At 63.0% G+C, this 56,743-nt stretch carries 47 protein-coding genes (2 of these 47 only partly in view); 26 read left to right on the top strand and 21 right to left on the bottom strand.

Going from position 1 to position 56,743, the window contains the following annotated elements; genetic code table 11:
- Positions 1–1,008, top strand: partial view of a M28 family peptidase gene (locus AAFH49_RS06075; protein WP_342296616.1) — the 3' portion only. It extends 489 nt beyond the left edge of the window; the window shows 1,008 of its 1,497 coding nt (coding positions 490–1,497); its start codon lies off the left edge, out of view; its stop codon occupies positions 1,006–1,008.
- Positions 1,009–1,099: 91 nt separating this feature from the next.
- Positions 1,100–1,738 (top strand): flavin reductase family protein, encoded by a 639-nt coding sequence (locus AAFH49_RS06070; RefSeq protein ID WP_342296615.1) that lies wholly within the window; start codon positions 1,100–1,102, stop codon positions 1,736–1,738.
- A gap of 80 nt (positions 1,739–1,818) precedes the next feature.
- Here AAFH49_RS06070 and AAFH49_RS06065 read toward each other — a convergent pair whose 3' ends face one another.
- Positions 1,819–2,157 (bottom strand): hypothetical protein, encoded by a 339-nt coding sequence (locus tag AAFH49_RS06065; protein ID WP_342296614.1) that lies wholly within the window; start codon positions 2,155–2,157, stop codon positions 1,819–1,821.
- Between the two features lie 112 nt (positions 2,158–2,269).
- Here AAFH49_RS06065 and AAFH49_RS06060 point away from each other — a divergent pair, with 112 nt between their 5' ends.
- The 3 genes from AAFH49_RS06060 to AAFH49_RS06050 all read left to right on the top strand — a co-directional run bounded on the left by AAFH49_RS06060 (position 2,270) and on the right by AAFH49_RS06050 (position 6,793).
- Positions 2,270–3,436, top strand: coding sequence for an esterase/lipase family protein (locus AAFH49_RS06060; protein WP_342296612.1), 1,167 nt, complete (start codon positions 2,270–2,272; stop codon positions 3,434–3,436).
- Between the two features lie 145 nt (positions 3,437–3,581).
- A complete protein-coding gene (locus AAFH49_RS06055; protein WP_342296611.1) occupies positions 3,582–3,998 on the top strand; it encodes a thiol-disulfide oxidoreductase DCC family protein in 417 nt (138 codons plus the stop codon).
- Between the two features lie 335 nt (positions 3,999–4,333).
- Positions 4,334–6,793, top strand: coding sequence for a reprolysin-like metallopeptidase (locus AAFH49_RS06050; protein WP_342296610.1), 2,460 nt, complete (start codon positions 4,334–4,336; stop codon positions 6,791–6,793).
- A 27-nt stretch (positions 6,794–6,820) separates the two neighbouring features.
- Here the strand turns inward: AAFH49_RS06050 and AAFH49_RS06045 are convergent, their stop codons facing one another.
- A complete protein-coding gene (locus tag AAFH49_RS06045; RefSeq protein WP_342296609.1) occupies positions 6,821–8,068 on the bottom strand; it encodes a serine hydrolase in 1,248 nt (415 codons plus the stop codon).
- A complete protein-coding gene (locus AAFH49_RS06040) occupies positions 8,068–9,183 on the bottom strand; it encodes a mandelate racemase/muconate lactonizing enzyme family protein (RefSeq protein ID WP_342296608.1) in 1,116 nt (371 codons plus the stop codon). The genes AAFH49_RS06045 and AAFH49_RS06040 overlap by 1 nt, the downstream gene beginning before the upstream one ends.
- A 266-nt stretch (positions 9,184–9,449) precedes the next feature.
- Here AAFH49_RS06040 and AAFH49_RS06035 point away from each other — a divergent pair, with 266 nt between their 5' ends.
- The 3 genes from AAFH49_RS06035 (at position 9,450) to AAFH49_RS06025 (ending at position 12,226) form a co-directional block, all read left to right on the top strand.
- Positions 9,450–10,979: a DUF2271 domain-containing protein gene (locus AAFH49_RS06035; RefSeq protein ID WP_342296606.1), complete on the top strand. Its 1,530-nt coding sequence runs from the start codon at positions 9,450–9,452 to the stop codon at positions 10,977–10,979.
- Positions 10,969–11,655 carry a PepSY-associated TM helix domain-containing protein gene (locus tag AAFH49_RS06030; RefSeq protein WP_342296605.1) on the top strand — a complete coding sequence of 229 codons (687 nt, stop codon included), beginning with the start codon at positions 10,969–10,971 and terminating at the stop codon, positions 11,653–11,655. The genes AAFH49_RS06035 and AAFH49_RS06030 overlap by 11 nt, the downstream gene beginning before the upstream one ends.
- A 100-nt stretch (positions 11,656–11,755) precedes the next feature.
- Positions 11,756–12,226, top strand: coding sequence for a hypothetical protein (locus AAFH49_RS06025; RefSeq protein ID WP_342296604.1), 471 nt, complete (start codon positions 11,756–11,758; stop codon positions 12,224–12,226).
- A 171-nt stretch (positions 12,227–12,397) separates the two neighbouring features.
- On the opposite strand, the gene AAFH49_RS06020 is transcribed toward AAFH49_RS06025, so the two are convergent.
- The 3 genes from AAFH49_RS06020 to AAFH49_RS06010 all read right to left on the bottom strand — a co-directional run bounded on the left by AAFH49_RS06020 (position 12,398) and on the right by AAFH49_RS06010 (position 15,906).
- Positions 12,398–12,640 carry a hypothetical protein gene (locus AAFH49_RS06020; protein ID WP_342296603.1) on the bottom strand — a complete coding sequence of 81 codons (243 nt, stop codon included), beginning with the start codon at positions 12,638–12,640 and terminating at the stop codon, positions 12,398–12,400.
- A 219-nt stretch (positions 12,641–12,859) separates the two neighbouring features.
- The gene (locus AAFH49_RS06015) at positions 12,860–13,432 is read right to left on the bottom strand and encodes a hypothetical protein (protein WP_342296602.1); all 573 of its coding nucleotides are present in this window, start codon (positions 13,430–13,432) and stop codon (positions 12,860–12,862) included.
- Positions 13,433–13,443: 11 nt separating this feature from the next.
- On the bottom strand, positions 13,444–15,906 hold the full coding sequence (locus AAFH49_RS06010; protein ID WP_342296601.1) for a glycoside hydrolase family 31 protein: 2,463 nt from the start codon (positions 15,904–15,906) through the stop codon (positions 13,444–13,446).
- 988 nt (positions 15,907–16,894) lie between these two features.
- Between AAFH49_RS06010 and AAFH49_RS06005 the strand changes: the two genes are divergently transcribed.
- From AAFH49_RS06005 to AAFH49_RS05990, 4 genes are all read left to right on the top strand, one after another.
- Complete coding sequence (locus AAFH49_RS06005) at positions 16,895–17,551, top strand: glycosyltransferase family 4 protein (protein WP_342296600.1); 657 nt, start codon at positions 16,895–16,897, stop codon at positions 17,549–17,551.
- Positions 17,552–17,630: 79 nt separating this feature from the next.
- The gene (locus AAFH49_RS06000) at positions 17,631–18,101 is read left to right on the top strand and encodes a YdeI/OmpD-associated family protein (protein WP_342296599.1); all 471 of its coding nucleotides are present in this window, start codon (positions 17,631–17,633) and stop codon (positions 18,099–18,101) included.
- Between the two features lie 180 nt (positions 18,102–18,281).
- Positions 18,282–20,153, top strand: a complete 1,872-nt coding sequence (locus tag AAFH49_RS05995; RefSeq protein WP_342296597.1) for a glycoside hydrolase family 13 protein — start codon at positions 18,282–18,284, stop codon at positions 20,151–20,153.
- 111 nt (positions 20,154–20,264) lie between these two features.
- Positions 20,265–20,753, top strand: coding sequence for a hypothetical protein (locus AAFH49_RS05990; protein WP_342296596.1), 489 nt, complete (start codon positions 20,265–20,267; stop codon positions 20,751–20,753).
- Positions 20,754–20,830: 77 nt separating this feature from the next.
- On the opposite strand, the gene AAFH49_RS05985 is transcribed toward AAFH49_RS05990, so the two are convergent.
- Complete coding sequence (locus AAFH49_RS05985; RefSeq protein ID WP_342296595.1) at positions 20,831–22,879, bottom strand: alpha amylase C-terminal domain-containing protein; 2,049 nt, start codon at positions 22,877–22,879, stop codon at positions 20,831–20,833.
- Between the two features lie 146 nt (positions 22,880–23,025).
- On the opposite strand from AAFH49_RS05985, the gene ggt reads away from it, so the two are divergent.
- Positions 23,026–24,777, top strand: coding sequence for a gamma-glutamyltransferase (ggt, locus tag AAFH49_RS05980; protein ID WP_342296594.1), 1,752 nt, complete (start codon positions 23,026–23,028; stop codon positions 24,775–24,777).
- 194 nt (positions 24,778–24,971) lie between these two features.
- Here ggt and AAFH49_RS05975 read toward each other — a convergent pair whose 3' ends face one another.
- Positions 24,972–25,343 (bottom strand): hypothetical protein, encoded by a 372-nt coding sequence (locus AAFH49_RS05975; protein WP_342296593.1) that lies wholly within the window; start codon positions 25,341–25,343, stop codon positions 24,972–24,974.
- Between the two features lie 105 nt (positions 25,344–25,448).
- Entirely contained in the window at positions 25,449–26,519 is a 1,071-nt protein-coding gene (locus tag AAFH49_RS05970; protein ID WP_342296592.1) for an NYN domain-containing protein, read from the bottom strand.
- A 289-nt stretch (positions 26,520–26,808) separates the two neighbouring features.
- On the opposite strand from AAFH49_RS05970, the gene AAFH49_RS05965 reads away from it, so the two are divergent.
- The gene (locus tag AAFH49_RS05965; RefSeq protein WP_342296591.1) at positions 26,809–27,345 is read left to right on the top strand and encodes a GNAT family N-acetyltransferase; all 537 of its coding nucleotides are present in this window, start codon (positions 26,809–26,811) and stop codon (positions 27,343–27,345) included.
- A 24-nt stretch (positions 27,346–27,369) separates the two neighbouring features.
- Here AAFH49_RS05965 and AAFH49_RS05960 read toward each other — a convergent pair whose 3' ends face one another.
- From AAFH49_RS05960 to AAFH49_RS05950, 3 genes are all read right to left on the bottom strand, one after another.
- Positions 27,370–28,011 carry a phosphatase PAP2 family protein gene (locus AAFH49_RS05960; protein WP_342296590.1) on the bottom strand — a complete coding sequence of 214 codons (642 nt, stop codon included), beginning with the start codon at positions 28,009–28,011 and terminating at the stop codon, positions 27,370–27,372.
- A gap of 45 nt (positions 28,012–28,056) precedes the next feature.
- Positions 28,057–28,800: a phosphatase PAP2 family protein gene (locus AAFH49_RS05955; protein ID WP_342296589.1), complete on the bottom strand. Its 744-nt coding sequence runs from the start codon at positions 28,798–28,800 to the stop codon at positions 28,057–28,059.
- Between the two features lie 69 nt (positions 28,801–28,869).
- Positions 28,870–29,904: a YncE family protein gene (locus AAFH49_RS05950; RefSeq protein WP_342296588.1), complete on the bottom strand. Its 1,035-nt coding sequence runs from the start codon at positions 29,902–29,904 to the stop codon at positions 28,870–28,872.
- A 250-nt stretch (positions 29,905–30,154) separates the two neighbouring features.
- On the opposite strand from AAFH49_RS05950, the gene AAFH49_RS05945 reads away from it, so the two are divergent.
- The 7 genes from AAFH49_RS05945 (at position 30,155) to AAFH49_RS05915 (ending at position 37,181) form a co-directional block, all read left to right on the top strand.
- Complete coding sequence (locus tag AAFH49_RS05945) at positions 30,155–31,606, top strand: alpha-amylase family glycosyl hydrolase (protein WP_342296587.1); 1,452 nt, start codon at positions 30,155–30,157, stop codon at positions 31,604–31,606.
- A 141-nt stretch (positions 31,607–31,747) separates the two neighbouring features.
- Positions 31,748–32,341: a nitroreductase family protein gene (locus tag AAFH49_RS05940; RefSeq protein ID WP_342296586.1), complete on the top strand. Its 594-nt coding sequence runs from the start codon at positions 31,748–31,750 to the stop codon at positions 32,339–32,341.
- A 123-nt stretch (positions 32,342–32,464) separates the two neighbouring features.
- Complete coding sequence (locus AAFH49_RS05935) at positions 32,465–33,604, top strand: redoxin domain-containing protein (RefSeq protein ID WP_342296585.1); 1,140 nt, start codon at positions 32,465–32,467, stop codon at positions 33,602–33,604.
- 93 nt (positions 33,605–33,697) lie between these two features.
- On the top strand, positions 33,698–34,183 hold the full coding sequence (locus tag AAFH49_RS05930) for a DinB family protein (protein WP_342296584.1): 486 nt from the start codon (positions 33,698–33,700) through the stop codon (positions 34,181–34,183).
- A 70-nt stretch (positions 34,184–34,253) separates the two neighbouring features.
- The gene (gene gloA2 / locus AAFH49_RS05925) at positions 34,254–34,643 is read left to right on the top strand and encodes an SMU1112c/YaeR family gloxylase I-like metalloprotein (protein WP_342296583.1); all 390 of its coding nucleotides are present in this window, start codon (positions 34,254–34,256) and stop codon (positions 34,641–34,643) included.
- Between the two features lie 171 nt (positions 34,644–34,814).
- Positions 34,815–36,161, top strand: a complete 1,347-nt coding sequence (locus AAFH49_RS05920; RefSeq protein ID WP_342296582.1) for an alpha-amylase family glycosyl hydrolase — start codon at positions 34,815–34,817, stop codon at positions 36,159–36,161.
- Between the two features lie 57 nt (positions 36,162–36,218).
- On the top strand, positions 36,219–37,181 hold the full coding sequence (locus tag AAFH49_RS05915; RefSeq protein ID WP_342296581.1) for an aldo/keto reductase: 963 nt from the start codon (positions 36,219–36,221) through the stop codon (positions 37,179–37,181).
- 123 nt (positions 37,182–37,304) lie between these two features.
- On the opposite strand, the gene AAFH49_RS05910 is transcribed toward AAFH49_RS05915, so the two are convergent.
- Positions 37,305–41,552, bottom strand: coding sequence for a T9SS type A sorting domain-containing protein (locus AAFH49_RS05910; RefSeq protein WP_342296580.1), 4,248 nt, complete (start codon positions 41,550–41,552; stop codon positions 37,305–37,307).
- Between the two features lie 342 nt (positions 41,553–41,894).
- Positions 41,895–42,917, bottom strand: a complete 1,023-nt coding sequence (locus AAFH49_RS05905; protein WP_342296579.1) for a transglutaminase-like domain-containing protein — start codon at positions 42,915–42,917, stop codon at positions 41,895–41,897.
- Positions 42,918–43,149: 232 nt separating this feature from the next.
- Here AAFH49_RS05905 and AAFH49_RS05900 point away from each other — a divergent pair, with 232 nt between their 5' ends.
- The 3 genes from AAFH49_RS05900 to AAFH49_RS05890 all read left to right on the top strand — a co-directional run bounded on the left by AAFH49_RS05900 (position 43,150) and on the right by AAFH49_RS05890 (position 45,369).
- A complete protein-coding gene (locus tag AAFH49_RS05900) occupies positions 43,150–43,866 on the top strand; it encodes a DUF421 domain-containing protein (protein ID WP_342296578.1) in 717 nt (238 codons plus the stop codon).
- 42 nt (positions 43,867–43,908) lie between these two features.
- Positions 43,909–44,769, top strand: coding sequence for a helix-turn-helix domain-containing protein (locus tag AAFH49_RS05895; protein WP_342296577.1), 861 nt, complete (start codon positions 43,909–43,911; stop codon positions 44,767–44,769).
- A 165-nt stretch (positions 44,770–44,934) separates the two neighbouring features.
- Positions 44,935–45,369: a DUF983 domain-containing protein gene (locus AAFH49_RS05890; protein WP_342296576.1), complete on the top strand. Its 435-nt coding sequence runs from the start codon at positions 44,935–44,937 to the stop codon at positions 45,367–45,369.
- Positions 45,370–45,458: 89 nt separating this feature from the next.
- Here the strand turns inward: AAFH49_RS05890 and AAFH49_RS05885 are convergent, their stop codons facing one another.
- The 3 genes from AAFH49_RS05885 to AAFH49_RS05875 form a co-directional block, all read right to left on the bottom strand.
- Positions 45,459–47,453: a M1 family metallopeptidase gene (locus AAFH49_RS05885; RefSeq protein ID WP_342296575.1), complete on the bottom strand. Its 1,995-nt coding sequence runs from the start codon at positions 47,451–47,453 to the stop codon at positions 45,459–45,461.
- 188 nt (positions 47,454–47,641) lie between these two features.
- On the bottom strand, positions 47,642–47,998 hold the full coding sequence (locus AAFH49_RS05880) for a hypothetical protein (RefSeq protein ID WP_342296574.1): 357 nt from the start codon (positions 47,996–47,998) through the stop codon (positions 47,642–47,644).
- Between the two features lie 10 nt (positions 47,999–48,008).
- Complete coding sequence (locus tag AAFH49_RS05875; protein WP_342296573.1) at positions 48,009–48,650, bottom strand: hypothetical protein; 642 nt, start codon at positions 48,648–48,650, stop codon at positions 48,009–48,011.
- A 57-nt stretch (positions 48,651–48,707) separates the two neighbouring features.
- Here AAFH49_RS05875 and serA point away from each other — a divergent pair, with 57 nt between their 5' ends.
- The gene (serA, locus tag AAFH49_RS05870) at positions 48,708–50,609 is read left to right on the top strand and encodes a phosphoglycerate dehydrogenase (RefSeq protein WP_342296572.1); all 1,902 of its coding nucleotides are present in this window, start codon (positions 48,708–48,710) and stop codon (positions 50,607–50,609) included.
- Between the two features lie 152 nt (positions 50,610–50,761).
- Here serA and AAFH49_RS05865 read toward each other — a convergent pair whose 3' ends face one another.
- Positions 50,762–52,618 carry an FG-GAP-like repeat-containing protein gene (locus tag AAFH49_RS05865; RefSeq protein WP_342296571.1) on the bottom strand — a complete coding sequence of 619 codons (1,857 nt, stop codon included), beginning with the start codon at positions 52,616–52,618 and terminating at the stop codon, positions 50,762–50,764.
- 405 nt (positions 52,619–53,023) lie between these two features.
- Here AAFH49_RS05865 and AAFH49_RS05860 point away from each other — a divergent pair, with 405 nt between their 5' ends.
- The gene (locus tag AAFH49_RS05860; RefSeq protein ID WP_342296570.1) at positions 53,024–54,253 is read left to right on the top strand and encodes a T9SS type A sorting domain-containing protein; all 1,230 of its coding nucleotides are present in this window, start codon (positions 53,024–53,026) and stop codon (positions 54,251–54,253) included.
- A gap of 12 nt (positions 54,254–54,265) precedes the next feature.
- Here AAFH49_RS05860 and AAFH49_RS05855 read toward each other — a convergent pair whose 3' ends face one another.
- The 3 genes from AAFH49_RS05855 to AAFH49_RS05845 all read right to left on the bottom strand — a co-directional run.
- Complete coding sequence (locus AAFH49_RS05855) at positions 54,266–54,955, bottom strand: GNAT family N-acetyltransferase (protein WP_342296569.1); 690 nt, start codon at positions 54,953–54,955, stop codon at positions 54,266–54,268.
- A 57-nt stretch (positions 54,956–55,012) separates the two neighbouring features.
- Positions 55,013–56,131 (bottom strand): DJ-1/PfpI family protein, encoded by a 1,119-nt coding sequence (locus AAFH49_RS05850; RefSeq protein WP_342296568.1) that lies wholly within the window; start codon positions 56,129–56,131, stop codon positions 55,013–55,015.
- A 63-nt stretch (positions 56,132–56,194) separates the two neighbouring features.
- Positions 56,195–56,743, bottom strand: the 3' portion of a protein-coding gene (locus AAFH49_RS05845; protein WP_342296567.1) for a GlxA family transcriptional regulator. Its footprint extends 393 nt past the window's final position; the window shows 549 of its 942 coding nt (coding positions 394–942); its start codon lies off the right edge, out of view — the gene reads right to left on this strand; its stop codon occupies positions 56,195–56,197.

The following is a 56,743-nucleotide window of genomic DNA, read 5'->3' as shown; positions in this document are numbered from 1 at the left end:
GGCGCACCTACCGACGGCATCAGCTACCGGCGCTACGTGTTTGGCAAGTTTGCCGGGCAGGCGGGCGAGCTGGTGAAGGCCGGCGCGGTGGCGGTGGTGTTCGTATCGGATGCGCCCTCGCAGGCCCTTTACGACCATTGGAGCCACATTTATGAGCGCGGGCGCTACAGCCTCCCGGGCGCGGCCAGCACCAAAGTAGTGAGCACGCCGCCCGTGGTGTGGCTGCCCGCTAGCGCCGCCAGCTGGGTGCAGCAGGCCGGCCAGCAGTTCAGCACCGAGCTGAAAGTGGAGAGCTTCCAATACCCGTCGGTGAACATCGTGGCCAAAATGCCCGGCACCGATGCCCAGTTAAAAAAGGAGTACGTCCTTTTCAGCACCCACCAGGACCACGACGGCGTGCGTGCGCCCATCGCCGGCGACTCGATTTATAACGGGGCCGATGACAATGCCACCGGCTGCGCGGCGCTGCTGGCCATTATGCGGGCCTTCAAGCAGCAGCCGGGCCGGCGCTCGGCGCTGTTCGTGTACCAGGGTTCGGAGGAGCGTGGGCTGATTGGCTCGACCTACTTTTCAGCCCACCCCACGGTGCCGCAGGCCAGCATCGTGGCCGTGCTCAATGCCGAGATGATGGGCCGCAACGTGGCTGACAGCGCCGCCCTGCTGGGCTCCACGCCGCCGCACATGAATTCCTCCGACCTCGTAAAAACCGCGCTGGCGGCCAACCAGGCCGGTCCCAAGTTCAAGCTTGATACAGAATGGGACAAGCCCACGCACCCCGAGGGCTGGTATTTCCGCTCCGACCACCTGCCCTACGCCCGCCTAGGCATCCCGGCCATCATGTACACCTCGCTGCTGCACGTCGACTACCATACGCCCCGCGACGAGGCGAGCCGCATCGACTACGCCAAGCTCACCCGCATGACGCAGTGGATGTACCTCACCGGCTGGGCCGTGGCCAACCGCACCGCGCCGCCTGCTCGCGAGCCCGGCTTCAAGCTGGAGCGGTAGCCCGCTGGGCTTAATGAGGAATGAACAAATCTGCCAATGCCGGCTTAATTGCTCACTCCTCATTCTTCATTTCTCATTAAGCGAAGCGTCCATGCGCCACCTCACCGCCGCCGACATCGCCGGCTTCGATAAAATCTACCGCCTCAACCTCGTCAACGGTTTGCCGGGCTTTAAGTCGGCTAACTTGGTGGGCACGGCCTCGGCCGATGGCGCGACCAACCTGGCCGTGTTCAGCTCGGCCCTGCACCTGGGTTCCGACCCGGCCTTGCTGGGCATTGTGACACGGCCCACCACCGTGCCGCGCCACACCTACGCCAACCTCAAAAGCAGCGGCTGCTACACCCTCAACCACGTGCCCGAAGCCCTGGCCGCCCAAGCGCACTACACCTCGGCCAACTTCCCGGACTCGGTTTCGGAATTTGAGGAATGCGGCTTCACGGCCGAGTACCGCGACGATTTCCCCGCGCCTTACGTAGCCGAAAGCGCCCTCAGCATCGGCTTGCGGTTGCTCGAAGAGCACCACATCAGCAACGGTACCGTGCTGCTGGTGGGCACCGTGGAGCATGTTTATCTAAGCGAAGAAGCCCTGCGCCCCGACGGCACTCTCGACCTCGTGGCCCTGGGCACGGCCACCATCTCGGGCCTCGATGGCTACCACGCCGTGCAGCCGCCCGTGCGCTTCGGCTACGCCCGCGTGGGGCAGCCGCCGGTGGCGGAACATCCGGCCTAAGGCCGCCCGCAATTTCAACGCAAAAAGCCCGCTACCATCATGGCAGCGGGCTTTTTGCGTTTCGGGCAAGTGCCGAAAAACTATTTTTTAGCTTGCGCCTGTTCGGCCGGGGCCATCTGGCCGCTGGCGGTTTGGGGCGAGGTGGCGCTGGCACCGGCCGGGGCCGAATCCAGCTGCTCTTTTACGCTGCCTTTTTTGATGGCCGTGGCCGAGCCGGTGCCCGTGGCGGGCATTGCTTTGGGCTGGTTGTTGATGCTGTCGCGGTCCACGTCCGATTTGTGCCAGCCGGGGGCGTTGGTGAAACCGTGTTTGAATTGCGGGTTTTGGCCGGGGCTCCAGCGGTAATCGCAGGACGAGAGCGAGGCCGCCAGGGCGGTGCCCAGCAACAGGGCCAGGACGGGACGAGTGGAAAGCTTCATGAAGTAGTACTTGGGATTGGTGGTGCAAAGTACGTTGATTTCGGGCGGAAGGCCAACGCAATACCGGCGGCGGCGCTACTTTCGGGCAATACTGCACGTTTCCCGCCTGTCCATGTCCGATTCTGACCCCAAGCTGCCTTCCCGCTTCCGCCGCGCCCTGGGGGCCGTGGGGCGGGCCGCCCTGCTGCCCGTGCGCGGGGCCAGCTACGTGGTGCGGGCGGGCCAGGCGCACCAGCATTTTTTCCTGCCCGTGCTCAACGGGGCCCTCGGCGACCAGCTGGCGGCCCGCTTCGACCCGCGCGCCATTCGGATGAGCTTCCGGCGCGGCGGGCAGGACGTGGCCGTGGCCGACCTGCGCCTCACTGAGCCACACCAGAAAACCGTGGTCTACATCCACGGCCTGATGGGCGACGAGCTCATCTGGCAAACCGGTTTCCAGGACCCGCCCACCAGCCGCCGCTACGGCCCGCGCCTGGCCGAAGAAACCCACAGCCGCGCCCTCTACCTGCGCTACAATTCAGGCCTGCACCTGTCCGAAAATGGCCGCGAGCTCAACCGTCTGCTCACCGAGCTGGTCGAAACCTACCCCGACGCCATCGGCGAGCTCGTGCTGGTGGGCCACAGCATGGGCGGGCTCATTATCCGCTCGGCGGGGTATTACGCTTCGCAATTAAAAATTATGAATTATGAATTAGGAATTGATTCTACAGCAGCTGCAAATGCGGAAGATTCTACAGCAATTCATAATTCACAATTTATAATTCATAATTCAACGTCGGCTCCCTGGCTGGCGCACCTGCGCTCCATCTTCCTCATCGGCACGCCTAACGACGGCTCGTGGCTGGAGCAGAATTCGCACTTCACGGCCCGGCTGCTGGAGCGCATCAACCTGTTTCCCACCCGCTTCCTCAGCAAAGCCCTCAACCAGCGCAGCAACGGCATCAAGGACCTGCGCTACTCCATTCTGGTGGACGAGGACTGGCAGGATGCCCACGCCAACGACTTTATGCCGCCGCGCACGCCCGTGCCGCCGCTGCCCGGCGTGCAATATCATATTCTGATGGGCTCCTGGCTGCGGGCCACGCGGCCTTCGGCCTTGCGCGAATACTTCGGCGATGGACTGGTGGGCCACGGCAGCGCCCGGGGCCACACCACTTTCGGCGATGAGGCCGCGATGCCCGCCGGGACCAGCGTGCGCACGGCCGTGTTCAGCCAGCAGCACCACGGCGGCCTGCTCACGCACCCGGAAGTGTTTCAGTACCTGAAGCAGTGGGCGTGATGCTGTGTTAATAGGACTTGGTTCATACCTGATGCTGGCTGGCCGGCATTAGGATGGCCGCTAGTTAACGGTCAGTTGCCGGCTTGCGTCAACATTGGTCCGGCCGGGCCGTTTAGAATGACGGATACCCTTACCGTCGCCTGCTATGCCTGATTTTGCTCCCGATACCATCCTGTTCGACGGCGTGTGCAACCTCTGCAACGGCTTCGTGCAGTTCATCATTCGCCACGACCCGGCGGGCCGCTTCCGCTTCGCGGCCCTGCAAAGCGACGCCGGCCGGGCCTTGCTGCTGGCCCACGGCCTTGCGCCGGCCGCCATCGCGGCCGAGCCCGAATCGGTGCTGCTGCTCAGCGGCGGCCGGCTTTATTCGCACTCCGCCGCCGTGCTGCGCATTGCCGAAGGGCTGGGCGGTGTGTGGCGGGTGGCGACCCTGGGCCGGGTGCTGCCCACTGCCTGGCGCGATGCGATTTATCGTTTCGTGGCGCGGCACCGCTACCGCTGGTTTGGCCGGCAGGCAAGCTGCATGCTGCCGAATCCGGCCCTGAAAGCGCGGTTTTTATAAGGCCCCCGCCGAACGCATTACCTATCCATCAGGCAAATTTCTGGCTTATCCCGACGGCGCTAAGCCAGGAGGCATTTTGACTTTTTTCAACAATCAAATATTGTATATAAACAATATAAATTATATTACCAAACGCATAAAAAAAGCCTGGCTGACACCTGCTTTCGGGCGTAGTGCAGGAGATTAAACGGCCTTCTGGCGATGCAGCCGCAGAATCATTTCGCTTTCTGACTTGTATTTTGCACCTCATTATTCCTCATTTGGTGGAGGCAGCATGCAACAGTGTTTTTTGCACTGGATAATTATTGCACAATGCCCGGCTATGCTTGACATATATGAATTTCAGATACGGTAAGGTTTCTTTTGCGCTGGTTGTTTCGCTATTGCTGGGTGCCCGGGTGGGCAGCACCCAAACCCCGGCTCCGCTGTGGCAGCCCGCCCCGGCTCCGGCCGCCCGCAACGGCAACGCCGCCCCGAAAACTGCCGGCAGCTGGTTTACCCTCGATGCCGCACAGCTGGCCGCCCGGCTGGCCCGCGCCCCCCTCGAAACCAAGCCGGCCGCCGCCGTCACCCTCGAACTCCCCTACCCCGATGGCACGCTGCACCGCTTCGCCCTCACCAAAGTGCCGGTGATGGCCCCGGCGCTGGCGGCCCGCTATCCCCAGATTCAGACCTACGCCGGCCACGGGCTGGACGAGCCCACCGCCTCGGTGCGCCTCGAAACCTCGCCCGCCGGCCTGCACGCCCAAGTGCTGGGCCTCACCAGCGCCCTCAGAATTGAGGCCGACCCCGGCACGGCCAACCGCTACCAGAGCTACCCCGACGCGCTGCCGGAGTTTGCCTGCCAGGCCTTGGCGGTGCCCGGCCGGGCACACCGGCCCGCCGGGGGCACGCCGCCTACGCCGCCGACACCCTACGGCACCCAGCTCCGCGTGCTGCGCCTGGCCTTGGCTACCACCGGCGAGTATTACCAGAGCCCGGCGCTGGGCAAGAACGACGCGGTTGCTACCATGACCAGCCTGGTCACGCTGGTGAGCGCCCTGAACGCTGTGTATGAGCGCGAACTGGCCGTACGCCTGGAGCTGATTGCCAACAACAACCTCCTCATTTACACCGACCCGGCCGCCGACCCCTACACCAACAGCAGCCCCGGCACCATGATTGATGAAAGCCGCGCTTCCATCAACACGGTGATTGGCAGCGCCAACTACGACCTGGGGCACGTGCTGGGCTACCGGGCCGGGGGCTATTCCGGCGTGGCCTACATTGACGTGACGTGCTTCGACCCTTACAAGGGCGGTGGAGCTTCCACGGGCAGCACGGCGGCGTACATGGCGGCCGTGACGACGCACGAAATAGGCCACCAGCTCGGCTCCGAGCATACGTTCAATGGCGACCAGGGCAACTGCAGCGGCGGCAACCGCAGCCCCGCGCTGGCCTACGAGCCGGGCGCGGGCAACACCATCATGTCGTACGACTCGCGTTGCGCCCCCGACAACGTGGGCGCGGGCATCAACTATTTCCATGCCGGCAGCCTGAGCGCCATCGTGCCCAGCCTGAGCTGCGGCACCTTCACGGCCACCGGCAACCAGCCGCCCAGCGTGAGCGTGCCCGCCAGCAATGCCTACACCATTCCGCTGGGCACGCCCTTCACCCTGACCGGCAGCGGCACCGACCCCAACGGCGATGCCCTCGCCTACTCCTGGGAGGAGTTGGACCTGGGCAATGCCAGCGGCCTGGCCGGCGCGGCCGCCGATGTATCTGGCCCGCCGCTATTTCGCAGCTTTGCGCCCGTGGCCAGCCCAGCCCGCACGTTTCCGAACCTGACTTCGCTGCTGGCCAACACGGCTTCGCTGGGCGAAATATTGCCCCAGGTGGCCCGCACGCTCAATTTCCGCCTCACGGCCCGCGACAACCACAGCGGCGTGGCGGGGGCCAACGTGACCCTGGCCGTGGCCTCGGCCGGCCCTTTTGCCGTGACGGCCCCCAGCGCCGCCCTCACGGCGGCGGGCGGCAGCAATTATGCCCTCACCTGGAGCGTGCTGGGCACCGACCAGGCCCCCGTGAGCTGCCCCGACGTGCAGGTCCTGTTCTCTACCGATGGCGGCCTGACCTTCCCCACCGTGCTGCTGGCCAGCACCCCCAACGACGGCACTCAAACCGTGCAGCTCCCCAACGTGAGCACGACCAAGGGCCGCCTCAAAATCCAGGCCCTGAACAACGTGTTTTTCGCCATCAACAATGCCAACATCACCCTGACGGCCACCCTGCCCGTGGAGCTGACCGCCTTCACGGCCGAAGCCCACGGCCCCACGGCGCACCTGGAATGGCACACCGCTTCGGAGAAAAACAACGCCGGCTTTGCCATTGAAGCCTCTGCCGATGGGACGGCTTTCCGCCGCCTGGGTTGGGTGGCGGGCCAGGGCAGCAGCACCATGCCCCACAGCTACCAGTTCGATGACGCGGAACTGGCCACCTACCCCGGCCCCACGGTGTACTACCGCCTCCGCCAGCTGGATAATAACGGCCCGGAAAGCTTGTCGCCGGTGCGGGCGGTGGCGGTGGCTGGTGCCACTACCCGGCTTCAGGTGTGGCCTAACCCGGCCGCTGGCACCGTGACGGTGGCGGGCCTCGCGGCCGGCCAGCCGGTGCAGGTGCTCGACCTGGCCGGCCGGGTGCGGCTCACGGCCACGCAGGCCGGCAGCGGCGCGCTGCGTCTGGAGCTGGCGGGCCTGGCCCCCGGCCTGTACGTGGTGCGCGGCAACGGTACCGCCGTGCGCCTGGTGGTGAAGTAGCCGAAAAACAATACTTTATTCGGCCGGCTATCGGGCCGGCTTTGCACGGAGAGCGCGGCGGCATTCGGCCTCGTACACGCGGCGGCCCAGGTCACGCAGGAAGGGGAAGCCGATTTGGTCGTACTCGTACTTGTCGTCGTTCAGCACGCCGTCGGCATTGGTGTAGATGACGGCACTGAGCAGGAATTCCACGCCGTGGGCTTCGTCCTGGATGTAGGCGTTGTCGATGAGAAAGCCGTAGGACTGCCCGATTTTATTGAACACCCGCACGCCCGGCGGCAGCGCCGCTTGGCCGCCCCCGCCCAGCAGGTACTTCACGTAGGTATCCGGGAATTGAGCCGGGGCGTAGCGCGGATGGGCGCTTTCGCGCGGCAGCTGCGACATAGCCGCGCGCAACCGGGCGTAGTCTTCGGGTGCGAGGCGCAGGCGGCGGGCGGCGGGCACGGTTTCGGGAAACAGGATGGTGCGGAGCAGCCGCTGCTGGTCGGGCAGCGCGAAGGCATTTTTCTGGCTGAAATCCAGCGGGCCGGCAATCTGCTGGTCGCCTTTGATATAGGCCTGGCCGATGGCCTCGCCGCGCAGGCCCAGCCGGGGCCACGGCCCGCCATAATAGCCAGCCGGCTGGGCATAAAGCAGCTGCGTAGCCGCCGTATCAGCAAAGAAGCGGATGGGGTTGGTGTGGCGGCTACCCGGCTCCTGGTCGCCCACCGACAAGCGGTTTACAATGCGGGTGTGGTGCAGGCCCAGCCGGGCCAGCTCGCGGTTCAGCTCCTCGGGCCCGACGAACTCATAGAGCCGGTTGAAGGCGTCGTTATCGCTCACGAGCAATATTTTGCGCACGTAGTTGCCCACAGTGGGCCGGCCGCCGGCCGCGCTGGTGTCGCGCCGCACCCGCGTCTGGCCCGCGAAGGCCGAGTCCGTCAGCATGGGCGAGTCGGCGCTCAGGCCGGGGTGCGGGGTACTCAAGGCGCGCAGCTTTTGCAGGGCCAGGGCCACGCCGGCCAGCTTCACGGTGCTGGCCGGGTAGAAGTATTGGCGGGGCCGCACGTGGTAGCGGGAGGTGCGAAAATGCGGCTGCCCCGCCGCATCGCGCCGGATGCGGGTGTAGATAATTTGCAGGCGGTAGTAGTCGGGCCGGGCCAGCACGCGGGCCAGACCTACCGTGTCATGTCGCAGCACCTGGCGCAGCGCATTCGGCCGAAACTGGGCCTCGGCCGGCTGGTTTAGCCCGGCCAACACAACTAGCAACGCCCAGGCAAAAAGGCTCTTTCGCATCAGAAATGGACTTGGGGGGCTTTTCGTAGCCAGCTCTCGTCAATAGTCGCGCCCAGCCCCGGGCCGGTGTGCATCTCAATCACGCCACCTGGGCGGTAGCGGAAACCGCCCACCACGGGGTCCTCCGTGAACATGAGCGGGGTGTCGAAATCGCAGTGATGGATGGCGGGGTTGCTCAGGGCCAGGTGGGCGGCGGCCGTCATGCCGAGGCGCGACTCGAGGAAGCCGCCCACTTGCAGCGTGAGGCCGGCAGCCTGGCCCAGTTTGGCAATCTTTTGGGCGCGATGAAAGCCGGATGACTTGCCCAGCTTGATATTCAGCATCTGGCAGGCTTGCAGTTGGATGAGGCGGGCGGCGTCGTGCTCGTCGCCGCAGCTTTCGTCGGCCATAATGGGGATGGGCGAGGCGGCCCGCACCCGGCTCAGCTCCATGAAATGCTGGCGCAGGATGGGCTCTTCGCAGTGCTCGATGTTGAATTCGCCCAGCGCCTGCAGCACGGCAATGGCGTTGTCGGCCGTGCGCCAGCCCTGGTTGGCATCGATGCGCAGCGGGTGCGTGGGGCCGATGCCCGCCCGAATGGCCCGAATGCGGGCCACATCCTCTTCCAATGTCCCGCCCAGCTTCACCTTAATGGCCGGGAAGCCTTCGCGCTGAAACTGCTCAGCATCAGCCCGCATTTTCTCGGGCGGACCGAGGCTCACGGTCATGTCGGTCGTCAGCACTTTGTCGTTTTTCCCGCCCAGAAACTCATACAGCGGCAGGCCGGCGTGCTGCGCGGCGATGTCGTGCAAGGCAATATCGAAGGCGCTTTTGATGCTGCTGTTGCCGTAGATGATGCGGTCCAGTTCGGCCAGGCAGCCGGGCAGGTCCAGCGCGTCGCGGCCTTTGAGGGCGGGCGCGAAATACTGGCCTACGATGAAGCCGGTGTCCACGCTCTCGCCGTTGATGGTGAGGAAGGGGCTGCACTCGCCGTAGCCGACGTGGCCATCGGCCGTGCGCAGCACCACTACCACGTTTTCCACGGCCAGCAGCGGGCCGAGGGAGATAACGAACGGCTCGCGCAGCGGCACAAGCAGCTTGTAGATACTGATGGCTTGGAGGGTGGTGCCGGGCATAAATTCAGCGGGTTAGTCCACGAATAACGGGGCCTGGTCGACACAAAGCAACGCGGCGGGCGGTAGCGGTGGCCCGACAGCCCGCTTGGTCTTTCTTTTGCAGAGGGGACGAGCGTAGAGACGCATAATTGCGTCTCGTCGTTGAACTCGCCCCAGGGTCGTTGAATGATTTTGTTCAACGATGAGACGCAAATATGCGTCTCTACCCCGACCAACGCTTCTTTAAGCAGGCTCTTCAAGAACAATCGAATAAATATCCCCAGATAATGAATGTATTTCAACGCCGCATTGCCGGCCTTTCGCTGGTGCTGGCCACCCTCAGCACCCCCGCCTTTCTCCCCCATCGCGCCAGCAAGCTCTACGTATCCGACTACGAAAACGTACTCGGCACCTCCTTCGAAATGAAGGTAGCCGCTAATGCGGCCCAGCCCGCCGCCCAGGCCGAAACTGCCGCCCTGCGCGAAGTCGACCGGCTCAATAAAATCCTCAGCGGCTACGATGCCAATAGCGAATTCAGCCGCTGGCTGCGGGCCGGGCAAAAGCCGGTGGCCGTGTCAGCCGAGTTATATGAGGTGCTGGACTTATTCGAGCAGTGGCGGGTGAAAAGCGACGGGGCGCTCGATGCCTCGGCCGAAACCGTGGGCCAGCTCTGGCGCGAGGCCGCCAAGCAGAACCGCCAGCCGACAGAGGCCGAAATTGCCGCCGCCGTGGCCGCCGTGCACCAGCAGCATTACGTGCTGAATGCCCAGAACCACACCGCTCAGCGCCTCAGCAGCGCGCCGCTGGTGTTGAATTCCTTCGCCAAAAGCTACATCATGAATAAGGCGGCCGGGGCGGCGCTGGCCACGCCCGGCGTGCGCGGCGTGGTGCTGAACATCGGCGGCGACATTCTGGTGCGGGGCGAGCACTCCGAGCAAATCAACGTGAGCAACCCCCGCGCTGATGCCGAAAACGACCTCCCCGTAGCCCAATTGCAGGTGAGCGACAAAACCATTGCCACCAGCGGCGACTACCGGCGCGGCGAAACCATCGGCGGCCGCTGGTACTCGCACATCATCGACCCGCGCACGGGCCGCCCGGCCAGCGAGGTCATCAGCGCCACGGTGGTGGCCGACAAGGCGACCGATGCCGGCGCGCTGGCCACCGCCCTCAACGTGCTGCCGCCCGCCGAAGGCCAGGCCCTGGTAGCCGCCGTGCCCGGGGCCGAATTCATGCTCCTCACCGCCGACGGCCAGCGGCTGGAAAGCGCCGGCTGGCAGAAGCTGGAGCGCCCCGCCGCCCCGGCCGCCACGACCAAAGCCGCGCCCGTCCTCCCCAACGCCAAGCCCTGGGACCCCAACTACGAAGTGGCCCTCACCTTAGAGCTGGCCACACCGGAAGGCGGCGGGCGCGTGCACCGGCCCTTCGTGGCGGTGTGGGTAGTGGATAGCAAGAAGAAGCCCGTGCGCCAGATTGCCCTGTGGTACAACAAGCCCAAGTACCTCGACGACATGCGCTACTGGTACGCCACGTACTACGAGCAGTTTGCGGCCGGCAACAACAGCATCAGCTCCACCACCAGCGCCACCCGCTCGGCGGGCAAATACACGCTGAAATGGGACGGCAAGGACGACCAGGGCAACCTGGTGCCCCAGGGCAGCTACACCCTGATGGTGGAAGTGGCCCGCGAGCACGGCACCCACCAGCTCATGAAGCAGGAAATCAATAGCAAAAAGCCCCAGCACTTCGACCTGCCCGCCAATACCGAAGTAGCCTCGGCGGCCGTGGACTACCGCAAGAAAACCGATGGCCAATAGCCCTACCGGGCACGGTCCCGCCCCCCTCCCCCAGCGGCCTTTTGGCGCGGCGCCCGCCGGCGGCCCGGCCGGCAAGCCGAAATCGGTATTGAAGAAGCGCACGGCCTCGTGGTCGCGCTGGCTGCACGTCTATTTGTCGATGCTGAGCTTCTTTGTGGTGCTGTTTTTCTCCGTCACCGGCATCACCCTGAACCATGCTGCGTGGTTCGATGGGCAGCAGGCGGAAACCAAGCGCACCGGCACCCTGCCCGCCGCCTGGGTGAACGTGCCCGACACCGCCCGCATCAACAAGCTGGCCATCGTGGAGCGGCTGCGCAGCCAGTACGCCCTGCGCGGGGCCGTGAGCGACTTCGAGATACAGGACGACGAGTGCTCCGTCTCCTTCAAAGGCCCCGGCTACAGCGCCGATGCCTTCATCAACCGCCAGGATGGCACCTTCGAGCTAACGGAATTGCGCCAAGGCTTAGTGGCCGTGCTGAACGACCTGCACAAGGGCCGCGACAGCGGCGCGGGCTGGAGCTGGGTCATTGACCTCTCGGCCGGTTTCCTCACCCTGGTCTCGCTCAGCGGGCTGGTGATGCTGTTTTTCCTGAAGAACAAGCGGTTGCGCGGCCTGCTGGTGGCCGTGGTGGGCGGGGCGCTGTGCTACCTGGCCTACGCGCTGCTGGTGCCGTAGGGCCAGCCCTTACAGAGTTGCACTTCGAAAGGGCTGGCAAAGGGCTTGTGCCCGCTCTTGAGTGGCAAGGGAAAAGCCTCTTTTCCGTTACATTAGCGGTATGATGAAACGCTACTTCCTTCCGCTGATTTGGACTGCCCTCGCCCTGGGCAGTTGCTCGAAAGAGGCTCCGCCTCCCGAAACCCCGGAACCTACGTTTGGCTATACGCTGGATGGCCAGGCGTACTCCACTACCGCCAAGGCCGTCAGAGAGGTAATGACTCCCCAGGGGCTCACGTTTAATTCCACCCCGCTCCCGGTAACCATTGGCGGGGTGAGGTACCAGGACCGGTTGCTGGTGGCTTTCACGGGTACCGGGCAGGGCCCATACGCCCTGCGCGAGTTGCAGCTGTACCGGACCGACGAGCGCGGCCAGACGCAGCTACTGGAGTACCGCACCGACGTTACGGCCACGGCCACATCAGGGGCCAAGCTTTGCTCCGGTACGTTTGCTGGCAAGAGCACCAACGCGCAGGGCCAGGTGGTGAGCATACTAAGCAATGGCGTATTTGCCTACATCCCAGCGCCGTAGTTAGTTTGAGGATTCCCGGTTGGCACACGTCTGCGATGCGTGCCAACCGGGAAACCCTTTCTGTTATTGATTCTTTAAGAGACTTAAGCGGCTGGAGCAACTTCCCTCTCCCCCGCGCCACTCGCCACCACATCCACGCGCACCTCGCCGAAGCCGACGGCCCCGGTTGACTTATTTCTGCCGGATGCGGTTTGGGACGGCATCGGCCGGGCGGCCGGAGCGCCGGAAGGCGGCGGTGTCCTTGATGAAGGGCGCTCCATACGCCTTGCCCTTGGGGGCGGCGGCTCCTTTGGGGTACGGCAGCGGCTTTACCGGCTGGGTTTTGGGTGGGGTGGCGGGGGTGGTTTGCGCCCGAGCGGTCCAGCAGAAACTTAGCAGCGCCACGCCCAGCAGGCAAGCGGATAAACTTTTCATAACGGGAGGAAGGATGAATGGCTGAATATACGGCCCCTGACCAGAACATTCCTGTAGCAGCCGACGCCTCGCCAGCCCGCGGCCTGCGTGGCGACGGACACGCCCGCCCCGGTGCCGCCCCAGACGGAGCGGCCAGGTGGGCGGGAACGAAACAGGGCACCCCGTGGGGTGCCCTGTTGTGGTTTTATAATTACTTGGAAATTGCGCGCTATCCAAGGATTATTTCCATTTAATTGAATTAATGGTCTGTCGAAACAGAGTCCTATTTTTTTGATTCCTCAGTCCTGAATGATTCAAAGCTGAAGCAAATAACGCAACGCGCATATTCCCTCTTTTATATATCGCATACGTCTGAATCAAATCCAGATTGACTTCCGAACTACGACATGTAACTTCTTTAATCGATAAATCCCCGTTGTGCATTACGGTATCCTTAGAGGAAATTACCTGCATTTCGCCGGAAGAATCAATTAAGCTTTTAATGAACTGCTTACCCGATTCCTCTGGTCGAACAGCCCGATTAAAATCATCAATCATAATGACCATACTTTCTCGGACACTGTCTTGAGAATTGAAATTCATGAAGAGATGTCGCGGGTTGGCATTCTTACGCTTAATTCTCAAGCTGTCATAAGCAACTTCTTTCCAAGTGTCGGGAAGCTGAATTGTAACTGCTCCTAAGTCGTGGTTTTGAGAAGGTATTTTTTTAGTTTCTGTCGAATTATCAATTCCACAGCTAACCAAAAATCCGATAACAAAAGCAGCACAAAGTATTCGGGTTAGAAGAAACATAAAACGAATGCTTACACTACCTTCCCCGCCCCACTCGCCACCACGTTCACGCGCACCTCGCCGAAGCTGACGGGCACCACGAGACTGGGCAGGGTGAGGCCCGTTTCCAGCGTGGCATCCGTCACTTTAGCAGCTTGGCCGTCGGCGGTGACGGCGATGGCACCGGCCACACCGTGCAGCACCACGCGGTAGGTGGCGTAGCTGGGCGCGTAGTCGCCTTCGATGGCCTGGGTGAGGACGAGGTCGGTGGCGGAGCCGGTGACGGTGAAGCGGCGCACGGTTTTGTGGCCTTCGAGGTAGGCGTAGCCTTCGCCGCCGTCGTCGTAGAGGACGCTTTCGGCGGTGCCGTTTTTGTAGTACACGTGCAGGGTGAGCTCGGTGACGGGGGTTTCGCCCACGTACTGCATCACCGGCTGCATGGGCACCACCGCGCCGGCCTTGATGAAGAGCGGAATGCGGGTGAGGTCGGCGGCGGCCCAGACTTCGCTGCCGCCGGCCTGGGGCGTGTCGGTCCAGTAGTAGAACCAGTCGCCGCGGGGCAGGTACATCCAGCGGCCATCGGCGCCGGGCTGGGTGATGGGGCATACCAGCAGGTGGTCGCCGAGGCCGAATTCGGCCATGCGCAGGTAGGTTTCGGTGTCGTTCTGGTCGAGGAAGGTGAGCGGGCGCAGCATGGGCGTGCCCTTGGTGGCGTACTGCCAGAAGGCGGTGTACATATAGGGCAGCAGGCGGTAGCGCAGCTCGATGAAGTGGCGGGCCAGGTCGGTCACGGTATCGCCGAAGCTCCAGGGCTCCTGGTCGCCGTGGTCGCCGGAGCTATGGGTGCGGAAGAACGGGTGGAAGGCCCCGAGGGCAATCCAGCGCGCATATAGCTCGCCGGTGGGCGTATCTACGAAACCGCCGATGTCGGAGCCGATGAAGCTGAAGCCCGAGATGCTCAGGCGCTGGCACTGGATGTTGGCCAGCCAGAGGTGCTCCCAGCTGGCGATGTTGTCGCCGGTCCAGCCCGAGGAGTAGCGCTGGCCGCCGCTGTAGGTGCTGCGCGTGATGGTGAAGGGCCGGTTGGGGTAGCTGAACTTCTTCACGCCGTCGTTGGTGGCGCGGGCCATCTGCATGCCGTAGATGTTGTGGGCCTTCTGGTGCGAGGCCCAGTGGCCGTCGTACTCGAAGCGCACATCGGGCGGGAAGGTGCCCTTCTCGAACACCGCCGGCTCGTTCATGTCGTTCCACACACCCTTCACGCCAATGTCCTGAATCAATTCCTGAAACAGCCCGGCCCACCACTCGCGCACGCGGGGCGCGGTGAAATCGGGGAAGTTGCAGAGGCCGGGCCAGACGGAGCCCTTCATCAGCGGGCCATCGGCGCGGCGGCAGAAGTAGTCGTTGGCCACGCCCTCTTTATAGACCGAATACTCGGGGTCAATCTTGATGCCAGGGTCGATGATGACGATGGTTTTGAAGCCGTCGGCGGCCAGCTCCTGCACCATGCGCTTGGGCTCGGGGAAGTGCGACTTGCTCCAGGTGAAGCAGCGGTAGCCTTCCATGTAGTCGATGTCGAGGTAGAGGGCATCGCAGGGAATCTTGCGGTCGCGCAGGCCGCTCGTGATTTCCTTCACGTTGGCCTCCGGGAAGTAGCTCCACTTGCACTGGTGGTAGCCCAGCGTCCAGAGCGGCGGCAGCTCGGGTGGGCAGGTGAGCAGGGTGTACTCCTCGGTCACCTCCATCAGCGTGGGGCCGTAGATGAAGTAGTAGTTCAGCTCGCCGCCTTGGGCCCAGAAGCTGGTCACGTCGGCCCGCTCGGCCGCAAAGTCGAAGCTGGCCTTGAAGGTGTTGTCGAAGAAAATGCCGTGGGCAATTTTCTGATGCAGCACGTGGTAGAACGGAATGTTCTTGTAGAGCGGGTCGGAGCCCTTCACGTAGCCGTAGGTATCGGAGCCCCAGTTGGTGAAGCGCTTGCCGCGCAGGTTCATGTTGTCGGGCTTGTCGCCGAGGCCGTAGTAATGCACGCCGGGCGGCACCTGCTTGCTCATCTTCACGATGTCGTTGCCGGTGTCGTAGTCGTACTCCCAGTGGAAGCCTTTCTCGTCGTCGCTCAGGATGGTACCGGAGCGGTCGAGCACGCGGGCCTTCAGGTTTTCCTTCTGAATGATGCAGATGAGCCGGGCCGTGGTGAGGCGGTAGTGGTCGGGCTTTTCGCGGAATTCGACCAGGGCCGGGGCCATGCGCGTGGTGGCATCGGCCGGCACGGCGTAGGAGAAATCGGGGGAGAGCGGGCCGTCCGTTAGGTAGCGGAAGCGTAGGATTTTATCGCTGAGCACGTGCAGCAGCAGGCGCACACCGTTCTGGCAATTGAAGAGGAAGCGGTGGCCGTCGAGCTCGTCGGCCCGAATAATTTCGCCGGGATAATGTTCCTGGTGGCTCTTGGCCGCCAGGTCGTTCACCATGTAGTTATTTTCCTGAATCGTGGTATCCATAAACTAATTCTAAGCAGAAGGCAAAAGCTGCGGCAAAGCCGGGCAAAAAAAGACCGGCCGGGCCGGTGAAGTGCGCGTGAAGTACGCAAGTTACTTTTTTCTGAATCCGCCAAACGAGTTTTTTCGGCAAATGCGGCCCCGCTGCCGTAGCATTGGGAGTTAATTCACGGCCAAACGCCACCCCCAGGCTTCGGCTGATTGAATTTCCTTCCCCGCTGTGCCCATGACTCTGCCCGAATTTTCCGTCTTGCTGCTGGCCTGGGACGATGCCGACCCCACCGTGGCCGTACTCGGCGGCGCGGCCCTACCCCCTACCCTGCCGCTGGTGTATCAATTGGCCGCACAGCATCCGGTGCTGGCCGTTTATCCACACCTGCCGGCCGGAGAAAACAGGGGAGAAAGCGCAGCCGCTGGTTCATCGAAAACTATGGCATCAGAAGCTACCACTGTGCCTGCTACCACTCCGAAAATTGCTGTTACGGATGATTTCGCAACGGTTGCAGCGGCTTCTGAAGCGACTGTAGATGCGTTGGTGACAGCGGTGGATGGGCCGGGCGTGCAGTTGCTACCCTCGTTAGTTTCAGGAAAGAAAGTGGCCGTTCCGGCCTTGCAGTCGCGCATTATCGGGTTGGCTGAGTTGGAATCTATTGATGCTCCAGCACCGGCTGCGTCTCCCGCTTCGACGGCTCCTACCTCGGCGGCTCCGACGAAGCCTTTGGCGACTCGGCTCCCTGCGCTACAGCCGGCGGTCGGCCATAGCCAGTGGCCTACGGGTATTCATGCGCCCGCACTGGCGGGCCAGTGGCAAGCGCCAGCCGCGCCGTATCTGGGCGCGGGTTCGGGTGGGTTTTTCCCGCCGCCTCCACCTGCCCCGCCCCGGCCGCTAGTGGCAGTGAAAGGTGCGAATGTCGTTGCGACAACGGCAGCAGCACATGGTTTCAGGCCGTTGAGTGGAGCCGCTTCGCCCGCCGTTGCCATCTCAACGCCCATGCCCACCCTCCGTCCACGGCAAAACCCGCAAGCCGGCGACCTGAGCTTCGACCCCGACCCGGAGCTGCCAGCCGTGCAGCACCCCGACGCTTTCCAGGAAACCACGGAAGAAATCGGGGCTGGAGAAGCCGCCGATATTTCAGCGCCCGAAGACGACCTCGTGCCCGACGCGCCAGTTGCTGAAGTACTTGAAGTGGCACCCGCCGCAGCATTCACCCCCGCCTCTGAAACGGCCGAACCCGCCGCGCCCACCATACTCGCACCCCGACTCGACGGCCTGAACTTCCGCATGATTCAGTATGCCCGGCAGGCGGCGCAGCTGGTGCAGGGCCGTGCCGCCGATTTTGGAGTGATTTACGCGCCCAACTGGCCGGCGTGGCTGGCCGCGCTTGAAATCCGCAACAGCTCGGGCCGGCCGCTGGTGCTCTATCTAGCCAGCCTCGCCACCGACCTGCCCAACCCCGCCGAGCACGGCTACCAGCTCGAAATGGAGCGCATGGCCATGCGCCGCGCCCGCCTCGTGCTGGTACCCGATGAAGCCCTGCGCCGCCGCCTGCTGGCCCTGTATGAGGACGCCGCCGGCAAAGTGCGCGTAGTGGCGGCCGACGATGAAACCGCCATGCAAAAGGCGCTGGGCGAAGTGGCGTTGGGCTAAGCCCACCCCGGCGGCTTCATTGCGAAATGGCTTACTTTGTTGCAACAAGCCCTTTTTCAACCCCAAAACTCCGCCCCGTATGCAGCCTGAACACGAATTTGAAGCCGTATTGGAAGCCGGTGATGGCGATGGCGGTGTGTTCGTCGTGATTCCGTTTTCAGTGCCCGAAGTATATGGCAAGCGCGGCCAGCTGCCGGTCAAGGTCACCTTCGACGGCTACCCCTATCAGGGCAGCGCCGTGCCCCTCGGCGACGGCCACCACGCCCTGCTCATCCTCAAGCAAATCCGCAAAGCCATTGATAAAACCATCGGCGACTCGGTGCGCGTGACCATGTCGCACGATACGGCGGTGCGCAAAATGACGCCCCCTGACGACCTCGCCGGACAGCTCGCCACCAACCCCAAAGCCGCCGCCTACTTCGACAAGCTGGCCTACACCCATCAGCGCGAGTTCGTGCGCTGGCTGGAAGGCGCCAAGCGGCCGGACACCCGCGCCCGCCGCCTAGCTGAGACGATGGAGATGCTGGGCCAGGGGCGCAAGCGCCCGTAGGTTTCCACTTTCAGGAAAAGAACGTCATGCTGAGCGCAGCCGAAGCATCTCTACCGCAACACTATTCCTTATGATTAGAATTAGTTGCGCGGTAGAGATGCTTCGGCTGCGCTCAGCATGACGTTCTAATAATCAACATTATTCAGAATCCATTCCGTCAGTTTCCCACCAACTCTCGTCATGAAAAAACGCTACCTGCTGCCCTTCCTGGCCCTGCTGCTCCCAACCCTATCCAACGCCCAAACCGCCAGCATCGACCGCGTGAACCCGACCAACTGGTGGGTGGGCATGAAAAACCCCAGCGTGCAGGTGCTCATCCACGGTCCCGGGGCGGGCACGCTAGCCTACAGCATCAATTACCCCGGCGTGAAACTGGTGAAAACCAATACCGTCGAGAACCCCAACTACGCCTTTCTCGACCTGACCATTGCCCCCACCGCTAAGCCCGGCCGGGTCCAAATTATCGGCAAAAAAGGCAGCCAGACAGTGATTCAAACCTGGGAAATTCGCGCCCGCGACAACGCCCCCAAAGCCCAGGGCGTGACCGCTGCCGACTTCATCTACTTGGCCATGCCCGACCGCTTTGCCAACGGCGACCCGACCAACGACAAGTTCGCCGATATGCGCGACCCGAATATGGACCGCGCCAACCCTTTCTTCCGCCACGGCGGCGATTTGCAAGGCGCCGCCCAGCGAATCCCATACCTCAAAGACCTGGGCGTTACGGCCGTATGGTTCACCCCGGTGCTGGAGAATAACCAGCCGCTCACCAACGAGGGCGGCACCATGCGCGCCTCCTACCACGGCTACGGCTTCACCGACCAGTACAACGTGGACCGCCGCCTGGGCGGCAACGCGGCCTACAAAAGCTACGTGCAGCAGGCCCACGCCGCCGGCCTCAAGGTGGTGCAGGATGCCGTGTACAACCACGTCGGCAACACGCACTGGTTTTTGCAGGATTTGCCGATGAAAAGCTGGCTGCACCAGTGGCCCACCTACACCAACACCACCTACCGCTACCAGTCCATCACGGACCCACACGGCGCGCCGTCCGACCGCAAAGTCACGCTCGACGGCTGGTTCGTACCCTTCCTGCCCGACCTCAATCAGAGCAACCCCTACGTGGCCAATTATTTGATTGAAAATGCCATTTGGAGCGTGGAGAATTTTGGGGTTGATGCCTGGCGCATCGATACGTATATGTACAACGACCAGCCGTTTATGAACCGCTGCAACGCGGCGCTGCTGGCCGAATACCCGCGCATTCACATCTTCGGCGAGTCGTCGGTGAACAACGTGGTGGACCAGTCTTACTACACGAAAAACACCATCGGTTTTCCGTTCAAATCGAACCAGCCCGGCACCCTCGATTTCGTGCTTGAAAGTGCCATGAACGATGCCCTGAAACAGCCCGTGAGCTACGATGGCGGCGTGCAGCGCTTCTACCAGACCCTGGCCCAGGACGCAGTTTATCAGGACCCTACCAAGCTCGTCACCTTCCTCGACAACCACGACCACGACCGGTTCCTGTCCGTCATCGGCGACGACCTGGACAAGTATAAAATGGGCCTGACTTGGCTGCTCACCACCCGCGGCATCCCGAGCATGTACTACGGCACCGAAATCCTGATGAAGAATTTCAAAGACCCCACCGATGCCGAGGTGCGCAAGGATTTCCCCGGCGGCTGGCCCGGCGACAAGGAGGACAAATTCACCCCCGCCGGCCGCACCGCCCGCGAAAACGAAGCCTTCGATTTCGTAAAAAAACTAGCCACCTACCGCCGCGACCACAAAGTGCTGCACGACGGTAAGCTGATGCAATACCTGCCCGAAAACGGCCTCTACGTGTACTTCCGCTACGATGCCAGTGGCACGGTGATGGTGGCCTCGAATACGTCAGACAAACCGGCCACGCTGCCCACGGCCCGCTTCGTGGAGCGCATGAATGGCCTCACGAAAGCCCGCAACGTGATGACGGGCGAGAGCCTGAACAGCATTGCGAGTTTGGCCTTACCCGCCAAAACCGCTGTGGTGCTGGAGCTGCTGAAGTAGCTGATTAGCAACAACACCAGGTAAATAGAAAGCGGGGTGATTGCAACAAGTCGCCCGGCTTCTCAATCCGCTAAACTGTATTTTTACAACGTGTTCCTTTCCATTAAACTGATGAAAAAGACGTTAACTGTTTTTCTACTCCCCCTCGCACTTTTAGGCTGCTCAAAAAAAGCTGCTGACCCTAATCCAACTACCGACCCTAATCCAAGCGACACGCACACCCGGGTGCGCGTAACCGGCACCGACCTGACAGGCATGGGAGCCTATATAAAATCTTCATTCAAAATGGATTATCGGTCGAGTTATCCCTATGAGTCGACGCCGGTTGATAATTCAATTACGACTCCCGACTACAGCTTCACATATGACATGGGAGTTCGGGAGAAAAAAGATTTTGTCGCTGCTGAAATAGGCTTTCGCACGGTTGATATTTACAATACCGCGCGCCCTCGTCCAACAACGCATCTTAAAGTTGAAATATTAGTCAACGGTAAGGTCGTTCAGGAGACTGAGTTGAATAGCTCGCTCACTGGCCGGAATGTCCGATTTAATCCCAAATACCTGCAAGCTAATTTGATTTGCAAGCTTGACAGCATCTAGCTCTGGCAAGATATTTCCTGGTTGCCGCGCCAGCTATTATTTAACCTAAGAACTAGCACGGCAACTCTTGTAGATGTTTACCCCCGCGCAAGCACCAGCGCCACCCGGCTCGGCACGTACAGGCTGAGCTGGTGCTCATACGTCTCGTACTCAAACGCCTCATCAGGCCGGTCGAAACCGCCGAAACGGCTATTGTCCGACGACAGCACCACGCGGTACTTGCCCTCCTCCGTTACCCAGAAGCGGTAGTCGGTCAGGCTTTTTTCGACGTGAAAATTCACGATGAACACCAAGCCAGCGCGCTCGAATACCAGCACTTTGTTTTCCTCATCGTGCTTCAATAAAACCGCCGGGCCGGCCCCCAGCAGGTGGCGGGCTTTGGCCAGGTGAATCATGGCCTTGTCGAACTCGCCGAGCTGGTGGTATTTCAACTCGGGGTTGTCGGCTAGGCTCCACTGGCGGCGGGCGAAATGGTAGCTCCAGTCGTTGCCCTCGCGGGGGAAATCGACCCACTCAGGGTGGCCGAATTCGTTGCCGATGAAGGTGAGGTAGCCCTCGCCGCCGGTGGCCAGCGTGACCAGGCGGATGAGCTTGTGCAGGGCCACTCCCCGGGCCGCGTTGGGGTCGGGGTCGGCGGCATGCATGTGGGTGTAGATGCCGGCATCAATCAGCCAGTGCAGCAGGGTTTTGTCGCCCACTAGGGCCTGGTCGTGGCTTTCGGCGTAGGCAATGGTTTTTTCGCCTGCGCGCCGGTTGTTGAGCGTATGCCAGAGGTCACCGAGGGGCCAGTTTTCGTCAGGCGTGTGCTTGAGGAGTTTTATCCAATAGTCGGGAATGCCCATGGCCAGGCGGTAGTCGAAGCCCACGCCGCCTTCCTTGATGGGCCGACATAGGCCAGGCAGACCGCTCATGTCTTCAGCAACGAGGATGCTGCCCTTTTTGAACTCGTGGGCCAGCGTGGTTGCTAGCTGCAAATACAGAATGGCGTCCTCATCGGCGGCCTCACCGAAGTAGTTGTCGTAGCCCATGAAGGCCACGCCCTCGCCGTGGTGGTGGTAGAGCATGCTCGTCACACCATCGAAGCGGAAGCCGTCGAAGTGGAATTCTTCGAGCCAATAGCGCAGGTTCGAGAGCAGGAATTGTTGCACCTCGGGGCGGCCGTAGTCGAATAGTTTGCTGTCCCAGCCGGGGTGGTTGCCGCGCTCGCCTTTGTGAAAGTAGAGGTTGCCGGAGCCGTCGAAATCGGCCAGGCCCTCGGCCTCGTTTTTCACGGCGTGCGAGTGCACGATGTCGAGCAACACGGCAATACCACGCCGGTGGGCTTCGTCGATGAGAAACTTCAAATCCTCGGGCGTACCAAAGCGGGAGCTGGCGGCAAACAAATTGGCGACGTGGTAGCCGAAAGAGCCGTAATACGGGTGCTCCATCACGGCCATTAGCTGCACGGTGTTGTAGCCGTCGGCCTCGATGCGGGGCAGAATGTTTTCGGCAAATTCACGGTAGGTGCCCACCCGGCTTTCCTCGGTGGCCATGCCCACATGGGCCTCGTAGATGAGCGGCACTTTAACGGCGGTAGCAGGTTTGAACTTCTGGTCGGTCCAGCGGAATTCCGTTTCAGGCCGCCAGATTTGGCCGGCGTAGTCCTTGGTCTGCTCGTCCTGCACGGCGCGGCGCAGGGTGGCGGGCAGACGGTCCTTGCCTTGGCCGTTGGCCGCCACGTGCACCTTGAAGCGGCTGCCGTGGCTGAGGCGCTGGTCGTATTCGGCATCGGGCAAAAACACTTCCCACACCCCGAAATCAAGCTTATGGAGCGGATTGGCCCCACGGTCCCAGCCGTTGAAATCGCCAATTAGTGACAGATAATCAGCTCCCGGAGCCCATTCGCGGTACACCCAGCCGCCGCGCCCGGCGTCGTGGTTCAGGCCCAGGTGCTGGTGCGCGGTAGCGTAGTTCAGCAGGGAGCCGTGGTATTGTTCGATTTCGGCCAGGCGGGCCTGCAGGCGGGCTAGGCGCTGGCGCAGCACCGGCTCGAAGGGCGCGAGCCAGGCATCGTTTTTCACGAGGGCGAGCGGGGCCGGGCGGCGGGCTTTGGGAGCGGCGGAGGCGGTGGGTTTCGATGCAGCCATGATGCGGGAAGGTTTGGGCCAAATGTAACGCGCCGCCACTGCCGGCTTGGCAGCGGCGGGTGCTCGGCGGCAATTTATACGAGCTAACCGGCAATTTCGGCCCTGCAATAGTAATCCGCTGAAACATGGCGTTATTTTGCCCAATGATGAAATACCGTCTACTGACCATTCCGCTGGCGCTGCTGCTGGCCTGCTCGGCCGAGCGGCCGGTTACGTCCACCTCGCGGGCTTTTGAAGGGTCGCTGGGCACGCCACCGCCCAAGGCCGCCGCGCCCCGGCTGGCCCGCTACGCCATGGTGGTATCGGCCCACCCCGAGGCCTCTAAAATCGGCACCCTGATTCTCCAGCGCGGCGGCAATGCCTACGACGCGGCCGTGGCCGTGCAGTTTGCGCTGGCCGTGGCTTTGCCAGTAGCCGGTAATATTGGGGGCGGCGGTTTCCTACTCTACCGCGACCGCAACGGCTCGGCCGGCTCGCTCGATTTCCGCGAAACCGCCCCGGCCGGCGCTACGCGGGATATGTACCTCGACAAGCAAGGCAACGTGGTGCCCGACCTGAGCACCGCCGGCCCGCTGGCTGTGGGCACGCCCGGCACCGTAGCCGGCATGGTGACCTTGCACAAGCAGTTGGGCAAACTCTCATGGGCCACGCTGGTGCAGCCCGCCGTAGCGCTGGCCACGCGCGGCTTCCCGCTCACGGCCAAGGAGGCCGCCGGCCTCAACCGCACCCGCGCCGATTTTCAGAAGTATAACCCCGGCAACCCGCCGGCCTACCTACGGCCCGGCGGCGGCGACTGGCAGGCCGGCGACACCCTGCGCCTGCCCGAGCTGGCCCGCACCCTCACCCGCGTGCGCGACCAGGGCCGCGCCGGCTTCTACAAGGGCGAAACTGCCCGCCTGCTGCTCAGCGAGATGAAGCGCGGCGGCGGCCTCGTGAGCCAGGCCGACCTCGACGCCTACAAAGCCAAGTGGCGCGAGCCCCTGCGCGGCCACTACCGTGATTACGACGTCATCACCATGCCGCCGCCCAGCTCGGGCGGCGTGGCCCTGCTCCAAATGCTGCAAATGCTGGAGCCCATCGACCTGGCCCAGGCCGGCTACCACACGCCCCTGGCCGTGCACTACATCACGGAGGCCGAGCGGCGCGTGTACGCTGACCGCGCCACCTACCTCGGCGACCCGGATTTTGGCTTCGTGCCCGTGCAAAAGCTGCTCGATGTGGACTACAACCGCCAGCGGGCTGCCTCCATGCGCCCCAAGGGCCGCGCCACGGCCAGCGCCGACGTAACGGCTGGCACCGGCCTGCCCGGCTACGAGAGCGACGAAACCACCCACTACAGCATCGTCGATGCCCTCGGCAATGCCGTGAGCTGCACCACCACCCTCAACGGGGCGTATGGCAGCAAAGTAGTAGTGCCCGGCGCGGGCTTTTTGCTGAATAATGAGATGGACGACTTCTCGGCCAAAGCCGGCGTGCCGAATGCCTACGGCCTGGTGGGCGGCACCGCCAACGCCATCGCGCCCGGCAAGCGTATGCTCAGCAGCATGACGCCCACCATCCTAACCCGCAACGGCAAAGTGGCGCTGGTGACGGGCACGCCCGGCGGCAGCACCATCATTACCAGCGTATTGCAAAGCATCCTAGGCATTGTCGATTACGGCCTGAACGCTCAACAGGTGGTGACCGCGCCGCGCCTGCACCACCAGTGGCTGCCCGATATCGTCGACGTAGAAGCCGGCGCGCTGCTCCCCGCCGCGCAGGACACGCTGCGCGCCCGGGGCTACCACCTCAACCCGCGCCTGCCCTGGGGCCGGCTCGACATCATCCACATTCTGCCCGAAGGCACCCTGGAAGGCGGCGCCGACCCGCGCGGCGATGATACGGCGCTGGGATATTAGAAGTTAGGAATAAGAGCAGAAAAAAGAACGTCATGCTGAGCGCAGTCGAAGCATCTCTACCGCAGCAGTAATCCAATCGAAAGAGGTTTACTATTGCGGTAGAGATGCTTCGACTTCGCGCAGCATGACGTTCCTGGTTTTGGGTTGTGCTCATCGGACAAGCAACCCAAACAACTGTTTAACTCAAGCGCAAACTAGTGCTGCACCACCTGCGAGTTAGCAATATGGCGCAGGTTGCCGGCGGCCGAAATCAGCTTCTGGCTGAGCTCGCGGGCTTTGTCGCCTTCGCCGCTGAAGTTGTGGGTGGTGAGGGCGGCTTTGGCCGTCATCTCGCCGAGGTTCTGGAAGGCCTGGGCCATGCCGGCGGCGTTGTTGCCGCTGATGTGGTTGCGCAAGGTTTCGAGTTCGGTCACCATGAGGCGGGTGGCGGGCTGGTCGATGCTGCGCAGGTGCTGAATCCAGCTTTCGAGGTGGCTGAGACCCTGGCTGGGGTCCACGTGGAAACCGGCGTTGTTGACGTTGAACAGCATGCGGATGCTGGATTCTGCTTCGGAGATAAAGCTCATGAAACGAAGAAATAGGGGTGTGAAAACGAACGGGAACGGGCCAAACTGCGGCGGCGGCCAGAGGCCGGCGCGCCGTTCGGCGGCCAAAGATAACCGGCGGGGCGGCTAGTTTTCGGTGCCGGGGTGGAGTTCCTGCACGTCGGGGTGGCTGTAGTTGACCACGATGACGGAAAACGGGTGCGGCTCGCCCTCGCGCTTCTCGATGCGGATGGTGCCGGCATCGCGCAGCTTGTTGAGCTGGTCGCGGCGCTCGTAGTCGGGCAGTTCGGGCAGCTCGTCGGTGAGCAAGCGCATGAACGGACCCAGCCACAACTCCGTCACGCGGCGCTGCTGCTTGGCTTCGAGCTTCTGAAACTCGGCCAGCATGAAGGCCAGCGTGCGGCGCTCCATATCGGTAGTCAGGCGGCGGGTGGGGGCAAATTCGGGCACGTCATCGCGCGACACAAACGGCCGGGCCGGCACCGGCACAATGGGCCGCGGGGCGCTGGCCGACGGCACGGGCACTACTTTGGGCAGGGGCACGGCGGCTTCGCCGCCGCTGTCGGCGCGGGCGGCCAGCGCGGCGGCCGAGGGCACACCGGCCATACCCTGCTCGCGCAGGCGGCGGCTTTCCTCAATGCTGCGCTGACGGTCGGCACGGCGTTTTTCGAGCTGCTCGACGCGCTCAATCGACAGCAAATCGCGGGCATCGATGAACTGCGCGGAGCCGATGTTCTGGAGCAAATCGCCGGATACGGACTCGCGGAAACCGGCCACCAGCACCTGCCGGGCCTGCCGGCGCAGGTGCTGGAGCACAGGAATGTAGTCGCGGTCGCCGGCCACGAGCACGAACGTGCCAATGTCGGGCCGAGTGTACATCACCTCCAGCGCGTCGATGCAGAGTTGCATGTCGGCGGCGTTTTTGTGGTCGGTGCCCAGCACGTTGCGGGTGCTCACGCCCATCAGGTAGAGGGCACCCTGGGGGGCGGTGGCCAGGCGCTCGAAGTCGGCATAGGCGTAGCTGATGAGGCTATCGAGGCCTTTGTCGCTGAGCTGCTCGCGCAAGGTCCGGACGATGTCGAGGCAGATATCGTTGAGGTCGGGCGGGTCGTGAAAGTGGTTTTTCAGGAAGTAATAGACGTTTTCAAAATCGATAAAAACGGCCGCGTAGGGGGAAGCTGTCGGTTTGGGCAACATGATGCTGAAATACTAAGTCCTATCACGAGAAAACTGCGCTGAGGGAAGACCAGAACACTTGAACAACACGCACCTAGAGCGGCAAATAGTCCGGCTGTGGCTACCGGAAAAATGCGCCCGACGGGCTAGTAAGCGGAGCCATAAATTGCCGGCGTATCGTTTACTTTGAAGGAATAAAGGTACGCAGCCAGGCCACTGGTTTGGTAATAGCCCCGGCATTGCTGGTGCAACCGGCCCGCGCCAGCGGCTGATGCTCACGCAGTAACTTCGCCGCTCCTACCCTACTTCTATGCTGCCTTTCGATAGCGCCCGCCTGCATTTCCGCCCCCTTACCGATGCCGATACGGCCGGCATGTTCGCGCTCGATTCCGACCCGGCCGTGCACCGCTACCTCGGCGGCATTGGCGGGCACATGGTGAGCGAGCCGGCCCAGAGCCTGGATATGATTCGCTACATTCAAGCGCAGTATGAGGCCAACGGCATTGGCCGCTGGGCCGTGGTGCTGCGCGAAACCGGCGAGTTTATGGGCTGGGCCGGGCTGAAGCTGGTGGCCGGCCCCATCAACGGGCAGCGCGATTTCTATGACCTGGGCTACCGGTTTCTGCCGCAGTTCTGGGGACAGGGCTACGGCTTTGAGGCAGCCCGGGCCTGGCTGGATTACGGGTTTGAGGTGCTGCACCTGCCCCGCATCTGCGCCTACGCTGATGCGCACAACGTGGCTTCGCGGCGCATCCTCACCAAAATCGGCCTGCACGAGGGGCCGGAGTTTCTGGTGGAAGGTCTGCCCTGCGTGTGGTTTGAGGCAGATGCGCCTAAACGGGCGTAAATCCCATATTTTCAGCAGGAATAGCTATATACGGCGAATGCGCTGCGCTGCCAGCTGCACCAGCACCACCCACGCCACGGCGGCCGCCCAGCCCGCCAGCACATCCGACGGGTTGTGCACGCCCAGGTACATGCGCGCCCAGCCCACGGCCAGCGAAAACAACGGCATTAGCCACACCCAACCGCGCGTGCGGCTATTCCAACACAAAAACACCAGCGCCGTGGCAATGGCCGCCGTGTCCATAGCGTGCCCGCTCGGGAAGCTGAACGTGTGTTCGGGCCGGATGCTGGCCCAGAGCGTGGGCCGGGGCCGGGCCACCAACGGTTTGATAACCTGCGTGAGCAGCATTGAGCCGCCCACCGCCGCAAACCACACCCACGCTGCCCGCCACTGCCGCCGCAGCAGCAACGCCAGCCACACCAGCACCCCGAGGCCTACCATCGGCCAGGTATTGCCCACGATGGTGAGGAATACGGCCACTTTATTGAGCCCCGGCGTGGCGTGGCGGTGCCAGAATTCAAGAATGGGGACATCCCAGGGCAGGCTGCCGGCGTGCGCCACAGCCAAGACCAGCCAGCCAAAGATTCCGGCTGAAATCAGCAAAATCAACCACAACGCGCCGGGCGGTGGCGCTGGGTTGAACACGGAACGCGGAGGCGAAAGCATAACGAGGCCGGGGGATAAAACGCTGGCAAGTAACGACGCGGGTTACTAAGCCGGGGCATTTTGCGCTTCCCGCGGCGGCGCTACCAGGGTGGGCAGCCGCCGGTGCAGGGCCTCGCGCCAGAACCGCCGCAGCTCGTGGAACTCGGGCGAGAACAGTACGTGCAGCCCCGCCACCCAGCCCACCGAGCCCGTCCAGCCGGCCAGCACATCGGAGGGGTAATGCACGCCCAGGTACATCCGGCTCCAGCCCACGGTCAGGGCAAACAGCGGCCCCAATACCCAGGCTAGCCAGTGGCCCCGGTGCTGCCACAGCAGGAAACCAAGGGCCGTGGCGACAGCCGCCGCGCCCATGGCGTGCCCGCTCGGGAAGCTGTAGTAAAAGGCCGGTTTCAAACTGAGCCACAGGGCGGGCCGGGGCCGGGCAAACAGTACTTTCACCAGCAGATTCAGGGCCATGGCCCCGCCCACCGACAGCCCAAAAAACCACGCCTGCCGACGCGTGCCCCACCCGGCCAGCCCCAGCGTGATGAGCACCGCCAGAATCCCCATCGGCAGTGGGTCGCCGGCGGCGGTGAGGGCCAGCGCCAGCTTATCGAGCCCGGGAGTGCCGTGGGCGTGCAGAAACTCCAGAATCCATTTGTCGCCGATGAAACCGCCGTGCTCCCAAACATCCTCGGCCACGTTCACGAACACCACCCACGGCAGCACCAGGCCAATCAACAGGGCCATCAGCAGCACTTTGTGCACCCACAGGGCGTGGCGCAAACGGGGCCAGAGCGTGGTGAACATAGAACAGGAGTATCGATGGAATTGGTGAATGGTGGATTACGGCCTCAACGCCAAAAAGAACGTCCCTTTCTACCGCCCAAATTCCAGTACGCGAAACGTGCCGGGCACGATGCTGGGCCGGGGGCGCGGGTTTTCAGTGGTGGGGGCCGGCGTGGGGCCATAATCGGCCGTGACGGTGAAGAGGTGGCTGGTTTTCGGGTCGAGGCTCATGGTGCGTACGCCCCGGGCGGTGGGCACATTGGTCACCACCGAGAATTTATTGGGTGAGTCTTCGTGAATTACGGTGAAGGTGCCCGCGCCGTTGGAGGTGATGATGTTGCGCGTGGTGGGGTCGAAGCCCGCGCCGTCGGTGCCCTTGCCGGTGGGCAGCACGGCGATTTGCTTGCCGGTTTTGCTGTCGGTCACCACCAGCTTTTCGTTGGCGCAGCCGCTGAAGAGGCGGTTGGTTTTGGCATCGAAGGCCAGACCGGTGGGCTCTTCGCCGGGAGCCAGCGGGAAGCGGTGGCGCACGGCCAGCGTCTTGGCATCGAAGGCCACGATTTCGCTTTTGTTTTCGATGTTGACGAAGATGGTGCCGTGGCCGTCGCTCACGCCTTCTTCCACGTCGCCGCCCAGCTCGGCGGTGCCTACTACGGCGCCGGTTTTGGCGTCGAGCACGGTGCTCTTGCCACCGTCGTTGCTGAAGATGAATACCCGCTTCGAGAAGGCGTCATACAGCAGCGCGTCGGGCTTGGGGCCGGTGGGGATGGGCGCGCCGATGGGCTTCAAAGTCTTCACATCAAACACCACGCAGGTGTTGTTGCGCCCGCAGGTGATGTAGCCGCGATTGGTGCCCGGCACTACTTCAATACCATGCACTCCCGGCGTATCCATAATGGTACCGACAACCTTGCGGGTCTTCAAATCAACAACTTCCACCCGCGTGCCGTGCGACACGTAGAGGCGCTCTCCGGCGGGGTCTACTTTGAGGTAGTCCCAGCCACCCTCGCCACCAATATTGATGGTATTGAGCAGGTGGTAGGGCGCGGCGGCCGTGGTTTGGGCATGGGCGGCGGTGCCAAAAAAGGTCAGGGCCAGGGGCGCGGCCAGCAGCAGGTTTTTCACGAGAGAAAGGCTTAGGATGAAACCGATGCGGCGAAGGTCGCAGCCGATTCTGTAGCTGGGCTGAAGGCGTTATCCAGAACTATTTCTTAAACGTCATGCCGAACGCAGCCGAGGCATCTCGCTTGCCACCACTCATCAATACCATTTTCACGATTGGATTACTTTCACAAGCGAGATGCCTCGGCTGCGTTCGGCATGACGGCCTTTACTGCTTGATAGTCCGAATAATCCCCGCTCCTTACCTTGCGCCATGCCCTATCCTGCCCCTTTCCGCCCGTTGCGTGCGCTGCTTTTGCCCCTGCTCTTGCTGGGAGCCTGCCAATCCGGCACCAAGTCGAAACCCGAAACGGAAACGACCGCCTCACCGGCCGCCACGCGTGATTCGGCGGCCTACACCATCCGGCATCCGGAGTGGGCGCGCCACGCTACCATCTATCAGGTAAATGTGCGGCAGTACACGCCGCAGGGCACGTTTCGGGCGGCGGAGGCGGACCTGCCGCGCCTGCAACGCATGGGAGTGGGCATCCTGTGGCTGATGCCGATAAACCCCATCGGCCGTAGCCACCGCAAGGGCACGCTGGGTAGCGCGTATTCGGTGCGCGACTACCGCGCCGTGAACCTGGATTTGGGCTCGCTGGCCGATTTGCAGCACTACGTAAACACCGCCCACGGCCTCGGAATGCACGTTATTCTGGACTGGGTAGCCAACCACACGGCCTGGGACAGCAACCTCACCACCGAGCACCCCGACTGGTACACCCGCGACAGCCTCGGCCATTTCCGGCCGCCCGTGGCCGACTGGCAGGACGTTATCGACCTAGACTACACCAAGCCCGCCCTGCGCCGGTACATGACCGAAACCATGGCTTACTGGGTGAAAACGGCCGGCCTCGACGGCTTCCGCTGCGACGTGGCGGGGCTGGTACCGACGGATTTCTGGAACGCCACACGGGCCGAATTGGAGAAGATAAAGCCGGTTTTCATGCTGGCCGAGTGGGACGAATTATTCCCGCCCACGTTCATCTCGCGCAAGGAATTCGACCCCAACACCCGCCTGCTCGAAAAGGCCTTCGACGCTACCTACGCCCTGCGCCTGCACGGCCTGCTCGATAGCCTGGGCCGGGGCCAGAAACCCACCACTGAACTAGCCCACTACTGGGCCGCCGAGCGGAAATTATACCCCGCCGGCGTGAATCTAATGACCTTCACCAGCACCCACGACATCAACGCCTGGGACGGCAGCGAGTACGAGCGCCTCGGCAAAAATGCCCAGCCCGAAGCCGTGCTCACCATGCTCTGGCCCGGCATCCCAATGCTCTATAACGGTCAGGAAGCAGGGATGAAAAAGCGGCTGCGCTTTTTTGATAAGGATACCATTCCGTGGGTTAATTATGGCTATCAGGGTTTCTACATGATGCTGATTGGCCTGAAAAACCGTCATCCAGCGCTGCGCAATTTCGATACTGGGGCTTCCTTCCAGCTGCTGCCGGCACCGGAGCAGTGCGTTGCTTTCGTGCGGCAAAAAGGGGCGGCGAAGGTTTTTGTAGCTGTCAATCTCGGCGATTTGCCCCGGGCGGTGGCGCTGCCGGCCGGCCCAGCGCAGGCGTGGCGGGGAGTCTTTTCAAAGGCTGGGGCGTTGCCACTTACCGCTGCCCCGGTGCAGGTAGCCGCACACGACTGGGCAATCCGAATCATTGAATGAGCCGGCATGGGCCAATCAAAACTTGTGGTGGCTTGGTTGGGTAAGCAAAGCATCTTGCCCGACTGAGCGTCTGCCCGATGACATCCATGACCGTTTTCGTGTCAGCGACACAGGTTCTATTTCCCCAATGCATTCTACACCATGACCTCTCCCCTCTTCGATACCGAGCAAATCAACACCCTTATCCGCACCCGGCGCAGCACGTTCATCCCGCAGTTCGTGCCTGGCCGGGCCATCCCCGATTCCACCATCTGGCAGCTGCTCGAAAACGCCAACTGGGCCCCCAGCCACAAGCAAACCGAGCCCTGGCGCTTCACGGTGTTCACGGGCGCGGGCCTCGAAAAACTGGCGGTGTTTCAGGCCGATTTGTATGAGAAAACGGCTGGCCCGGCCTACAAAGCCAGCAAGCACGCCAACCTGCGCAACAACCCGCCGCAGTGCTCGCACGTCATCGCCATTGCCATGAAGCGCACCGAGCCGCGCCTGCCCGAAATCGAGGAGATTGAAGCCGTGGCCTGCGCCGTGCAAAACCTGCACCTCTCGGCCCACGCCTACGGCCTGGGCGGCTACTGGAGCAGCGGCGGCATCACGTACACGGAGGAAGCCAAGGCGTTTTTCGGCCTCGGGCCGGAGGATAGATTGCTAGGGTTCTTTCAGTTGGGCTACATCGAAGTGCCCTCAGCCCCCGGCCAGCGCGGGCCGGTGCAGGACAAAACGCGCTGGGTGAGCGAGTAGCCACCCGCGCCCCCGGGGCTCGGTTATATTTAGGACGTAAAATAGAGCCATCCGCTGCGGGGCTCCGAAGCAACTGCGGCCTGAAAAACGACATCATTCTCCTGCTCCACATCAATCATTCTTATGAAAAAGCTCCTCTACAGTGCCTTGTTTCTGGTGCCCGCGCTGGCCCAGGCCCAAACCGAAAATTTTGTCGTGAAAGGTACCGTGGGCGCTAAGGCCGCCGTCACGAAGGCCTACCTGGTCTACCCCGTCAACAAAGTCTGGACCACGGATTCGGCCGTGGTGAAAAACGGCCGTTTCGAGTTCAAGGGAACCCTGCCCGAGCCGGGACGGGCCTCCCTCACGCTGAGCCACAACGGCACGCCCAAGAAGAAGTCGAAGGACGGCACCAGGCAGTTTTTCTACCTGGAAAAGGGCACCATCACCATTACCACGCCCGATTCGGCCGCGAAAGCCACCGTGCGCGGCACCCCGCTCAACGACGAAAACGCCAGGCTGACGGCTGCGCTGAAACCGCTGAGTGACCGGTACGACGCCTTCATCAAAGAGTACCGCGCCCAGCCTGAGGCCACCCGCAAAGACCCGGCCTACATCAAGCAGCTGGATGCCAAGCTCGACCCCATCGATGCCGAGCAGAATAAGATTCGGACTGCCTACGTGAAGGCGCATCCCGATGCGCAGTTCAGCCTGTTTGTGCTGCAGGATTTGGGCGGTTCCGTTCCCGAGGTGGGCTCCTATACCGCGCTGTATCAGGGCCTTAACGCTGGCGTGCGCAACACGCCGCGGGGCCAGCGCATCGATGAGCAAATCAAGCGCCTGCAAAAGGTGGCCGTGGGCGCCGTAGCCCCCGATTTCACCCAAAACACCCCCGACAACGTGCCCGTGAAGCTGAGCAGCCTGCGCGGCAAGTACGTCCTGATTGATTTCTGGGCCAGCTGGTGCGGCCCCTGCCGCCAGGAAAACCCCAACGTGGTGAAGGCCTACAACGCTTTCAAGGACAAGGGCTTTACCGTTCTCGGTGTGTCACTGGACAAAGAAGGTGCCCGCGAAGCCTGGCTCCGTGCCATCGAGAAAGATGGCCTGACCTGGACGCACGTTTCGGACCTGAAATACTGGAACAACGCCGTGGCCCAGGAATACGGCGTGCAGTCCATTCCGCAGAACTTTCTGCTCGACCCCCAGGGCAAAATCGTGGCCGCCAACCTGCGCGGCGACGAGCTGCAGAGCACCCTCGGCAAGCTACTAAACAAGGCAAACTAACCGCCTTTTCCACAATAGTTTACGCCGCAGGCCAGGAATCCTTTCTTTCTTACCCGAAATGGCCCCGACCTGCGGCGTTTTGCATTCCTTTTGATGTTGATAAACACTGCTTTTACGCAACAGTACGCGCTGGTTCGGAGCGCCCGGAGCATTTTGCTGGACTATTGCGCCAGCTTTGCTCCCACCCATTTCAGCACTCCCGTGGCCGAGATGAACAACGGCAGTATCCGCGAGCTGCTGGTGCATGTGGCCGGTTGCTACTATTACTGGCTGGGCGAGGTGGGACTAAACCAGAAGGCCACCCGGCCGCAGCCTGAAAGCGTGCCAGATGTCGCAGCCCTGCGCGCCAGATTTGCAGAAGTGGATGCGCTGGTGGCTGAATTCAGCCAGCACTACGCGGCCGAGTGGCTGGTGCCGAAATCACTTATCCTACCGCGCCAGGCGCAGCCGCTGGAGCTCACGCCTTTGCAGCTGTTTACGCATGCCATCACGCACGAATTCCACCACAGGGGCCAGGTACTGAGCATGAGTCGGCTGCTGGGCTACGTGCCGGTTGATACCGATATTATCCGTACCTAGCCCGCCCCGAGCCCCAAACAACCAGACGCAATTCCGGATATTGGCAGCTCATCACCACATTCATTTGCCCATGCTGCCCCTGCTCGGCCTGCACCACGTTGCCCTCATTTGTTCCGATTACGCGGCATCGAAACGCTTCTACACCGAAATTCTCGGGCTCGAAATTCTGGCCGAAACCTACCGCGCGGCGCGCGATTCGCACAAGCTGGATTTGGCCGTGAATGGGCAGTACGTGCTGGAGCTGTTTTCCTTCCCCAGCCCGCCTCCGCGCCCCAGCTACCCCGAAGCGGCCGGCCTGCGCCACCTGGCCTTCGCCGTGCCCGACGTGGCCGCCGCCATCCGGCACCTGGAGGCGCACGGCGTGACCTGCGAACCGGTGCGCGTGGATGAATTTACCGGCCGCCGGTTTACGTTTTTTTCGGACCCTGATGGGTTGCCACTGGAGTTCTACGAGGTGTAGAGACGCACTATTTTGCGTCTCGTCGTTGCTGATGTTATTTAGCCTGCGGGGTTCGGCGCAGTTTCGGTCGTTCAACGACGAGACGCAAAATAGTGCGTCTCTACCTCGTTCGGCTCACAACCACCAGTCCTGGCGGCGCGTAGCGGAACACTCCACCGCTTCCCCCGCTCCATGCCCGCCGACCACCCGCACGCCAACCGCTTCACCGTGGCCCATCCCGAATGGGCGGCCCACGCCACCATCTACGAAGTAAACGTTCGCAATTTCACGCCTGAAGGTACTTTTCGGGCTTTTGAGGCGCATTTGCCACGCCTGCAAAAAATGGGCATCGGCATTGTGTGGCTGATGCCGGTGCATCCCATTGGCGAGGTGGGGCGCAAGGGCACGCTAGGCTCCCCTTACGCCGTGCGCGACTATTTTGGCGTGAACCCCGAATTTGGGACGATTGAGGACCTACGACACTTGGTACAGACAGCTCATAATCTGGAAATAAAGGTGATACTCGACTGGGTGGCCAACCACACCAGCCGCGACAACGCCCTCATCACCGAACATCCCGACTGGTACCAGCACGACGCCGCCGGCCAGCTGGTGCCGCCCGTGGCCGACTGGACCGACGTGGTGGCCCTCGACTACGGCAACCGCGACATGCGCCGCTACATGACCGAAGCCCTGGCCTGGTGGATTCGGGAAACCGACATCGATGGCTACCGATGCGACGTGGCCGGCCTGGTGCCCACCGATTTCTGGGACGAAGCCCGGCCCGTGGTCGATGCCATTAAGCCGGTGTTTATGCTGGCTGAGTGGGACGAGCTATACCCCTCGGGCGGGCTGACTTGGGAGGAATTCGACTCCGACACGCGGCTGCTCGAAAAGGCTTTCAACATGGCTTTCGGTCTGCGCCTGCACTACCTGCTCGACCGCATTGCCGAGGGCCACGCCGCGCTGGCCGAAATCGACACTTACCTGGCCGCCGAGCGCGAGAAATACCCACCCAGCGTGTACCTGATGCACTTCACCAGCAACCACGACGTGAACAGCTGGGATGGTACCGAGTACGAGCGCCTCGGCCCGCTGGCGCTGCCCTTCGCCGTGCTCACGGCCCTGCTGCCGGGCATGCCGATGCTGTATTCGGGCCAGGAAGCAGGCCTGAACCGCCGGCTCGAATTCTTCGACCGCGATACGATTGAGTGGAGTAATTTCCCGCTGCAGGATTTCTACACCCGCCTGTTCCAACTCAAAAAAACGCACCCGGCGCTGCGCAACGGCGACCGGGCTAGCCACCTCCTGCGCCTGCCCGCGCCGCCCACCGTCTACAGCTTTTGCAGGACCAAAGGCACGGCCGCCGTGCTGTGCGCGGTGAATATCGCCGCCGAAGCGCAGCTGATTCCCGCCGTGCCGGGCCAGTGGCGCGACCTGTTCAGCGAAGAAACCCTGACGCTTTTTGCCGGCGAGGAATTGCCGGTACCGGCCTACGGCTGGCGGGTATTGGTAGCCGTGGAGCCCGCCGCCGGCTAACCTTTAGGGTCGTTTTTCGGTTAGCTAGGCTCTTTTCTCTGATTCAAACTTACACCTATGCAAACCCGTGAACTCGGCCGCTCCGGCCTCCAGATTTCGCCCCTGATGCTGGGCGGCAACGTCTTCGGCTGGACCATCGACGAAGCCACGTCCTTCGCCGTGCTCGATGCCTTCGTGGCCAACGGCGGCAACGCCATTGATACCGCCGACGGCTATTCCGTCTGGGTGCCCGGCCATGTGGGCGGCGAATCCGAAACCATCATTGGCAAGTGGCTGAAACAACGCGGCCGGCGCGATGATGTGGTCATTGCCACCAAGGTGGGCTGGGAGGTGAACGCAGACAACAAGGGCCTGAAAAAGGACTACATCCTGCGGGCCGTCGAAGGCTCCCTCAAGCGCCTGCAAACCGATTACATCGACCTGTACCAGTCGCACAAAGACGACCCGACCACGCCCGTGGAGGAAACCCTCGAAGCCTACGCCCAGTTGGTGAAAGAGGGCAAGGTGCGCGCCATTGGGGCTTCCAACTTCACGGCGGCCCGCTTGCAGGAGTCGTTGGATGCCAGCGCCAAACACGGCTTCCCGCGCTACGAGACGCTGCAAAACCTCTACAATCTGTACGACCGCGAGGATTTTGAGCAGAACCTGGCCCCGCTCCTGCTGAAAGAAAACATTAGCGCGATTCCGTACTACGGCCTCGCCGCCGGCTTCCTCACCGGCAAATACCGCGACCAGGCCGACCTGCAAAAGAGCCCGCGCGGAGCCGGCGTCGGCCAGAAATACCTGAATAAAAAAGGCCTCGCCCTGCTCACTTCCCTCGATGCCGTGGCCGACCGCCAGCAGGCCACGCCCGCCCAGGTAGCGCTGGCTTGGCTGATGCAGGCCCCGGCCGTGACCGCGCCCATTGCCAGCGCCACCAGCGTGGGCCAGGTCACGGAACTGCTCGAAGCCACCGAGCTGCGCCTGACGGCCGAGGATTTGGAGACGCTGGAGCAGGCGAAGGCAGTGAAGGCGGCGTAGCGCAATGCCAGGCACCTGCTGAATATAATGCAGAGCACCGCGAAGCATGACATTTTGGAATCAGACACAAAAAGGCCCGTCAGCAGCAGCTGACGGGCCTTTTTTATTATGTAATACGCTCGCCTACTCCCGCACGATACGGCGGGTAGCCGTGCCGTCGGCCGAGGTAGCGCGCAGCAGGTACACGCCGGTGGGCAAGGCGCTCAGGTCGAGGGGCTGCGCGGCAGTGGCCGAAGCCGGCAGCGCGGCCCGATAGACCACCTGCCCCAGCGCATTGAGCACGCTGAGCTGCACCGCCTGGTGGACGCTGGTCAGCTGCACCAGCAGCTTGCCGTCGGGCGTGGGGTTGGGGTACACTTGCAGCGCGGCAGCGGCCAGTTGCTTCGCCGTGGCCGTCACCACAAGCGGGGCCGACGGCAGCGAGGCGCAGCCCTGGGCCGAGGTCGTCGTCACGGTGTAGGAACCCAGCTGGGCGGCCGAGTTCACCACATAAGTAGGGCCGGTGGCCCCGGCAATGGCCACGCCGTTCAGGTACCACTGGTTGCCGGTGGGGGCGCTGCTGGTGAGCGTGGTGGTGGGGCCATTGTACTGGGCAGTCACCGTGGGGCGCGTGGGCAGGGCATTGATGGTTACCGTAGCCGTGGATGTGGCCCCGCCGCAGGCCCCGGCATTGCTCACCGTGTTGGTCACGGTATAGGTGCCGGGGGTGCTGCCGGCCAGGTTGATGGTCCCCGTGCTGGCATTGAGGCTCAGGCCGGTGGTTGAGGAGAACGTGCCGGCGCTGGCTCCGGTGGCCAGCGCGGCGGTGGCAGAGCCGGTGGCGCACAACGACGAGCTGCCGTAGCTGAAGGCCGCCGAGGCCGGGGCCGAGATGGTGATGGTGGCCGTGCTGCTGCTGGGGCAGCTGCCGCCCACGCTGTACATGACGGTATAGGTGCCGGGCGTGCTGGTGGCGGGGCTGATGGCCCCCGTGGTCGGGTTCAGACTCAGGCCCGTAGTTGAGGCAAACGTGCCGCCCGTGGTGCCGGTAATGCTCGGCGTAGAGGTGGGGCTGCTCAGGCAGTAGCCGGTAGCGGCGTAGCTGAACGTGGCCGAAGTGGCCGGTGTCACCGTCACGGCCGTGGCCGCCGAGGTGGCCGAGCACCCGCTGCCGCTGGTGACCACCACCGCGTAGCTGCCGGCCGCGCTGGCCGAATACGTAGCGGTGGTAGCCCCGGCAATAGCCTGGCCATTGAGTAGAAACTGATAGGTAGCCCCCGCCCCGCCGCCAGTGGCCGTGAGCAGCACCGCACTACCCTGGCAAATGGCAGTAGCGCCGCCAGCCGAAATGGCGGCCACCGGAGCCGGGCTGATGCTGATGGGAGCCGTAGCCGCAGTAGCCGCGCACGAGCCCGAAGCCGCAATGGTATTGGTCACGGTGTAGCTGCCGGCCTGACTGGCCGCCAGGTTCACCACGCCGGTGGCCGGGTCGAGGCTCAGGCCGGGAGTTGAAGTGAACGTGCCGGCACTGGCCCCGCTGCCGAATACCGGGGCCACGTTGCCCTGGGCCGCCGCGCAGTAGCTGGTTACCGGATAGCTGAAAGCCGCTACCGGAGCCGTAGTGATGGTGACGCTGGCCGAAGCCGCCGCCGTACAGTTTCCACTCACCGTGTACGTTACGGTGTAGGTGCCCGCCGTGCTGGCCGCCAGGTTGATGGCCCCGGTGCTGGCATTCAAACTCAGGCCCGCCGCCGAGGTAAAGGTGCCGCCGGCCGTGCCCGTGATGGTAGGCGTGGCCGTGCCCCCGCTAGCGCACAGCGTAGACGAAGCGTAGGCAAACGCCGCGCTCGGAGCCGCATTAATAGTGATGCTGGCCGTGCCGGTGCCCGGACAGGGGCTGCCCGCCGAGTAGCTCACGGTGTAGGTCCCGGGCTGGCTGGTGGCCAGGTTGATAACGCCGGTGCCGGCATTCAGGCTCAGGCCCGCCGGCGCGCTAAAGGTGCCGCCCGCCACCGAAACCGTGGGGCCGGGGTTGGTGCCGGCGTTCTGGCAGTAGCTGGTAGCGCCGTAGGCCACGGTGGGCGTGGCCACAGGGTTTACGGTGATGGCAGTGCCGGCCGAAGTAGCGGTGCAGTTGCCGGGGTTGGTTACGACCACGCTGTATGTGCCGCTCTGGGCGGCTGCGTAGGTGGCGGCCGTAGCCCCATTTATCGGCTGGCCGTTCAGCAAAAACTGATAGGTAGCCCCGGTGCTGCCGCCGTTGGCCGTCAGCGTCACGGTGCTGCCCTGGCAGATGGTGGTGGGGCCGCTAACGGCCAAAGCCGCCGCCGGCACGGCGCTGACACTCACCTGCGTGGTGGCCGAGGCGGCCTGGCAGGCCCCATTGGCCGATACGGTATTGGTGACAGTGTAAGTACCGGGCTGGCTGGCGGCCAGGTTGATGGCCCCGGTGCTGGCATTCAGGCTCAGGCCCGTGGGCGAGGCCGTGAACGTGCCGGCGGCCGCGCCGGCCGTAAGGGTGGCCGTAGGGTTGGCCCCGCTGGCGCAGTAGGCCGCATTGGCGTAGCTGAAACCGGCCGCGCCGGGCGTGGCCACGGTCACCTGCTGGGTGCTGGTGCTGGGGCAGGGGCCGCCCACGCTGTAGGTGACGGTGTAGGTGCCGGCCGTGCTGGCAGCCAGATTGATTTGTCCCGTCACGGCGTTAATAATCAGACCACTTGCCGAAGTAAAGCCGCCACCGGCCGTGCCGGTAATGGTGGGCGTGGGGTTGGCGCTGCTCTGGCAGTACGAGGCTGCATTATAGGCAAAGGCGGCCGAGGTAGCCGGGTTCACCGTCACGGCCACGGTGCTGGTGCTGGAGCAGCCGTTGCTGGAAGCCGTGAGCGTGTAGGTGGTGGTAATGGGTGCGCCGGTGGTATTAGTCAACGTCACGGTGGGCTGGGCCACGGTGGTGTTGCTTAAGCCGGTAGCAGGGCTCCAGCTATAAGTGTAGCCCGTGGCGGCCGCCGTGCCCAACTGGGCCGAGCCGCCCGAGCAGAACGTCTGAGCCGCGCCGGCATTCGCGGTCACGGCGGGGTTCACGGTCACGCGCACGGTGCTGCTGCCCACGCAGCCCGTGGCCGATACGGCCGTGAGCGTGTAGGTGGTAGTGCGCGGGGCCGTGCCGGTATTGGTGAGGGTGATGGTGGGCTGGGCGCTGGACGTGCTGCTCAGGCCCGTGCTCGGCGACCAGCTGTACGTGAGGCCCGTCGCGGGGGCGCTGCCTAGCTGGGCCGACTGGCCGGAGCACAGCACGCGGTCGGGGCCGGCGTTGGGCGTGGGCAGGGGCTCCACGGTCACGGTCACGGTGGATGTGGCCGAGCAGTTGCCGTTGTCGCCGGTGATGGTGTAGGTGGTGGTGGCGGTGGGCGAGGCGATGGGCGTGGCCGAGCGCGGGTTGTTCAGCCCCGTGCTGGGGCTCCAGGTGTAGTTCTGCGCGCCGCTGGCCGAAAGCGTGGTGGAACTGCCGGCGCAAATCGTGGTGTTGGGCGACACCGTGAGCACCGGCGTAGCCCGCACCGTCACCGTGGCCTGGGCCGTGCTGGAGCAGCCGGCGGCGTTCGTCACCGTCACCGTATAAATAGTAGAGGCCGTGGGCGAGGCCGTAGGGCTGGCCACGGTGCTGCTGCTCAGGCCGGTGGCGGGGCTCCAGGAGTAGCTGGTACCGCCGCTGGCGTTCAGCGTGATGGACTGGCCGGCGCAGATGGCCGTGGCCACCGGGTTCACGCTGGCCGTGGGCAGCGCGTTCACCGTCACCACCACCGCCGACGTGGCCGAGCAGCCGTTCGAGTTGGCCGTCACGGTGTAGGTGCCCGAGCGGTTCACGCCCACGTTGGCGATGGTGGGGTTTTGCAGCAACGAGGTAAAGCCGTTGGGGCCGGTCCAGGAATAGCTGGCCCCCGGCACCGTGCTGGCCGTGAGCAGCAGGTTGCCCCCGGCGCAAAGCGGCGAGTTGCTGCCCGCCGTCACGGTCCCGATGTTGGTAATGGTCAAATCCTGACCGTTATCGGTACCGATGGTAGCGGGGCTGGAAGCCACCACCCGCACGCGGTAGCCCGAGCCCGTGACCACGCCCGCCGGCAGCGCCGCCGTGATGGTGCCGCCCGCCGTGCCCGTGAGCGAGCCAATGGCCACCGGCGCGGCAAAAGAGCCCGTTTCGTCCGAGAGCTGGGCCGTGAACACGTTGCTGGGGTCGATGCTGCCGCTCACCGCGTAGCTCACCCGCACCGTGGAGTTTTGGCAGAAGTTCGGGCCGTTCAGGACCGAGGTAGTGATGGTGGCCGCCGCGCCCGTGCGGCCCCAGGCCAGGCTTATCAGCGCGAGCAGAAAGCCAAAGAGTAACCGGTGTTTCATGATAAGCAGGAAAAAAATAAAGAAGGCGATACCCCAACGGCCGGCTAGTTAGCACCCTCACATGAGCGTAGCGTGATAAGTCCCCGATCCGTAGGTTGCGCGTTGGATGCAGGGGTCCAGCCAAGGTTTAAGGCCTTGTTAATCTTCCTTTTTCCTTCATTCTTTGCTCATCCCGACTTCATCTTGCTCCGTCCACATTCCTCCCCTACTCCCGCCCGCTAACACTCCCTAACCATCGGCGGGCGACGTTATTCTCAATGACGACAACAAGCTAAAAAAGAACGTCCTGCCGAGCGTAGTTGCTCAGCAGGACGTGTTTGTTTCCTTGTTATCCTGTTAGGACTACTGCGCCGTCACGTCCGAATATTCGTACTTCCGGGCTACTTCCAGCGGCTGGCCATCGGCCTCGGCGTAGGGGTACACGAAGTAGTTGAGCGGCGGGCCGGCTTGTTTGGGGGCCAGCTCTACGTCGCGGCCCCGGGTGAACTCGACGCGGTTTTCGTCGTGGGCACCGAAGAAGTAGGCACGCTTGTCGGGGTTTTTGGCGGCTTCGGAGGCATCGACGGGCACCCAGCCGGTTTCGGGGGTGAAGAACTCGGCCCAGCAGTGGTAACCTTTTATTTCGCCGTGGCCGCGCTCGGCCGGCAGCGGCAGCCCTATACTGAAGCGCGCCGGAATGCCTAGGCTGCGGCAGTAGCCGATGACGATGGCGTGGAAATCGGTGCAGTTGCCGCGCCGGGCATCGCAGGCGTAGTAGATGTCGCCGCGGCCCCAGCCCTGGCCGGTTTTGTCGTATTTCACGGTGCTCACCACGTGCTCGTAGATGGCGCGGGCTTTTTCGAGCGGGGTTTTGGCGTTGGTTTTGGCCACCACTTCTTCGGCCTGCTCGTGGATGTGCGGGTCGAGGGGCACGAGGCGGTCGGGGGCCAGCCAGCGGGCCAGGTCGGGGTCGGTTTTTTCTTTGGCGGGCTTGGCGGTGGGCGTGTTGGCGCGCAGGTTGAGGTGTTCGCGGCGCGTGATTTGGGCCGTGAGCTTCACCACCAGCGGCGCGGTGGGCACGGTGGCGGGGCGCAGGTGCAGCATCTGGTTGCCGAAAGCACCCTTCTCAATTTTATACGGCACGGGCGACTCAATTTTCAACTCGTGCACCTCTTGGTTAGCGTCGGGATGCGGCAGCGGCAGCCACAAATCGAGGGTTTTGGTGCCGGCCGGCGGCACGGGCACGGTGGCCGTGCTGGTGAGCAAAAAGGTGCGGCTCCGGGGCGTGGTGGCCGTTTGGCCCAGGGCACCCAAGCCCGGCAGGTGCGCGGCCGCACCCAGCAGCCCCACCCAAATGGCGGGGGAAATCAACAACGAAACGTTCACGGCAACGAGGCAACAAGTCGCTGCTGGCGGGCGTCGGCAAAGCTGGATTGGAATTGAAAATCAATTCGAACTCAACGGCCACCGCCACGCGCGATGCCCGCCGACGCGGTGCTTGCGAAAGCGCCCGCCAGTCAGGGCCAACCAGACCCCAGCAGTGTCCCAAAGGTACGGCGCGGCCAACCGTGGGCCGGGGCGTGCGTACCAGCATCGGCTTCACCCCTGCTTCATTTTCATGCTTTTCCTCGCCGAACCCATCACGCCCTTCGACTGGCAGCGCCTGCTTTGGACGGCCGACGCGCCGCCCACTTTCCTGCTCGAAGTCGTGTTCCGGTGCGTGGTAACCTACCTGCTACTGCTGGCCACCCTGCGCGTGACGGGCCGGCGAGGCGTGCGGCAGCTGTCCATTTTCGAGCTCAGCATCATTCTGGCATTAGGCTCGGCAGCCGGTGATACCATGTTTTACCACGACACGCCGCTGCTGCCCGTCGTCATCGTGTTTGCCGTGGTCAGTGCCATGTACTGGCTGTTCAATCGCCTCACCGAGTGGTTTCCGCGCTTCAGTGACTGGCTCGAAGGCACGCCCGTGCTGCTGGTGGAGGAAGGCCGCATCAACATGAAAAACCTCGACAACCTGAACCTGACGCAGAAGGAATTATTCGGCGAGCTACGGCAGCAGCAGGTGGAGCACCTTGGGCAGGTGCGCCGCGCCTACATGGAGGCCACCGGCAACCTCAGCGCCTACTTCTACGCACCAGCGGAGGCCGCGCCCGGCCTGCCCATCTGGCCCGAATTATTAGCCAAATCGCAGCACCGCGTGGAAGCCGCTGGCCCGCACGCCTGCTGCAAGTGTGGCCATGTGCAGGAGCTGGCGCGGGGGGAGGCGGCCAGCTGCCCGGTGTGTGAGGGCAAAGGCTGGGTGCCGGTGTGCGCGGCAAAAAGGGAGGCATGATTCTGTCGGGCCTAGCGTCTTCCCCATTCTACCTTTGGCTGCATGAAGCCCACCGCCCCGCCGGTTCTCGCCCTGGCCTCGTTTCCCGGGCCGCTGGCCCACACACCGTACTACTGCGACCGCCTCGAACAGCACGTCGTGCGGTTTCCGCACGTCAACGCGCCGCACGCCCACGACTTCTACCTGCTGCTCTATATCACCGAGGGCGCGGGTACGCACACCGTCGATTTGGTGACGTATGAGCTGCGGCCGGGCAGCTTGTTTTTTCTGGCTCCGGGGCAGGTGCATCATTGGCATTTAACGCCCGAGACGCGCGGCTTTGTGGTGTTTTTCAGCGCCGATTTCTACCTATTTCGCTACCCTGGCAGCGGGCTCTACGATTTCCCGTTTTTCGATAGCACGCACCCGCCGGTGCTGTACCTGACGCCCGCCGAAATGGAGATTCGCCCGCTCATCGAACGCCTGTTTGCCGAGTTTTCATCCCCTCAAGCCAATCAGGCCGAGGTTTTTCGTTCCTACCTGCACCTGTGCCTGGAGCTGGCCGCCCGCCACTACGCGGCTCCGGCTACGGCCGAGGCCGGCCTGGCCCAGCAGCAAATCCGGCAGTTCGGGGCGCTGCTCAACCAGCACTACCGCACCCGGCGCAGCGTGCGCGACTACGCCGCGCTGCTACATGTCACGGCCAACCACCTCAACGCCCTGTGCCGCCGCGTGCTCAATAAAACGGCCAGCGACCTCATCCACGAGCGCATTATCACCGAGGCGCAGCGGCTGCTGAGCCATTCGGCGCTGGGCGTGGCGCAGGTGGCCTATGAGCTGGGGTTTGAGGATGCGTCGTACTTCGTGCGCTACTTCCGCAAGTACACCGGCACCACGCCGGAGGCCTTCCGGCAGCAGCGTTGATTTGTCCTATAAGCCCCCGCAAACGGGCTGCGAAGGCGGGTGAAGTGCCCGGTAATTTTGGAGTATCAAAGCGGCAGGTGCCGCGCCGGCCACTTGCGCATGGGCGCGGGCCGTGTTTCCCCGTATAGCTTCTGCTCCCTCATGCTTCCCTCCCCCGCCCCGGTTATGGCCGAACCTGTTAATACCCCCGAATTCGTTGATTCCACCGCGCTGGCGCTGGCCACGCTGCGCTGCCCGCGCTGCCACCAGGGCAAGCTGTTCACGCACTCCGCGCTCAACATCACCAAATTCGCCCAAATGCCCGAGCAGTGCCCCGTGTGCGGCCAGACGTTCGAGCCCGAGCCGGGTTTCTACTTCGGCTCGATGTACATCACCTTCGGCTTCAACGTGGCCACATTTCTGGTGCTGGGTTTGCTGACTTATTACCTGCTGGGCAACCCCGACACGTGGGTGTACGTGGCCATCATCACCGGGGCTACAGTGCTCCTTACGCCGCTCATTCTGCGCTACTCGCGGGCGCTGATGTTGTATCTGTTTGGTGGCGCGCAGTATAATCCGGATTGGAAACGCCACCGGCGCATCGGTGCTTCGGAAGATTAATAATCGACGATATTGCCCCACAAGAAAGCCCCGACTGCTCAGGAAGCAGCCGGGGCTTTGTGTTTCTTAAGCAATGATGCTCAGCAGAATTATTTCAGCACCTGCGCGCGCCACACGTTGTTGCCGGGGTTGGCATCGGGCAGCAGCTTGGTCGGGTTGAGGCGCACGAGGGTGAGCGGGGTGGTGGAATTGTAGCGGAACGTCCAGGTGCCGCTGCGCTGCCATACTTCCACGGGCAGGCGCACGCGGGTGGTTTTGCCGCTGGTTTCGGTCACGTCGGCGATGACGGGCATGGCGGCCTGGCCTTTGTTTTCCACGGTGATGAGGGCACCCTGGGCGGGGTCCTGGTTCACGTAGGCCACGGTGGTCACGGCCTGGTCGAGGGTCCAGTTGTTATACACCCACTCGCGCCAGAACCAGGTCAAATCCTCGCCGCTGGCCTCGTTCATGGTGCGGAAAAAATCCTTGGGCTGCGGGTGCTTGAATGCCCAGCGCTTGATGTAGGTGCGGAACGCGTAGTCGAACCGCTCCGGTCCCAGAATCTCGGCGCGCAGCAGAAACAGGCCGTAGCCCATCTTGCTGTAAGCGGCGTAGCCGAGGTAGTTGGAGGGCGTCACGTCGGGCACGGTGTAGGGCGGCACGGTGGCCGGGTCCATGATGTAGCGGATGTTGCCGGCCACCAACCGGGCGGTGTCGCTCAGCTGCTTAGCGTATTCGCCTTTGTTGAAATCAGCACTCGACAGCATGTTGATGAAGGTGTTAAAGCCCTCGTCCATCCACGGGTATTTGCGCTCGTTCGAGCCCACAATCATCGGAAACCAGTTGTGACCGAACTCGTGGTCCGTCACGCTGTACAGGCTGGCTTTGCGGGCCTTCACGCCGCAGAACACGATGCCCGGATACTCCATGCCGCCCACCACGCCGGCCACGTTCGTCGCCACCGGGTAAGTGAATTCGTACCACTGCTTCGAGTTGAATTCGATGCTCTTTTTCACGTACTCTGTCGAGCGGTTCCAGGCCGTATCCTGGGCCGCCTCCACCGGGTACAGCGACTGCGCCAGCGACTTACGCCCGCTGGGCAGGTTCATCTTGGCCGCATCCCACACAAAGGCTGACGACGCGGCCCAGGCCACATCCCGCGCCCGCTGGCACTTGAAGTGCCAGGTCAGACGGCCATTTTTGCCGCCGGGCCGCGAGCCCGCTTGGGTCACCTCATCCGCCGAGCGCACCATCACGGTCTGGTCCGAGCCGGCGGCTTTGGCCAGGCGGCTTTGCTGGGCGCTGGTCAGCACTTCGGCGGGATTCACCAGTTCGCCCGAGCCGCCCACGAGGTAGTTGGCGGGCACGTTCACAGTGTAGTCGAAGTTGCCGTATTCGAGGTAAAACTCGGCCGTGAGGTAGGGCAGCGTGTTCCAGCCCTCCACGTCGTCGTACACGGCCATGCGCGGGTACCACTGCGCCACTTCGAAGATTTCGCCGTTCTTGGTTTTGAGGCGGCCGAGGCGGTCAGAACCGTATTCGGGAATGCTGAATCCGTAGCCGATGTGGATGACGAGCTTGTCGCCGTTGGGCTTCAGGGCTTCGGGCAAGATGATTTGCATGCGCGTATCGGTCACGCGGTAGTCGGCCTTCAGCTTCTTGCCGTGCAGCTCAATGGTCACGGTTTGCAGCGAGTCGCCGCCCCGGAAGCCACGCGAGTTGTTGCCGAAGCGCCCGCCGCCGATGGGCGTGATGGCCGCTCCGCGCGAGTCTTCGCGGTACAGGTTCTGGTCGACCTGCAGCCACACGAAGGGCAGGCGGTCGGGCGAGTTGTTGGTGTAGGTGATGTCGACGGTGGCGCTCACGCGGGCCGCTTTCTCGTCGAGGCGGGCATCGATGTGATAGTCGGCCGCGTTCTGCCAGTACTGCGCGCCGGGCTGGCCGCCGGCCGTGCGCGTGGGCGTGCTCAGCTGCTCAATAAACGAGGGGTTGAACAGCGTGCGCGAGTCGTAAGCCGGGCCGGTATTGGGAGCCTGGGCCAGGGCCGGACCGGCCGTGAGCAGGGCCGCGCCCAGCAGCGCGCCGGGCAGGAAAGGGAGTTTCATGCGAATGATGAAGGAAGTAAAGCGAGGAGAAATCAGGAAATCAAGAACACAAAAGAACGTCATGCTGAGCTTGTCGAAGCATCTCTACCGCAATACTGTCCCTGTCGATTGGGATTAGTTGCGCGGTAGAGGTGCTTCGACAAGCTCAGCATGACGTTCTTATGGATTACAGCCCCTTCCAGCTGCCCCTACAGCCGCTGCCGCACCAGTTGCATCAGCCCGTTCAAATCGGCCGCGTCCATCTCCGGCGCTTCGATGAAGGGCATGAGCCCACCATCCGCGCCCACGCCGAAAGCGGCCGGCAGCGGGTGCCGCGCCCACTGCGGATAGTCCCGGATAAACTCATCACGGTGCAGAAATTCCACCGGCACGGGCAGCGTCTTGATAAACCCGCGCCACTCCGGCTGCATCGAAGTGGCCCCGTACGTGACCGCGCACAGCGAGCACGGGTAGGTGCCGGGCGAGAGAATTTTGTGGAACATATCCTTGAGCCCGGCCAGGCGGCCACCGTCGGCATTGTACACGAATAGCAGGCGTTGGGGCATAATGAATGAGCTACCGAATTGTCAGCTTGGCGTAGGTGAAGATGGTGCCGGGGTTTTTGCCGGTCCACATTTTCTTTTTCAGCAGCAGGGTTGAGTTGGAAAGCCAGTGGATTTCGTCCGGCTCCCAGGTTGCCGGGTCAACTGATGGCTCTATTTTCCACACCTCGCGCCAATGGTGGCTTTCAAAGCGAAAAAGCTGAATGGAATTGGGATACATCGCACTCTCAACGCCCCCTGATATGGCCACAAAACTCCTGAGGTCGGGCGAATAGACCACCATTCCGGAAATTTCTGTCTTCCTCCCACTTTTATCAACTAAGATATACTGGGACCATTCGTAATGATTATGCAAAATCAAGTGGCATTCGAACTTCGGTAAATATCCTTGATAAGTAAATTTTTCCCAATCAGGATTCTCCTCGTCAGCATCGTTATCCTTAAAAACCGTTGGCCCTTTGGCCGTTGGAATTACGATGCGGCCCCGCGTTTTCTTCACGGGGAAAGCAACTACCGGCTTGGTCACAATAGCCCCTTTCGCCGCCGCCAGATACGCCACCTTCGTCAACGGGCTGAACGCGACGCGCACCGCCGGCGGCCCGGTGGCAGGCAGTTTCAGGAGCAGCGAGAGCAGCAGGAGTAGCAGCGGCTTCATAAAATACTTGGGAAAGGAATGCCGCGCCAAGGTACTGCCGGGCGCATCTTTGCGCTCATGCCCAACGCCACCGCGCCCCTGCCCTACCTCGTGTTCGATTTCGATAGCACCTTCACCCAAGTTGAAGGGCTGGATGAGCTAGCCGATATTGCCCTACAAGGCCACCCCGACCAAGCCAACGTAGTGGCCCAAATCCGGGCCCTCACCGACCAAGGCATGGCCGGCGAAATCGGCTTCCAGGAGTCGCTGGCCCGGCGGCTGGCGCTGTTGGGGGCCAATGAGCGCCACCTCGCGCCCCTCATTGCCCGCCTCAAAACCAAGGTGAGCGAGAGCATCCGGCGCAATGGGGCTTTCTTCCACCAGTTCGCCGACCGCATTTACGTGGTGAGCAGCGGCTTCCGCGAGTTCATCGAGCCGGTGGTAGCCGAGTTCGGCATTCCGGCCAGCCACGTGCTGGCTAATACTTTCACGTTTGATGAAGCCGGCAACATCACCGGCTGCGACCCCGGTAACGTGCTGAGCCGCGACGGCGGCAAAATCCGCCAGCTCGTGCTGCTCGATTTGGACGGGCCGGTGTATGTACTCGGCGATGGGTATACCGACTATCAAATCCGCGAGGCCGGGCTGGCCCACCGCTTCTACGCTTACACCGAGAACGTTAGCCGCCCTACCGTGGTGGCCCACGCCGACGAAGTGCTGCCCACCTTCGACGAGTTTTTGTACCAACTAAGACTTCCCATGACTTTATCATACCCCAAAAACCGCATCAAGGTCCTCCTGCTGGAGAATCCGGATGCCCGCGCCGCTGAGCTTTTCCGTCAGGAAGGCTATCAGGTAGAAGAAGTTAAGGGCGGCCTCGACGAGGATGAGCTCATTGCCCGCATCGAGGGCGTGAGCCTGCTCGGCATCCGCTCCAAAACGCAGGTGACCCAGCGTGTGCTGGAGGCGGCCAACCGCCTCATCGGCATCGGCGCGTTCTGCATCGGCACCAACCAGATTGACCTCACGGCGGCCATGAAAAAGGGCGTGGCCGTGTTCAACGCCCCGTTCAGTAACACCCGTTCGGTGGTGGAATTGGCGCTGGGCGAAATCATCGTGCTGGCCCGCCGCATTCCCGAGAAGAACCCCAAAATGCACCGGGGCGAGTGGGATAAGTCGGCCAACGGCTCGTTCGAGATTCGCGGCAAAACCCTCGGCATCGTGGGCTACGGCAATATTGGCTCGCAATTATCGGTAGTAGCCGAGGCAGTGGGCATGAAAGTGGTGTACTTCGACGTGGCCGAAAAGCTGCAACTCGGCAACGCCGTGAAGTGCCGCACGCTGGAAGAACTATTGGCCCAATCCGATGTGGTGACGCTGCACATCGACGGCCGCGTGGAAAACACCAACTACATCGGCGAGAAGGAATTTGCCCTGATGAGAAAAGGCGCGCTGTTCCTCAACAACGCCCGCGGCCACGTCGTGGACGTGCCGGCCCTGGCAGCAGCCCTGCGCAGCGGCCACCTCGGCGGCGCGGCCGTGGATGTATTCCCCTACGAGCCCAAAACCAACCACGAGAGCTTCGAAAGCGAGCTGCGCGGCCTGACCAACGTGCTGCTCACGCCGCACATCGGCGGCAGCACGGCCGAGGCCCAGCGCAACATTGCCGAGTTTGTGCCGGAGCGCATCATGCAGTACATCAACACCGGCAACACCCAGCAGTCGGTCAATTTCCCCAACATTCAGCTGCCCACGCAGCAGGCCCACCGCCTCATCCACATCCACGCCAACGTGCCCGGCGTGCTGGCCAAAATCAACAACGTGCTGGCCGAGCACCACGTCAACATCCTGGGCCAGTACCTGAAAACCAACGAGCACATCGGCTACGTGATTACGGACATCAACCGCGAGTACGACCACGACGTGATTCAGGCGCTGCGCGAGGTGGAGCACACCATCAAGTTCCGGGTGCTGTACTAAAATGTCATTCCGACGCAGGAGGAATCTGAGACAAACCATTTGAACAGTTTTCCCCAGATTCCTCCTGCGTCGGAATGACAGCTTGAAACGAAGACGGCCCCGGCTCTCCTTGCGGAGGCCGGGGCCGTCTTCGTTTCAGCTAAGGCCGAGGCTTATTGGCGGGTCACCTTGCGGGTGATGCTGCCGCCGGCCGTGGTGAGGCGCAGGACGTAGACACCGGCGGGCAGTTCGGGCAGACCGGCCAGGGCCTGGGGGGCGGCGCTCAGGGCCAGCTTGGCAGCGAACACCGGGCGGCCTGCCAGCGAGAGCAGCGTCACGGTTGTGGCCTGGGGCTCGATGGTGCCGGGCAGGGCTACCGACAGTTGGTTGGTGAAAGGATTGGGGTAGGCATCGGCGGTGGCGGGGGCAGTAGCAGCGGCAGCAGCAGTGCGGCTCAGGGCTACTACCGGCGAGTAGTTGGTGGTGCCGTCCAGGTCCACCTGGCGCAAGCGGTAGTAGCGGCGGCTGGCAGCCTGGGCAGCGGCCGAAGCATCGAGGTACTCGTAATTATGGGCTATGGTGCTGTTGCCGGCGGCGGCCAGCTCAGCTACAGCAGTGAAGGCGGTGCCATCGGCCGAGGCTTCAACCACGAAGCTGGCGCTGTTCAATTCCTGGGCGGTGGTCCAGCTCAGGCGGTTGCCGGCGCTGGTGGCCTGGCCGCCGAAGGCGCTGAGCACTACCGGCAGCGGAGCCGTGATGGAAGGCGCAGTGGCCGAAGTATTTTGCTCGTAGCGGTACACGGTGCCGTTGCCGTTGCCCACGAAGAGGTCGAGCAGGCCGTCGCCGTCGTAGTCGGTCACGGCCGGGGCCGCGTAGCCGCCGCTATTGCTGGGGTTAGTGCCCGAGTTACCCATATTGATAACCGTGGCGGCGGTACCAGCCGTGCTCAGGTTCTGCACGAAGCTAAAGGTAAGGGCGTTAACCGAAGTCTGGGTATAGAGCTGCACGTTGCCAACTATGTTGCCCACCAGCATATCGAGCTTGCCGTCGCCGTCGTAGTCGGTGATGAGGGGCTTGCTCACGTCGCCGGCATCGAGGATGGTCACGCCATCGGCCAGCTTGATGGTGGTGGCAGCGCTGAAGCCAGCCGTCGTGTTGTTGGTGCGGGCAAGCTGCTCGTAGCGGTTCAGGTAGCCGTTGTTGCTGCCCACGATGATATCAATCAGGCCGTCGTTGTCGATGTCGCCCACCGAAGGACGGGCGTAGGAGCCCTGGTTGGGGGTGCCTGAGGCGGTAACACCGTAGGGGTTGGCGAACAAGGTGGTGCCGGCACCCATTTTAAAAGCGTTGGTGCCCGTGCTGGCATTCTGCTCATAAATCATCACTTTGCCGGTTTCTTCGCCCACAATGATTTCCTGCAGGCCGTCGCCGTCGAGGTCGCTCACCGTCGGCTTGGCGTAGAGGCCCACATCGATGGTAGCACCGTTCGAGAACAAGGTAATAACCGTGCCCGTGGTGCTGAAAGCGCTGTTGGTGGCCGTCTGCTCGTAGTCAATCATGGTGCCGTCGCCCTGGCCCACCAGCAGTTCCAGCAGGCCATCCTTGTCTAGGTCGGCGGCTACGGGAGTCGAGAAGTTGCCGGCAGCGGTGGCGCTGGTAGCGTTGGTGTTCAGCTGGCCGTAGTTGCTGTTGGAGGAAACCCGGGTCACGCCCAAACGGGCCGCGCTTACTGCGGTGCCGGCGGCCGTGGTCAGCCGCACCCGGCCCGTGCCCGCAGCGGCCGGCACAATGAAGGTAGCCGTGGTAGCGGGCAAAGCACCGGCGGTAGCGCGAACGGCCTGACCGTTCAGCAGCACCGAAGTGAAGCCCGTGAGGTTAGTACCAGTGATGGTGACCGTAGCGCCGGGAGCCGCCGTGGTCGGCGTCATGCTGCTGATGGTGGGAGCCTGCGCCATGGCGGCGGCGGGCAGCAACAGGCCCAGCGTGGCCAGGCAAAACAGACGAGCGGCGGGAGTAGCAAGCGTAAACATAATGCTGATGATGAAGCGGAGTGTCTTGGGGAAGGGCCAGCTTATTTGTGGCCGTTTTGATGATACAAAGTTGGCCAAGGGCATCAGGCGGTATTTTTTCCTTCGTCTAAACCCGGCCGTTCCTCGGTGAATGGGGTGGTAATTCCCCGTGAGTGAAAACCGGACCCTTGGCCGACCAAAAAGCCGCTAATTATTACTTTGAGCGGGTTTTTACCGAGCTAATTCAGTTTTACCGGGCACTATCGACAAGTCATCGAGTGAAAGCGGCAGTTGGTCGGCATGCATACCTTAATTGCGGAACTGCCAACGTGGGAAAACCTGTGCCCCGGCTTACCTTCCGGCCGCTTTGCGGCAGCGCGGCGTGAAGCGCGTTTTTTCACGCTTTCACTTTTTAACCCCTCCCCTATGCCCTATCGCTACTTTCTGGCCTTCCTGCTGCTGATTCCCACCCTGAGCCGCGCCCAGGTCACCCCCATCGTGAGTAGCTGGCTGGTGAACACCACCGGGGCCACCGGCTACAACAACATCCCGAGCAACGTGCAGCGCGTGCAGTACTCGGCCGCCAACGTGTACATCACCTGCACGGGCATCCCGAGCTACGCCATCGGCGGCTGGGGCAACAATCCCAACGTGCCCACCAACCAGAACTTCGTGTTCAAAATAACCCGCACGCCCGCGCCCAACACCGGCACACCCACGGCCACGCCCCTAGGCCACACCGGCATCTGGAGCAACGGCGTGAGCCTCTTCAACGCCAAGGATGCCATGAGCTACAACGGCGCGGGCGTGTGGAACCAGAACGCCATCGTAGTAGAAGGCCCGGGCTTCGACTCCTGCCTGGGCCACCCCGCCCCCAACGGCGAGTATCACCACCACCTCAACCCGCGCTGCCTCTACAACGACCACGACAGCACCCGCCACGCCCCGCTCATCGGCTTCGCCCTCGATGGCTACCCCATCTACGGAGCCTACGGCTACGCCAATGCCAACGGCACCGGCCCCATCAAAAGCATGAAGACTTCGTACCGCGCCCGCAACATTACGGCCCGCACCACGCTGCCCGACGGCACCACGGCCCCCTCGGCCGGCCCCGCCATCAATGCGGCCAAGCCGCTGGGCTACTATGTAGAGGACTTTGAATACGTGGCCGGCCGCGGCGACCTGGACAGCCACAACGGCCGCTTCTGCGTGACGCCGGAGTACCCGGCCGGCACCTACGCCTACTTCGTCACCATCAACAGCCGGTACGAAGGCGCGTATCCTTACACGCCCGGCCCTACCTATTATGGGGTGATTCCGGCCGGGGCCATCGGCCCGCAATCGGGCCACGCCGTGGTGAATGAGCCGGTGACGACTTATGTGGTCACGGCTACTTTCCTGGCCGCCGGCCTGCAAGTGAGCGCCTACCCCAACCCGGCCAGCAGCACGCTGACGATAGCGCCCGAGGGTGGCGTTGCGAATGACTTGCGCGCCACGCTTTTCAACACGCTGGGCCAACCCGTTACGGCTGCGGTAGTCCTGCATCCGTCGGTGCCGGCGGAGCTCGATTTAACTGGGGTGGCGGCCGGCGTTTACTACCTTAAAGTGCAGGGCGCGGACGTTGGCGGCACCCAAAAAATTGTGGTGACACATTGATGCTGTTTAGCCTCACGCCGGGTTTTTCCGGATGATGTAGAAGCTCATTTCCTTGCGGGCCACAAATCCCAGGTGCTCATAGAGGCTGATTGCCCGCGTATTAGTGGATTTGACGTGCAGGAACGGGATGCCCGCTGCCGCAATAATGCGCCGGGCCTGGCGCTGAATGAGCTGGCCAGCGTAGCCCCGGCCCAAGTGGTCGGGGTGCGTACACACGGCGCTGATTTCGGCGTAGGGCGTCGGATTCATGCGCTGCCCGGCCATGGCCACGAGCTCATTGCCTTCAAAAATGCCTTCGTAATGCCCAAACGCAATGGTGTTGGGGAAAAACGGACCAGGGTTGGTTTGCCGGGTGAGGGCCAGCATGGCGGGCACGTGCGCCGGCCCCAACGGAATAGCGGGCGGGCCTTCCAATGCGCCGACGGCCGGCGGCCGTTCCTGCACCATTTGCAATACGGCCATGTGCTGCACCACTTCCCAACGGGCCGGAATGGCCAGCGCCACCGGGCTCACCACGCCCAGCAGGCGCTCGGCGGGCACGCGGGCGTGCAGCAGGTCAAAGGCTTGTGGCGTAAAAGTCTCGAACCCAGCAAAGGGCGACACGTCGTCGGCAAAGTATTTCACCTGCGCCGAGCCGGCATCCAGGGGCTTATTGCCCGAAATCAACGCGTTCCAGACGGGGTTATCGAGTAGGTGGGGCATGGCGGTTCGGCGTTTTAGCGCGGGCCCGAAAGTACGCTTTTCGCCCTTGGCGCGGTCCTAAAAGCCGGGGTATTCGAAGTCCAGCGCCACGCCGTAGGCGGTTGTTCGGCCGTACAGGGCTGAAATTCCGGCCAGTGCCTGGTCCAGCATCTGCGCCGATGGCTCGGGGCCTAAAGCCGGCAGCATCCGGCTCAGCGCCTTCGAGTCGCTCAGCAGCCGGTCGGGCACCAGCCGCAGGCCGTGCCGCGTGGGCAGCGGCGCACTGGTTGCGGCCAGGGCATAGGCCCGGCTGCGCCCGGTACGCGAATAGGCATCCATGGCCAGCGCCAGGGCTATTTCGTCGACGCCGGGTGCCACCGGCACGCCGATGGTTTGCCGGGCGTGGAACCAGCCATTGGTAAAATTCACCGCGACCAACGCCCGAAGATTAACGCCAAAATGCGGGTGAAACACCTCGCTGTTGTGGCGCGGGCTCCAGTCGGCCAGGCCCAAACGCCGGGCCAGGGCGGCGGCCTGCTCGGTACCAGCAATGGCTTCCACCAGCGCCAGCGAAACGGGCATGGCGGCGCTGATGCCGGCGCTGGAAATGAATTTGCCATCGGCCACGTAGCGAGTGTTGGGCAGCCAGGTGGTGGCCGGGTATTTCTCTTTGCGCAGGCTTTCGGTGGCCCAATGGCCGGTGGCGCGGTGGCCGGTTAGCAGGCCGGTATTGGCCACCACCAGCACCCCATCGCAGATGCTGACAATGGTGCTGCCCTTGCCGGCCTGCGCCGTAATCCAGGCCAGTAGCGTGGGGTCGGCACTTTTCACCACGGCGGGCACCACTACATAATCTGCGCCATCAGGAAAGAACGTATCAAACTGCTGGATAGTGGCTTCCGGCTGCAGCTTCAGGGCCGGGCGCATGGTGAGCAGGCCGGGCTGGGTGGCCACGGCCACCATTTCGACGGCCCCGGACTGAGCCAGCACACCGTAGGGAATCACGAAATCGGTCAGCTCAGTACCACTGTTCTCGCCAACTACGGCCACCACCGGCCGGAGTCGGCCGAAACGGGCGTGATAGGGCGCAATTTGCTCGGTTTGCGGTGCCGTAGCTGGCCCGGTGGGCGGCGTGTTCAGGGTACTGAATAGAGCCGTTGCGGCAACGGTGCCGGCCAGCAGGAGACGAAAAAGCATGGGCATGGGAATGGCCGTGGCAGCTAAGCCCAGGCAGTTTATTAGTCAGAAATCGAGTTGAAATCAGCCCGTCACGGGCTTGGGCAGAATGCGCTGGAGCTGCCGCACGTTGCGGAAGCCGCATTGGGCCGCGATGGCTTCGCGGGTCAGGGCCGGGTTGCGGTGCAGGGTGCGGGCCAGCTCCTGGCGCAGGGCAGTGGTGTATTCGTTGAGCGTGAGCCCGGTGGCCTGCCGGAAGGTGCGGGTAAGCGTGCGCGGGCTCATATGCACCAGTTCGGCCAGGGTGTCGAGGGTGGCCCCGGCGGCCAGGTTATCGGTAAGCCAGTCCTGGACGTGGTGCACGGCCGAATTGAGGTGGCTGCGGTAGTCGAGGTAGATGCTCTGCTGGCTGTGGCCGGCCCCGCGCCGGGCGTACACCACCAACTCGCGGGCTATTTTGGTGGCGAATAATGGCCCGTGGGCTTCTTCCAACAGGTACAGGGCCAGGTCGATACCGGCCGTGATTCCCGCGCTGGTGTACAGGTTTGCGGCCTGCACAAATAGCTGGTCGGCCTGGGCCAGCACCAGCGGGTAGCGCGCCTGCAATTCTGCCAGGCGCTTCCAGTGCGTGGT

The sequence above is a fragment of the Hymenobacter segetis genome, assembly GCF_038448715.1.
In the GTDB taxonomy this organism is placed as follows: Bacteria; Bacteroidota; Bacteroidia; order Cytophagales; family Hymenobacteraceae; genus Hymenobacter; species Hymenobacter segetis.
This window is presented reverse-complemented; position numbering and strand designations above follow the sequence as displayed.

Excerpts from the sequence above, each read along its gene's own strand:
- AAFH49_RS06070 (WP_342296615.1), top strand. The coding sequence starts at position 1,100 with ATGCGCCACCTCACCGCCGCCGACATCGCCGGCTTCGATAAAATCTAC.
- AAFH49_RS06065 (WP_342296614.1), bottom strand. The coding sequence starts at position 2,157 with ATGAAGCTTTCCACTCGTCCCGTCCTGGCCCTGTTGCTGGGCACCGCC.
- AAFH49_RS06060 (WP_342296612.1), top strand. The coding sequence starts at position 2,270 with ATGTCCGATTCTGACCCCAAGCTGCCTTCCCGCTTCCGCCGCGCCCTG.
- AAFH49_RS06055 (WP_342296611.1), top strand. The coding sequence starts at position 3,582 with ATGCCTGATTTTGCTCCCGATACCATCCTGTTCGACGGCGTGTGCAAC.
- AAFH49_RS06050 (WP_342296610.1), top strand. The coding sequence starts at position 4,334 with ATGAATTTCAGATACGGTAAGGTTTCTTTTGCGCTGGTTGTTTCGCTA.
- AAFH49_RS06045 (WP_342296609.1), bottom strand. The coding sequence starts at position 8,068 with ATGCGAAAGAGCCTTTTTGCCTGGGCGTTGCTAGTTGTGTTGGCCGGG.
- AAFH49_RS06040 (WP_342296608.1), bottom strand. The coding sequence starts at position 9,183 with ATGCCCGGCACCACCCTCCAAGCCATCAGTATCTACAAGCTGCTTGTG.
- AAFH49_RS06035 (WP_342296606.1), top strand. The coding sequence starts at position 9,450 with ATGAATGTATTTCAACGCCGCATTGCCGGCCTTTCGCTGGTGCTGGCC.
- AAFH49_RS06030 (WP_342296605.1), top strand. The coding sequence starts at position 10,969 with ATGGCCAATAGCCCTACCGGGCACGGTCCCGCCCCCCTCCCCCAGCGG.
- AAFH49_RS06025 (WP_342296604.1), top strand. The coding sequence starts at position 11,756 with ATGATGAAACGCTACTTCCTTCCGCTGATTTGGACTGCCCTCGCCCTG.
- AAFH49_RS06020 (WP_342296603.1), bottom strand. The coding sequence starts at position 12,640 with ATGAAAAGTTTATCCGCTTGCCTGCTGGGCGTGGCGCTGCTAAGTTTC.
- AAFH49_RS06015 (WP_342296602.1), bottom strand. The coding sequence starts at position 13,432 with ATGTTTCTTCTAACCCGAATACTTTGTGCTGCTTTTGTTATCGGATTT.
- AAFH49_RS06010 (WP_342296601.1), bottom strand. The coding sequence starts at position 15,906 with ATGGATACCACGATTCAGGAAAATAACTACATGGTGAACGACCTGGCG.
- AAFH49_RS06005 (WP_342296600.1), top strand. The coding sequence starts at position 16,895 with ATGCCCACCCTCCGTCCACGGCAAAACCCGCAAGCCGGCGACCTGAGC.
- AAFH49_RS06000 (WP_342296599.1), top strand. The coding sequence starts at position 17,631 with ATGCAGCCTGAACACGAATTTGAAGCCGTATTGGAAGCCGGTGATGGC.
- AAFH49_RS05995 (WP_342296597.1), top strand. The coding sequence starts at position 18,282 with ATGAAAAAACGCTACCTGCTGCCCTTCCTGGCCCTGCTGCTCCCAACC.
- AAFH49_RS05990 (WP_342296596.1), top strand. The coding sequence starts at position 20,265 with ATGAAAAAGACGTTAACTGTTTTTCTACTCCCCCTCGCACTTTTAGGC.
- AAFH49_RS05985 (WP_342296595.1), bottom strand. The coding sequence starts at position 22,879 with ATGGCTGCATCGAAACCCACCGCCTCCGCCGCTCCCAAAGCCCGCCGC.
- ggt (WP_342296594.1), top strand. The coding sequence starts at position 23,026 with ATGAAATACCGTCTACTGACCATTCCGCTGGCGCTGCTGCTGGCCTGC.
- AAFH49_RS05975 (WP_342296593.1), bottom strand. The coding sequence starts at position 25,343 with ATGAGCTTTATCTCCGAAGCAGAATCCAGCATCCGCATGCTGTTCAAC.
- AAFH49_RS05970 (WP_342296592.1), bottom strand. The coding sequence starts at position 26,519 with ATGTTGCCCAAACCGACAGCTTCCCCCTACGCGGCCGTTTTTATCGAT.
- AAFH49_RS05965 (WP_342296591.1), top strand. The coding sequence starts at position 26,809 with ATGCTGCCTTTCGATAGCGCCCGCCTGCATTTCCGCCCCCTTACCGAT.
- AAFH49_RS05960 (WP_342296590.1), bottom strand. The coding sequence starts at position 28,011 with ATGCTTTCGCCTCCGCGTTCCGTGTTCAACCCAGCGCCACCGCCCGGC.
- AAFH49_RS05955 (WP_342296589.1), bottom strand. The coding sequence starts at position 28,800 with ATGTTCACCACGCTCTGGCCCCGTTTGCGCCACGCCCTGTGGGTGCAC.
- AAFH49_RS05945 (WP_342296587.1), top strand. The coding sequence starts at position 30,155 with ATGCCCTATCCTGCCCCTTTCCGCCCGTTGCGTGCGCTGCTTTTGCCC.
- AAFH49_RS05940 (WP_342296586.1), top strand. The coding sequence starts at position 31,748 with ATGACCTCTCCCCTCTTCGATACCGAGCAAATCAACACCCTTATCCGC.
- AAFH49_RS05935 (WP_342296585.1), top strand. The coding sequence starts at position 32,465 with ATGAAAAAGCTCCTCTACAGTGCCTTGTTTCTGGTGCCCGCGCTGGCC.
- AAFH49_RS05930 (WP_342296584.1), top strand. The coding sequence starts at position 33,698 with ATGTTGATAAACACTGCTTTTACGCAACAGTACGCGCTGGTTCGGAGC.
- gloA2 (WP_342296583.1), top strand. The coding sequence starts at position 34,254 with ATGCTGCCCCTGCTCGGCCTGCACCACGTTGCCCTCATTTGTTCCGAT.
- AAFH49_RS05920 (WP_342296582.1), top strand. The coding sequence starts at position 34,815 with ATGCCCGCCGACCACCCGCACGCCAACCGCTTCACCGTGGCCCATCCC.
- AAFH49_RS05915 (WP_342296581.1), top strand. The coding sequence starts at position 36,219 with ATGCAAACCCGTGAACTCGGCCGCTCCGGCCTCCAGATTTCGCCCCTG.
- AAFH49_RS05910 (WP_342296580.1), bottom strand. The coding sequence starts at position 41,552 with ATGAAACACCGGTTACTCTTTGGCTTTCTGCTCGCGCTGATAAGCCTG.
- AAFH49_RS05900 (WP_342296578.1), top strand. The coding sequence starts at position 43,150 with ATGCTTTTCCTCGCCGAACCCATCACGCCCTTCGACTGGCAGCGCCTG.
- AAFH49_RS05895 (WP_342296577.1), top strand. The coding sequence starts at position 43,909 with ATGAAGCCCACCGCCCCGCCGGTTCTCGCCCTGGCCTCGTTTCCCGGG.
- AAFH49_RS05890 (WP_342296576.1), top strand. The coding sequence starts at position 44,935 with ATGGCCGAACCTGTTAATACCCCCGAATTCGTTGATTCCACCGCGCTG.
- AAFH49_RS05885 (WP_342296575.1), bottom strand. The coding sequence starts at position 47,453 with ATGAAACTCCCTTTCCTGCCCGGCGCGCTGCTGGGCGCGGCCCTGCTC.
- AAFH49_RS05880 (WP_342296574.1), bottom strand. The coding sequence starts at position 47,998 with ATGCCCCAACGCCTGCTATTCGTGTACAATGCCGACGGTGGCCGCCTG.
- AAFH49_RS05875 (WP_342296573.1), bottom strand. The coding sequence starts at position 48,650 with ATGAAGCCGCTGCTACTCCTGCTGCTCTCGCTGCTCCTGAAACTGCCT.
- serA (WP_342296572.1), top strand. The coding sequence starts at position 48,708 with ATGCCCAACGCCACCGCGCCCCTGCCCTACCTCGTGTTCGATTTCGAT.
- AAFH49_RS05865 (WP_342296571.1), bottom strand. The coding sequence starts at position 52,618 with ATGTTTACGCTTGCTACTCCCGCCGCTCGTCTGTTTTGCCTGGCCACG.
- AAFH49_RS05860 (WP_342296570.1), top strand. The coding sequence starts at position 53,024 with ATGCCCTATCGCTACTTTCTGGCCTTCCTGCTGCTGATTCCCACCCTG.
- AAFH49_RS05855 (WP_342296569.1), bottom strand. The coding sequence starts at position 54,955 with ATGCCCCACCTACTCGATAACCCCGTCTGGAACGCGTTGATTTCGGGC.
- AAFH49_RS05850 (WP_342296568.1), bottom strand. The coding sequence starts at position 56,131 with ATGCTTTTTCGTCTCCTGCTGGCCGGCACCGTTGCCGCAACGGCTCTA.